Source organism: Litorilinea aerophila (assembly GCF_006569185.2).
Classification (GTDB): Bacteria; Chloroflexota; Anaerolineae; order Caldilineales; family Caldilineaceae; genus Litorilinea; species Litorilinea aerophila.
Window position 1 is genome coordinate 1 of the sequence record NZ_VIGC02000031.1, and the last position, 57,671, is coordinate 57,671.

Here is a 57,671-nt window from a genome sequence, read left to right on the forward strand (position 1 = left end):
TCTCTTCCAACGCACCCTTGCCATTCCAGCCGCCCTGACCAATCAACGTCTGGAATGACACGATGTGCTGATGGTTTTCAGTTGTTAAGGTTCTCAATTCCCAACACGATGTGCTGATGTACGACAAGTAGGCAGTAGGCAGGAGGAGGGGGTCAGGCGGGGACTTCAGTGGGTGGGGAGTCCTCGTCCGTGGGGAGGAGCCAGATGGGGCCGAAGGTCTCCGTCTGGCGGGCTTCCAGCTCCCGGCGCTTGATCAGTTCCAGGACGGCCAGGAAGGTGACGATCACTTCCATGCGCCATGAACTGTCGGCCAACAGTTCGTGGAAGGCCAGCCCAACTCGCCGACCTTCCTGGCGGCTCTGCTGCCGACAGGCCGCCAGCCGGGCGCGGACATCGGCGATCTTTTCAGCCACGGTGATGGCGTAGGTGTGGACCCGCGGCGCGGGCGGTTCCACCGGCATGCGCTCCAGGGCCCGGCGCAAGGCGGCGTGGAGTTTTTCCAGCCCCACCGGCTCCAGGACAGGCGGCGAGGCGGCCCCGCTGCCCACCAGGACAGCCTTGGGCACGGGCGCGGTGCGGGCGTAGGCCCGCAGCCCCTGTTCTTCCCGCTCCCGCAGGGTCGCGGCCACCTGTTTGAACTGACGGTAGGCCAGCAGCTGACGTACCAGGGCGTCCCCCGGGTTCTCCTCTTCTTCCTCATCCCCGGCGGGCGGCTGGGGCAGCAACGCCCGAGACTTGATGAAGAGCAGGCGCGAGGCCACCACCAGAAAATCGGCCAGCGCGCCCGGCTCGATCTCCTCCAGCTGCTGCAGGGTCTGCAAATACTGGTCGGTTACCGCCACCAGGCTCACCTCGCTGATATCCAGCTCCTGGCGCTCGATCAGGTGCAGGAGCAGCTCCAGCGGGCCCTGGAAGACAGGCAGATGTACCGGATAGGCGGCGCCCAGCGGGTGGGGAATGGCGATGGACACGGCTAGAAATCCACGTCAAAGGAGCGGAAGCGGCGCCCCAGGTTGGCCAGCTCCGCCAGGATGCGGCTGGTCTCCTCTTCATCCCGGCCTGCAATGCGTTCCACCTTGCAGCCGCTGGCCCGCAGCAGCTTCTCCTCTGCCGCGCTGATGCCCGCCTCGTTGCCCACGATGGTCACATACTCCGCGTTGCGCGCGTCCTGGACGCTGAAGCCGATGGTGGGGCGGAAGCGGACCACGTAGCTGATGGCGTTGACCAGATCCTGGCGGGCCATGGGGCCGGGGTACGGGCGCTGCCAGAAGAGCATGTAGTGGCGGATGGTCTTGACCCCCACGCCGGACTGGACCTGCTCGATCCGCTCCCAAAGCATGTCCCGCCAGCGGTTGCCCTGGGTCCATTCGCTGCCTGGGCAGACGGTGTTGTTGTCCGGGAACTCCCGGTGCCCCCACACCCGGGCCAGGGGGATGTTCAGCTCCTGCATGAGCCAGGCCACCAGATGAGCGCCGGCCCGGAGCTGGGCGGTGGTGGGCACCCGGCCGTTCATGAAGCTGCCGGCGAAGACCACGCCCACCGCGTACATGTTGTGGCGGTAGACGTGATAGCTGGCCGTCTCCAGGTAGTTGGTCTGGTCGATGGTGCCGTCGGCATGGATGAAGAAGTGATAGCCGATGCCCGGCCAGGCATCTTTGCCCCGGGCCGGGTCCGGCGCCACGTGAAGCTCGGCGATGCGGGCCGGGGAGACGGTGGGCGGCGTGGCCGTGTGGTGGATGGCGATGTGGGTGATCTGGCTCAGGGGGCGCTGTTCGTAGCGCAGGGTCGGGTGCCGGGGTAGCTGCTCCACCACCACCCGCATGGCCGGCTTGGGCACCACATAGCGCTTGTGCTCCTGTTCCCGCTGCTGGAGCTCCCCCTGCAGCCGCCGGATCTCATCCTGGGCCTGCTGGTACTGGGCCCGGAGCTGGACGTTCTGGTCCTGCAGGGTCTGGTTGTTGTGGCGCAGGGCTTCCACCTGCTGCTCCAGCTGGGCCACCTGGTTGCGCAGCTCAGCCTCGGCCGGGCTGCTCTCCTGCCAGCCCGCCGCCCGGCGCACTGCCGCCAGCAGGGCCTCCTTCCAGCAGGCCCCTTCCAGCCACTGGGCGCCCGGGGACGGGTGGTCGATGAACTCGCTCACCCCTCGGATGCTTTCCAGGGAAAGCTGGGGGAAGTACTCCAACAGCCAGGCGATGAGCTTGCCGCCAGCGTAGATCTGTTCGTGGGTGGGCACCCCGTCGTCGAAATCGCCGGCGAAGGCAATGTTGATGGCCCGGGCCAGGTAGACCTGGTTGGTCTCCACCACCTGGTCCAGGGGTTGGGTCTGGTAGATTTCACCCTCGGCGGAGATGTAATAGTCGTAGAGGATGCCCGGCCAGTCGGGCAGGTGGGCCCGGGCGATCTCTTCCAGGGGGACGTCGGGCGCGACGCCGGTGTGGTTGATCACCACGTACTGGATGCTGTCGGCCGGCCGGGGGACATAGCGCTCCGGATCCCGGGGCAGCCGCTGGATCCAGTTGTGGATGGGCAGGCCTCCCGCGGTCTGGGTGGGCTGCTCCTCCAGCTGACGCTGCAGTTCGGCAATCTCCCCCTGGAGGCGCCGGTTGAAGGCCAGCAGCCGTTCCCGCTCCGCCTCCAGTTCGGTCACCCGGTCGGCCAGGGTGGCCTGCTTGCGCTCCAGTTCGGCGATGAGGCCGCCCATCTCCACCACCCGGCCGCTGTCGCTGGATCCGCTCAGCGCGGCCAGGTGGAGCTGGACCTGGCGGATGAGGATGGCCTTCCAGTTGATACCCGTGTAGAAAGGCTCGCCGGGGCTCTCGGTGTCGGTCAGCTCCCCCAGGCCCATGATGCTCTGGGGCGAAAGCCCCAGGTTCTGGGCCAGCCAGGCGCAGAGGCGGCCCGTGGCGTCCAGTTGGGGCATGGAGGGGGTCTGCTGGCTGAAGTTCCCCGCCAGGCAGATGTTGACGCCCTGGGAGGACCAGATCTGGTCCGGGTTGGCCACTTCCTCCAGGGCGCTGACCTTGAAGATCTGTCCCTCGCTGTCCACCACAAAGTGGTAGGCCATGCCGGGGTAGCCGGCGCGCACATGGGTCTGGGCGATGCGCTCCAGGCTGAGGCGGGGGTCCGCGCCGGTGTGGCTGATGACCAGGTAGCGGATCTGGTTCAGGCTGCGGCGGGCGTAGGGGGTGCCCGAGCGGGGCAGCTGCGCGCTCACGTCGCTGAACAGGGGCACGGGGAGCTGGTCGCCCTCCTGGCCATCCATCCCGGGCACTCGTTTGGGCATCTCCACCGTGATCCAGCGGGTGAGCACCGACGAGCCCTTCTCCCGGAACCAGGTGATCCCTTCGTGCACCAGATCCAGCTCCAGGGTGTAGTTGCCCGGCTCGTTGGGCAGGGCCAGACGCACGTTGACGGTGACCGTCTCGCCGGGGGGCACGTCCCGGGGAATGTCGGTGCGCAGGTCCCTGGCCGGCTCCAGGGAGAGGGGACGCCGGTTGCGGAAGTAGCGATAGCCCACCCGGAAGGGGTTGCCGCCGCCCCAGCTCCAGGGCAGGCTGCCGGCATTGCGCAGGGTCACGGGCACAGTGATGGTCTGGCCGGCCACCAGCCGGTCCGGGAACTGATCGTCCAGCCATTCCACCCGATAGGCCGGCCGGGCCGGTTCCGCGGGGCCCTGACTGTCCCGGGGCCGGGGAGCCGGTTCGGGCTCGGCCTCCAGCTCAGCCCCCTGCCAGCGGTAGTCGTGCTGGAGCGCGGCCCGGAAATCTTCCATGACCCCCTGTTTGCCGTCGATGTACCAGCGGTCCATGCGGGGCCAGCGGTAGAGGATCAGGGCCCGGATCTGCTGGTGGCCGGGCTCCCGATTCCAGGCGTCGATCTCCGCGTAGGCCTGCTGCACCCAGCCCGTGTTTTCATCCAGCCAGGGGGTCGTCTGGTCCGTCTCGGTGATGTAGACGGGCAGATGGCGCATGGAAGCAGGCACGGCCTCCAGAAAGTCCCGGTAGGCACGGAATTCCCGATGACGCTGCTGAAAAGGCGGCCCCAGCTTCTCGTCACTGACGATCAAGGCCGGGTCGGGGCCGTGGGTGTAGGTGTGGAGGGTGAAACCATCGCAGCCGTCGGGCCCCAGCAGGGTGAGGATGTCCCGGAAGTATTGCACCCAGTCGCCGTTGGGGTTGTCACCGTAGATGGTCTGGGTGTTCCAGGGAGCCACCGCGCCCACCAGCACCTGGTCGTCCTCGTGGCCCGGCACCCGGTGGATGGCCTCCCGGCAGAGGCGATAGCAGCGCGCGTAGAGCTCCGGCGTGATGATCTCCCCCGGGTCGATGATGGCGCCCCGGGTGGTCCGGATCTCGGTGGAGTGGTCGGGCAGGGCGTTGAAGCGCACGGGCAGGCCCCGGCGCATGGGATCCGACTCCTCGGGCGTGGGGCCGTGGATGGTCGGGTGGCGGGACCAGTCGATCTGAATGCCGGGCCGCTCCACCGCGTAGTTCATCTCATTGCCGATGATCCAGATCTTGCAGCCCCGGCTGGTGGCCACGAAATTGGCCACCCGCTGGGCGAACTGCTCGTAGAGGCTGCTGTGGGGGATGGTGCCGTCGGGCGGGTAGCCATGGTTCAGGCGGCACATGATCCCCAGCCCCCGGCTGCTGAAGGTGGTGAAGTCCACGCCGGTACGGTCGGCGGGGTCGTGGCCGATGGCTTCGCAGAACAGGATCCAGCCACGCCGGCCCGCGGAGAGCATGAGCTCTTCGCCGCCGGGTTCGTGGATACCAAAGAGAAATTCCGAATCGATCAACGGACGCGGCATCCGTCCTCCATCACGGTCTGGGCGTGCCGGGCGTTTCGGGCGCCAGGGGGCTGGGCGCCAGTCTGGGCAGCAGGATTCCCTCGGCGGAGGGAGCTGCCACGGCCCCTTCCGGGGCCACCATAGCCTGGGGCGCCGGAAGCGCCTGGATGTACCCGGGCAGGATCACCGCCTCTGGGGTCAGGTAGGGCAGGGGATCGGAGAAGCCTCCCCAGCCGTCGGTGCGGCTGTAGGGGTTGATGCGGATGGCAAAGTGCAGGTGGGGGCCGGTGCTGGCGCCGGTGTTGCCGGAACGGCCCAGGACATCTCCTCGGGCCACCTGCTGCCCTTGCTGCACAGCCACCCGGTCCAGGTGGGCGTAGATGGACTGGCCCCAGCTGTGGGCCAGGAGCACGAAGTGGCCGAAGCCGCCGGCTTCGAAGCCCACCAGGGCCACCTGGCCGCCATCGACCGCGGTGATGGGTGTGCCGGTGGGAGTCAGGAAGTCGATGCCGTTGTGGCCCTTCAGAGGCACGCCGTCGTAGGTGAAGCGGGCATAGAAATCGGGGTTTTCGCCCCAGAGCTGGCCGATGCCAAACTGCCCCTGGAAGGGCGCGCCCAGGTAGCGACCCGTGGCTTTGTCCGGGATCTCGGTGCCGGGCAGCCGGGGCGCCCGGCCCAGCAGCGGGATGGTGGACCCATCGCCGGGGGCCTGCTGGGCCACCCAGCCCACCACCTCCCGCCCGTTGCTGCCGATGCCGCCCCCCCGCCACCAGGTGAGCCCATCGGCCGTGCGGGGGCCATCTAGGATGTAAACGGTGGCCCGGGAGGCGAAGTCCCCCAGCACGTCATCCGCCGGCTTGTTCTGGTAGCCGGGGCTGCGTCGCACCCGGGCGCCGGCGCTGCCGACCACCACGACCAGGTCGCCGGGGGTGAAGGCCTGATCCGCGCTGGGACGCCGGGAGACCAGCAGGGGAATATCGCCGGGCGCGCTTTCGGCCATCCAGCCCTGGACCCGACGGCCCTGGCTGTCGGTGGTCTCCACCTGCCACCAGATGAGCTCATCGGCTGCCTGGGGACCGGCCAGGATACGGGCAGCGGTACCCGGCCAGATGTCTGCCAACACATCGTCCGGCGGCTTGTTCAGGAAGCCGGGTGAGCGGCGCAGGCGCACGTAGTTAACCGTCTCCACCGGATCGCCCACCTGGAACTTGCCGGAGATGGGCGGCGGAGCGGTGGTCTTGTCCAAAAGGCGACGGCCCGTGGGGTCCAGCTCGGCCATCCAACCTTCCCGCTGGACGCCGGCCACCTTGCCCCGCAGCTGCCACCAGATGAGGCCATCGGCCCGGCGGGGGCCCGCCACCACGGTGAGGACCGTGTTGAGGGGCACGTCGGCGACGATGTCCGCCTCCGGCTTGTTGCGGTAGCCCGGGCTGCGCCGCATGCGCACCACGTCCCGGGTCAATACCAGATCGCCCATCTTGAAGCTGGCCTCGCCGGGCGGAGGCGGCGTCGGCGGCTCTTCTGCCCCGGCCGGCTCCAGGAAGGTGGTGCCGGTGGGGCCAAACTGGGCAAGCCAGCCGTCCGTCGTGCGGCCGTCGGCCAGGGGCGCCCGGACCCGCCACCAGGTGAGGCCGTCCGCCTGACGGGACTGGCCATCCAGAATGGTCACCCGGGTGCCGGTGGGAATCTCGGCGATGACGTCGTCGGCCGGCTGGTTGAGGTAGCCTGGTGTCCGGCGCAGGTTGAGGACTGTGGTGGTGCGGACCACATCGCCGGCCTTGAAGGGGCCCTGGGGCGACGTCGTGACCACCTTGGGCCAGCGGTAGTCGTGCTGGAGCGCGGCCCGAAAATCGTCGATGACGCCCTGTTTGCCCTCGATGTACCACTTGTCGATCTTGGGCCAGCGGTAGAGAACCAACGCCCGGATGGGCTGGTTGCCGGGCTGGCTGTTCCACCAGTGGATCTCCGCGTAGGCCCGCTGCACCCAGCCGGAGTTGACGTTGGCCCAGGGGACATCCTGGTCGGTCTCGGTGATGTAGACCGGCAGGTGGCGCATGGAGGGGGGCACCGCGGCCATAAAGTCCCGATAGGCCCGGAACTCGTAGTGGCGATTCTGGAAGGGCGGGTTCATCTTGGCGTCGCTGTGGATCAGGCTGGGATCGGCCTGGTGGGTGTAGGTGTGCAGGGTGAAGCCGTCACAGCCGTCGGGGCCCAACAGGCTCAGGATGTCCTGAAAATATCGCACCCAGTCGCCAATCTCATTGCCGGGATAGCTGGTCTGATTGTTCCAGGGGGCCACCGCGCCCACCAACACCTGGTCGTCCTCGTGGCCCGGCACCTGGCGGATGGCCTGCCGGCAGAGGCGATAGCACTGGGCGTAGAGCTGGGGGGTAATCACTTCCCCAACCTGGCTGGGCGCGGCCTGGGGGGTGGCGGCAGCCTGGGGGCCTTCACCGGCCGGCCCACGACCCAACGCGTTGAAGCGTTCCGGTGCGCCGTGGAAGAGGGGATCTTCCGGATCGGGCGTGGGCGGGATCGGCGCGGCTGCAGGCTCCGCCGGCGGCCGCTTGCGACCCAACAGGGCCTGAACCAGGTCCATCAACGCGGTGAGCATGGTGACCAGGCCGCCCTGGGGGGATGCGGCTGTGGCCGCGGGCTGGGCTGCCCGGGTGACCTGAGGGCGTTCGATGGCGTAGTTCATCTCATTGCCGATGATCCAGATCTTGCAGCCCCGGCTGGCGGCGACAAAATTCGCACAGCGACGGGCGAAATTGGCGTACTGGCTGCTGTGGGGAATGGTGCCGTCCGGGTGATAGCCGTTGTTCAGGCGGCAGATGACGCCCAGCCCCTGGTTGCTGTAGGGGCGAAAGTCCTTGCCACTCTGGTTATTGGGATCGTGTCCGATGGCCTCGGTGAAGACAATCCAGCCGGGTTTCCCCGCGGCCAGCATATGGCCCTCACCGCCGGGCTCATGGATCCCAAAGATGAAGTCGGACTCAAAGCGCGAACTTGCCATGACACCCTCCTGTCCTGCGGCATGGGCTACGGAGTGGCTGGGATGGCGGGCGGCGAAGCCAGCCGACGGCGCCCCCGGGCCCCACGATTTTCAGCGCCAGCTCTGACCCTGGCCTGACCTTGGGAGAGAGACGAAACGGGGAAGGGATGACGCCAATCTCTACCAGAAACCATCGTCCTCGTTGTAGCCGAACTCCTCACAGATGCGGGCCACAGTCTCCACGATCTGGTCGTGGACGCGGCCATTGCTGGCCACCAGGCCGTTATGAGCCCGTACATCCCGCTTGTTGAAGAAGATGGGGTTCCCCCAACAGTCGGTCATGCGGCCGCCGGCGGCCTCCAGCAGGGCGTGGGGAGCGCAGAGATCCCACTCCTTACAGCCCGGGCTGGGGTGGACGTAGAGGTCGGCCAGTCGGCGCACGATCAGGCCTACCTTCAGGCCAACGCTGCCGCTCACCCGCTCGCTGGTGATGCGTAAGGCCGCGCGCACCCGGTCCACGATCTGCTGGCGATGGCTGCGGCTGCTGACCAGGACCATGCGGCTGGGTTTGTCCACGTCGCTGACCCGCAGGGGGATGCGCTCGTTGGCTTCGTAGAGGTAGGCCCCATGGCCCACAGCCCCGGCATAGAGCAGGCCGGACTCAGGCTGCATGACCACGCCCAACATGGCCCGCCCCCGGATGGCCAGCCCGATCATGATGGAAAATTCGCCGTTGCGGGCAATGAATTCCTTGGTCCCATCCAACGGATCGATAATCCAGACCCGTTCCTTTTCCAGGCGGCTCAGGTCATCCTTGGATTCTTCGGACAGGATCCCGTCGTCCGGGTACATGGCCCGCACCCGGGTGACGATGTGCTGGTTGGCAGAGCGATCGGCCTCAGTGACCGGCTCGCGATCCGATTTGTACCGAACTTCCGACGACCCGATATAAAACGTGTTGACGATGGTCGCGGCCTCGCGTGCCACTTTGCACGCGAATTCCAACTCTGCGGTTAAGTCGGTCACTTCTACCTGATCGTGTGACATAATCCCTCTTTTTACAATAGATGACTCCGCTGCCCAAACACCACGCCCAGCATTTCACGGTTGTTATCCATTGGCCGTTCTCCCCTGGGTTACCCATTGGCGGAGTCGGCATCTGAGGATGCTCACTCCGCACATAGGCCACCATCGGGCAGGACTGCATCCGTGTCATCGGTGGAATCTGTGGTTCCAATCACAGTAGAGCCATAGACGTTCCAGTCGGCATGGCAAAGCGTTCAGATTGTAGCAACAGTTCAGCAGCGCGGCAAGTATCGCAGGGGCATGGGATCTGCCCCGGCGACTCCTGTCCGGCGTCGATGCCACGGGAGAAATTCGGCGGCACTGCCCGAGGGGAGACCCTGGACGAATTTCAGCCAGGGCTTCCTACGGCTCCAGGCGGGCCCCGGCCAGGGGAGAAAGCCACCAGGCGGTCTGCGGGGCCACGCAGCGAAAGCCCAGCCAGTTGGCTGCGGTCTCCCCCGAAACCATTCGGCGGGCGGCGACCTGAAGCTGGGCCCGGCCATCCCGGAAGGAGCCCCCTTTCACCACGTAGGTGCCGGGCTGGGCCGGGGTCGCCGTCCACTCGGCCACATTGCCCGCCATGTCCGACAGGCCAAAGGGGCTGTCTCCGGCCGGTCGATAGGAGCCCACAGGCAGAGTATCGCCCTGACCGCCAGCCAGGCCGTTGGCCAGCTCCGGGGAGAAGGCATCCCCCCATGGATAGACAAAGACGCGCCCCGTGGCCGGGGCATAGCCGGCAGCCACCTGCCACTCCGCTTCGGTGGGCAGCCGCTTTCCGGCCCAGGCACAGTAGCGGCGGGCTGCGTCCCAGGAGACGTGCACCACAGGGTAGGCATGGAAGGCCGGGTTAAGGAAATAGTCCTCACGGGTGGCGCTGCCGTCCGCGGCCGGCCAGGGACAGGCGCCGGCCTCGTAACAGCGGCGGTACTGGGCGACCGTGACCTCCATCCGGTCCATGGCCAACGCCGGCAGCTCCACCATGACCAGCGTCGGCGGCCCGGCGGAAGCCTCCTGCACCGCGATGGGGTAGATACCGGCCGGAATCCAGACGCTGTTGACCGTGCGCCCCCGCAAAGTTTGAGCCATCCCCAGCACCAGGAGGCCCACCAGCAGCAGCCCCAGGAGGGTGCGGCGCAGGCGCTGCGAGCCAGCCCCAGGGGGGATCTCCCCTTGGGCGGGCGGCAGGGGCGTATCCCGCTGGAGCTGGGCCAGGGCCCGGCGGGCCAGTTGACGACGGCGGCCGGCTGCCATCAGCGCCACCTCCTCCAGCTCCCGGGCCAGGAGGGGAACCCAGGCGGCGCTCTCCGGATCCTCCTGCATCAGACGCCACAGTTCCCACGTGGACAGGGGCCGCTCTTCGTTCAGCACGGCCTCCTGGAGGATGATGGCTGTCCGCTCAGGATCGGTCTGGTGGGCCAGGGCAGTCAGCATGCCCTTGCGGTAGAAAAGGGCTGCCCGCAGCAGCAGGGAACGATGGCTCTCGTCCAGGTCGTGCCCGGCCTCCAGCGCCAGCAGCCCGTCCCGCAGGAGGGGCAGGGGCGGCAATGTGCCGGCCTGCCACCACCGGTCCAGGGCAGCATCCAGCTGGCGGCGGACTTGAGCCACCCGGCGGACGCCGTCCGGCCCGCGGAACGCGTCCAACAGGCCGGCGCCACCCGGGTGAACGACCTGGGGATCGTCGCCCGGGTCCGTCGGCTGCTGGAAGTCTGCGACCGCGCCGGAAAATTCCCAACGGAATTCGGTGTCCCCTTCGGAGGGCGGTTCTTCGCCAAAACCAAATCGCCTAAACATGGCCATGCCCCATTGTACCCATTTCGGATCGAAGATGACAAACCCCTGTCATGCTGGCATGTCCACAGCCCACCAACGTTTGACATCCCCGGGCATCCAGCTTACACTCGGGAAGCCTGCCAGCACGACGTGGCCCGGGAAGCGGCTGCATCCTGGCCGGCGACAAGGCCCACATCCTCCCATTCAACCCAGGACACAGAGCCATGCCCCGAAAAGAACTGGGTTACGTCCAACTGGAATGGACGTGCCCCGCCTGCCAGACCCGCAACCCGGGCCCCCAGCGCACCTGTAGCGGTTGCGGAGCGCCCCAGCCCGACGACGTGGAATTTCACCTGCCGGCCGAAGCTTCCCTGTTGACCGACGAGGAGACGGCCGCGCAGGCAGCGGCAGGGCCGGACATCCACTGTCCCTACTGCGACGCGCGCAACCCGGCCGATGCCCAAACCTGTCGCCAGTGTGGGGCCCAGCTGGATGCGGGCAAGAAACGGGAAGCCGGTGCCGTCCTCGGTGCTTTTCAGCCAGGCCCGGCCCCGGAGGTGCAGTGTCCTGCGTGCGGTGCCCAGAACCCGGCCAGTGCGCGCGTCTGCCAGCAGTGCGGCGCGGCCCTGGGCCGCCCCACCAAAACGGCACCCGCCGCCCGGCCCAGGCCGGCCCCATCCGGCGGCTGTCTCCGGTATGTGCTGCTGGCCGTCGGCCTGTTGGTCGCCGCGATGATCACCTATGGCGTGCTGGCCAACCGAACGGCGGGTACGGTGGGCACGGTGGTGGAAGCCCGCTGGACCCAGACCATCCAGGTGGAAGGGCTGGTGCCGGTGGAACGGTCCGCCTGGCGGGACGAGATCCCACCGGACGTAACGGTGGAGGCCTGTACCGCCCAGGTGCGGGAAGTGGTGGATGAACCGGTGCCCGGCAGCCAGGAAATCTGTGGCACACCCTACACGGTGGACACCGGTACCGGTCTGGGGCAGGTGGTGCAGGATTGCCGGTACCAGGTCTACGCCGACCGATGCACCTACCAGGTGGAGGAGTGGCAGGTAATCGACCGGGTCACGGCCACGGGCAACGACCTGGCGCCTCGCTGGCCCGTGCTGAGCCTGGCCGAGGGCCAGCGGGAAGGGGAGCGAAGTGCCCGCTACGAGTGTGTCTTCATGGCCAACGACAGGCAGTACGCCTACCAGATGCGCTCCGTGGAGGAATGGGCCCAATGTCAACCCAACAGCCGCTGGCTCCTGGAGATCAACACCTTTGGCCAGGTGGTCTCGGCACGGCCCGAATGATGGCGATCATAGCGCCCTGTTTGCCTGCCCGGAATGTTGACCGGAGTGGGTTCTTCAAGTATCATGGAAGCATGAATCAGCGGCGTAGACGGCAGAGCGGATTGCACATTGGTTCCTACTCGTATGCTGGGGGCGGAGGACAGCGCCCCAGCCCTTGCCTGCCTCGCGCCAAAACCGGGCAGCCCTGATTGCCCACAGCCAGTTTCCCAGGTTTTCCAGACGCGTGGCGCGAAGGTCCACGCGTTTTTCTTTGAAAGAAACGTAGAAGGGAGATGCGAATGGCCAAGTTTCCACCCGTCCATGAGCAGATGCGCATCCTCATGCGCGGGGTCGACTTTGGGGACGAACAAACCTATGTCAACATGGAGCGGGAGCTGCGGGAGCGCCTGGAGGAAAGCTACAACACCGGCCGCCCCCTCAAGGTCTACTGCGGCTACGACCCCTCTTCGCCGGACCTGCACCTGGGCCACACCATCACCATGCGCAAGCTGCGCCAGTTTCAGGACCTGGGCCACGATGTCACCTTCCTGATCGGCACCTTCACCGGCATCATCGGCGACCCCAGCGACAAGGAGAGCGTACGCAAGCAGCAGACCCTGGAAGAGGCCCTGGCCAAGGCCAAGACCTACGCCGAACAGGCCTGGCGTATTCTGGATCCGGAGAAGACCCGGGTGCGCTACAACCACGAATGGCTGAGCAAACTCACCTTCGGCGACGTGATCCAGCTGGCCAGCCACTTCACCGTGCAGCAATTCCTGGCCCGGGACAACTTCCAGAAACGCTACCAGAACGGGGACGCCATCTGGCTCCACGAATTTTTCTACGCGCTGATGCAGGGGTACGACGCGGTGGCCCTGGAGACGGACGTCCAGATCGGGGGGACCGACCAGCTCTTCAACCTGATGGCCGGCCGCAAGTTGATGGAGGCCTTCGGCCTGCGGCCCCAGGTGGTGCTCACCTCCCCCATCCTGGTGGGCACCGACGGCGTCATGCGCATGAGCAAGTCCGCGGGCAACTACATCGGCATCGATGAGCCCCCCGGCGTCATCTTCACCAAGGTGCTCAACGTCCCCGACACAGCCATGCGCAACTACGCGGAGCTGGTCACCCGCTGGAGCCAGGAAGAGATCGACGAGATGTTCCGCCAGATCGAGGCGGGCACCCTGGACATGCGCACCTTCAAGCACCGGCTGGCCCGGGAGATCGTGAGCATCTTCCACGGCGAAGAGGCGGCCGAGCAGGCGGCCCGGGACGCCGCGCGCATGCACGCCGGCGAGGCGCCCAGCGATGCGCCCACGTTTCAGTTGCAGGAGGCGCTCAACATTGTGGAGCTGCTCCATCGGGCAGGCCTGGTGAAGAGCAAGAGCGAAGGCCGTCGCCTGATCCAGCAGGGCGGCGTCCGCATCAACGGCGAAACCGTGGCGGACCTGGATCAGGTGGTGCAGGTGCCCAACGGGCAGGAGTTGGTCATTCAGGCCGGCAAGCGAAAATTTCTGCGGGTCACCCGGGGATAGAGCCTGTCACAGCAGGTGAACTGTCGAGGCCAGATCGCAAGGGCGGGTTGAAAGCCCGCCCTTCATTTTTATCCTCGGTCATCTGTGGATTAAGTTGTGGCTTTTGGGAGTGGGGTCAAACGGGTAAAAAAAAGAAGAACTGCCGTTCATTGCGGTTCCCCCGATAGCGGCTGAGCCGCACCGCAATGAACAAGCAGTTCATGGTCCCTATAGTAGCACAGGTCCTCGGGTTTGTAAAGTCCCAATTTGGCTGAATTTTGCTAAAAAACGCCAAATTCCCTGCAGAAACCGCCACTTCACCTTACAAAGACATTAAGGAGACCGCCCGCTCGACATGTAAACCCATCAAGCTCCATCAGCACAATCTACCAAAGAAAACCAACAAAAGAAAACGCCCTGCCGGAATCCGGCAGGGCGTCTACCAACTTTGGCGGAGACGACGGGATTTGAACCCGCGACCTTCGGCTTGACAGGCCGATATGCTAACCGCTACACCACGCCTCCACGCTGTGTCGCATCTGGGTGCCACCTGTAGGTCAGTGTGACTTCGCCAGCGCTTTCTTCTTGGCGGAGGCACCAAAGTTGATGGCTGGTATACTATCATTCCAGGGGGAGATTGTCAAATCAGCCCCACCCAAAATCACGAATACACTTTGGTTTTGTTACTGAGGTTACGGCCTGTAATCGCCCCATGGCGGTAGAATAGAATCGCAAACACCAATCATCGCCAGTACTCCACCATCGAAGTCACAAGGACGGCACCCATGTCATCTTCTACCATGGTCATCATCGGCGGCGACGCAGCAGGCATGAGCGCCGCCAGCAAGATCCGACGAGAATGCCCCGACACCCACGTCATCGTCTTCGAAAAAGGGGAACACATCAGCTATTCAGCCTGTGGGATGCCCTACTGGATCGGCGGTGTGGTCGACTCCGACCGTAGACTCCTGGTGCTGACGGTGGACGCAGCCCGCAAGCGCCGGGGAATCGACGTGCGGACCCACCACGAGGTGGTGGCCATCGACCCGGTCCGGAGAGAGGTCACCGTGCGCCAGCTTGGGGACGGCACCTCCTTCCAGCAGCCCTATGACCTGCTCCTGATCGCCACCGGCGCTTCACCGGCCAGGCCGCCCATCCCCGGCCTGGATCTGCCCGGCGTCTTCACCCTGCGCAGCCTCAGCCACGCCCAACAGATCTACCACTTCCTGGAGAGCCGGCAGCCCCGCCGGGCCGTGATCATTGGCGGCGGCTACATCGGCCTGGAGATGGCCGAGGCCTTCCGGGACCGGGAACTGGAGGTCACCGTCGTGGAGATGCTGCCCCAGATCCTGCCCAACTTCGACCCGGAGATGGTGGAAGAGGTGGCCGCGCACGTCCAACAGCAGGGCGTAACCATCCACACCGGCACCCGGGTCACAGCCATCCAGCAGGACAACCCGGGGTTGGCCGTGGTCACGGAGGAGGCGGGCACTTTGCCTGCGGATCTGGTGCTGGTGGCCACGGGCGTGCGCCCCAATGGGGAACTGGCCCGCCAGGCCGGCCTGCGCATGGGGCAGACCGGCGCCATCTGGGTGGACGACCACATGCGCACCAGCGATGAGCACATCTACGCGGCCGGCGATTGTGTCGAACACTATCACCTGGTCCTGGAGGAAAATGCCTGGATCCCCCTGGCCACGTCCGCTAACAAAGGGGGACGGGTGGCCGGGGAAAACATGGCCGGCGGCGATGCCCGCTTCCCGGGGATCCTGGGCACGGCGGTGGTCAAAGTCTTCGACTACACGGTGGCCGTCACCGGCGTAACCGAGCAGGCCGCCCGCGCCAGCGGCAAATTCGGTGAGCAGGGAGAATGGGTAGGCAGCGCGGTCATTACCAACGACGACAAGGCCGGCTACTGGCCGGGCGCGGAGCCCCTGAAGGTCAAGCTGGTCTTCGACCGGCGGGATGGTCGGGTGTTGGGTGGGCAACTGGCCGGCAAGGCCGGGGTCAACAAGCGCATCGACATTGTGGCCACGGCCATCACCGCGCGCATGACCGTGGCCGACGTGGGCATGCTGGATCTCTCCTATGCGCCGCCCTATTCCCACCCGTACGACCCGGTGCAGATCTGCGCCAATGTCGCGCTCAGGGATGTGGGCCGCTGAAGCCAGCAGGCTGGCTACCCATCCAGGGTCCCCGGGGGTTACACCTCGGTGGCAAAGAGGCGGCTGACCAGTGCCTTGACGCGTTTGCCCCCGTGGTTGAGGATGGGCGGGCCATGGCCGAAGACCACGGTCTCGAAGTCGTCGCCGTACTTCTTGGCCAGCTTCCAGAGGCTGCGCCGGGCGTTGTCCATATCGGTGGTGTAGATGCCGTTGGGCGGGCGCAGCTTGCCGCCCCGGTTGGAGAGGGCGTCGCCGGCGATGAGCAGGCGGCGTTCTCTGTGCAGGAGGGAGATGTGGCCGGGGGTGTGGCCAGGGGTGTGGATCACGGTAAAGCCTTCCGGCAGCGTCTGGCCGTCCACCAACAGTTCGTCCGGGGTGACAGGCCGCTGCTGGTAGCCAGGGAGCTGGCCCGCCAGCCAGAGGACAGGCCGCATCCAGAAGGCGCCGGGTCGTCGCCGCCAGGGGTATTCCAGCAACTCTTTCTCCACCGCATGGCAGGCGACCGGGGCCCGGGTGGCCCGACGGATCTGGGCCAGCCCGCCGGTGTGGTCCAGGTCGGCGTGGGTGACGATAATGCGCCGCACCCGGTGGTGTGGATGCCCGTGGCGGATCAGGGCATCCAGGATGGTCTTGGCATCCCGGGGAAAGCCTGTGTCGATCAGGGTGAGGCCTTCTTCCCACTCCCACAGGTAACAGTGGACCGCGTCGCCGATCTCATCAATTTCCCAAAGGCCTGGGATGATCTGTTTCATGGCACAGGGCGCTGGATCACGAGTGGATGATTTGGCAGGATAGGAAAGGGGCCGCCCATTTCAGGAACGTGTCCCCGAGTTGGGGCGAAAGAAGTACTCGCCACGGGTGCTCCCCAGGTGACGCAGGCGGGCCCGGGGGTGTTCGATGGCCGATTCCAGCTCCTGGGGGGAAAGGCCGGTGCATTCGGAGAGCCGCATCAAGGTCTGGAAACTTTCCTCATCCAGCTGGCGCAGCCGTTCCCGCTGTTCCTCGCTGAGCTTGTATCCCATCCAGGTGGTCTCTGGCTGGGTGAGCAACGCCTCTCGACAGGTGGGACAGCGCCAAACGTGGCCCACGATCAGGGCATAGTCCTGGACTCGGGCAGACATCAGTAGGTTTCTCCTCCCGTCGGGTCGACCGTGGGGGCCGCGGAAGCAGCCGGGTCACCCGCCATGAATCCCTGGACAATCTGCACGCCGGCGCTGGCACCGATGCGGGTGGCGCCGGCGGCAATCATGCGGCGGGCGTCGGCCGCGGTGCGGACGCCACCGGCCGCCTTGACGCCCATGTGGGGGCCCACCACCTGGCGCATCAGGGCCACGTCGGCGACGGTGGCGCCAGGGCCATTGAACCCGGTGGAGGTCTTCACAAAATCGGCTCCGGCCTCCTGGGCCAGGACACAGGCTGCCACCTTCTCCTCCTGGGTCAGCAGGCAAGTCTCAATGATCACCTTGACCAGGGCATCCTGGCCATGGGCGGCCTGGACGACGCCGGCAATATCCGCCCAGACGGCCTGCAGATCGCCATCCTTCAGGCGGCCGACGTTGATCACCATGTCCACTTCCTGCACCCCCAGGGCCACCAGCCGCTCGGTCTCCAGGGCCTTGGCCTCGGGCAGGGTGGCTCCCAGCGGGAACCCGGCCACCGAACAGACCCGAACTGGACTCTCGGCCAACAGCTCCACACAGAGGGCTGCCCAGGTGGGATTGACACAGACGGCGGCGAAGGTATATTCCTGGGCCTCGGCGCAGAGCCGGCGGATCTGGGCCGAGGTGGCGTCCGGCTTGAGGAGGGTGTGATCGATCATGGCGGCTACCTGGGCCGGGGTCAGGTCAGGCAGCGTCCCGGCTTCCTCCTGGGGCGGATGGCCCTGGAGCGCGGCGACCGCATCGGCGATTTTGGCACGCAGATCGGCCAGGGATGGGGCCGATGGACTCTGAGATGACTTGGACAACGGTGACCTCCTGTGATGGTCCAGTCAAAAAACGGCAGATGTTCGACCCGATGGCCGCCAGGCGGCACGGTGGGTGAAACTCTGCCAGGATAGGACAGGTGAAATGGTCAGCCAGGCCGCGACGGCCTGGCGTCAACACCCCGGCAGAAATTCCGGGTGCCCTCTGGGCGCGCCCGCCTCTGGTGGAAGCTGCCGGCGAATTCTTGCCGGCTTTTTTACGATGATCCGGCCACGGTGGCAGGGACGCCTGGCTCGAGGGCATAGTGCTGGATCAGGCCGAACTGATTGAGCGGCCAGACGCGCAGCCAGGCCTGGCCCACAATCAAGTCCTCCGAAAGCTGGCCGAAGCGTCGGCTGTCCGAGGAGTTGGGGCGGTTATCCCCCATGACGAAGAGATGGTCCGGTTCGATCACCACCGGCCCATAGACGGTGCCGGGGCTGAGGCGGTTCTGGGCGTAGGGTTCGTTCAACACCTTGCCGTTGATGTAGATGGTCTGATCCCGGATCTCCAGGGTGTCGCCGGGCAGGGCAATGACCCGTTTGATGTAGTCTTCGCTGGGGTTGTTGGGGTTGTGGAAGACGATGACGTCGCCCCGTTTCGGTGTGCCCAGCTTGTAGGCCAGCTTGTTGACCAGGATGAACTGCCCCTCGTAGAAGTTGGGCTCCATGGAGTGGCTCTCGATGCGGTAGTTCTGCACCACCTGGCGGATCAGAAGGAAGATCACCAGGGAGAGGACCACCGTTTCGACCACTTCCCGCAACAGCAGCCAGGCGGTCGGCGGCTGGGTCGCCGCGTCCGATGAATCGTCAGCCAGGCCTGGCTGGGCATCTACGTCTGTCTGGGTCAGGGAATACTCCGGGGGAACCGGCATGGATTCGCCCGCGCGATCCGATGTGTGTGTCATGGTAATTTTGCCAGCGTCTCTTTCTTAAACAAACTGCCCGGCGTATTATAGCACCCGCCCTGGCTGACTACAACTTGCCCGGGGGATCTTACCCGGTGAATGGGGATGCATCGCCAAACGGCCGGATGAAGGTCCGCCGTCATGCCCGTGTCCCCAGTAATATCCCAATTATCCCAATTGGGATATTAGGGGATTGGGGGTAACCACTCACCCTCGTTCCCACAGCTCCTTCCCCCGCTGGGGAAAGGAGGCCAGGGGGACGGCCAGAACAGCGATGATAAAGAATATCCCAAATATCCCAATTGGGATATTTGGGATATTATGGTCAACTCCTTTGCCTGGCCGGCCCCAGGCAGGGGGACTTCACTTCAGGATGTAGCGGGTGCCTCGTTTGTCGCCGATCTTCAAGAGCACGCCCTTGCTCACCAGGTCCGCCAGATCCAGGCGCAGGGTCTCCGCGCCCACGTGGGGGCAGAGCTCCCGGTAGTCCCGGTTGGTGATGGAGCCGTGGCGCTGCAGGTATTCGATGGCCTTGATCTGCCGCTCGTTCATGGTCTGCTCCCACTCCCGCACCACCCGGGCCGGATCTCGGGCGTTGTAGAGGATGACCGTGAAGCGATGGCTCTTGGCCTCGAACTTGGGCGGCATGTGGCCGGCGTTGACCATGTCTTCGATCATGCGGTCGATGCCCAGGCCCAGCTCTTCGATGTAGCCCCACTGGTATAGGCCGTTGACCAGCCGGGGGTTGCGGCTGTAGTGCTCGTCGACGATGTTGTCCAGGGTAATGTGGGCGGGCAGGCCGCCGGGGCTGGTGATCTCCAACCGGTCGCTGTACATGCGGATTTCAATGCTGCGGCCGGTGAGGCGATAGTCCCGGTGGGCGACGGCGTTGACCAGGGCCTCCCGCACCGCGGACTGGGGATATTCGGTCTCCTCCTGGCGTTGGAGGCCTCGCACCACGGCCCGCTTGTCCATCTCCTCCCAGATGACCCGCCAGGCCCGCTCGATGATGAGGGGCAGGGGGCCGATGAACTCCTCCCGCCGGCCGTAGCCAAAGTTCCCTTCGGGCCCCCGGGGCTGGACGTCGGCAAACTTGACGAAGATGGCCCGGCTATGGGGCAGGAAGAGCTGGGGCTCCTTGCCGAAGAGCAACAGGCCGCTGACCGTGGGCGTCCTGTCCTCGGTGAGGGCGCCGATCTGCTGGAGGAGCTTGTCCTTGGGCAGCACCGTGTGGCGGGGGTTGCGCTTCTGGCGTCGCTCCAGATAGTCCTCGATCACGTCCTCGTCCAGGTCATCCCGGGAAGCGCCGGGCACCGGCTGGAGTTCGAAGTCGCCTGAAGGACGGCCCGCCAGCAGCTGTTCCAGCTCCGCCCCCTGGACGGGCACGTTCTCCGTGCCCCGGCGCACCAGGATACGACCATCCCACAGGCTGTGGATGCCCTCCCCGCGAACCACCTGAAGGCGGACCACCGTGCCGCCGGCCACCTGCTGTTGGCTCCACTCGGTGCGCACCGGCGGCCGGCACAGACGCAGGGCTGCCTCCAGGGCATCTGCCGCATCCTCTTCCACAAAAATGTCGCCCAACTCGCCCTCCGCAGACATGCCCAACACCAGCACGCCGCCATCCGTGTTGGCCATGGCCGTCAAGGTCTCGGCAATGACCTCCGGATCTGCATGGGGCAAGAAGGCCAACTGGGGTCCAGGCTTCTGTTTGAGCAGGGAGGGTGCCAAGGCCTCACTCCTTGAAAAAACCAAACGTGCAAAGACGCGGGCGTCTACGCATCCTCTACGGGAGGGGCAGGCGTGGCCGCTGGGGCGGCAGCCAGATCGCCATCGTGGGCTGCTTCCGCTCCCTCCGCCTCGGCCAGGTACTCCTCGTCCTCATCCGAAGGCGACTCGTCCGCCACGTTCCGGTTGAGATCCTCGTAGGTCAACACCGCCAGGGCAGCCACCGTGTCCTCTTCCTGCAGGTTGACCACCCGCACGCCCCGGGCGGTGCGGCCCATGCGGCTGATGCCGGCCACCGCGGTGCGCAGGATGATGCCCTGGCTGGTGATGACCGTGATCTGGTCCTTCTCGTGGACCACCCGGGCGGCCACGATGGGGCCAGTCTCGGCCAGGCGTCGGTGGTCCGTGGTCCAGTAGCCCTGGGTGTAGCGTCCCTTGACGCTGTACTCGCTCAGGGGAACCCGTTTACCCCATCCCCGTTCGTGGAGCACCAGCAGTTCATAGCCGGGCCGGGCCACATCCAGGCTCACCACCTCGTCATCGTCCATCAGCCGGATGGCCATGACGCCGGCCGCGGTGCGGCCCATGGTCCGGACGCTCTCCTCGTGGAAGCGCAGGGCCTTGCCCCGCCGGGTGACCACGATGAACTCTTCGTTGCCGTTGGTCAGCCGCGCCCAGTCCAGGGAATCCCCGGGCTCCAGGCTCATGGCGATCAGGCCGCTGGGGCGTACATTGCTGAAGACGTTGAGGTCCATGCGTTTGATACGACCCCGGCGGGTGATCAGGGTCACATATTCAGCCTGCTCAAAGTCCGGCACCACCAGCATGGTGGTGACCCGCTCCTCCGGCTGCAGGTTCAGGACGTTGGCGATGTGGGCGCCCCGGGAAGTGCGGTTGCCCTCGGGCAGCTCGTAGACCCGGCTGCTGTAGACCCGGCCTTTGTCGGTGAAGAAGAGGATGTGGTCCAGGGTGCGGGCGAAGAAGAGGTTGATGACCTCATCCTCCTGGCGGGTGGCCATGCCCCGGACGCCTCGCCCACCCCGGCCCTGGGCCCGGAAGACATTGGCCGGCATGCGCTTGATGTAGGCGCCCGCGCTGTAGCTGATCAGGACATTGTCCTGGGTAATCAGGTCTTCGTCGCTGAAATCGCCGCTGGCAGTGGCCGAGATGAGCGTTCGCCGTTCGTCGCCGAACTTCTCCCGCAGCTCCATGATGTCGTCCCGCACCAGCGCCCGAATCTTGGGCGGGTTGGCCAGCAGATCCTCCAGGTAGGCGATGCGGGCCATGATCTCCTGGTATTCTTCTTCGATCTTCTGGCGCTCCAGGGCGGCCAGCCGGCGGAGCTGCATATCCAGGATAGCCTGGGCCTGGACTTCCGTCAGGCCGAAGCGTTCCATGAGGGCCGTGCGCGCGGCCTCGGCGCTGTCGCTGCTGCGGATGGTCTGGATCACTTCGTCCAGGAACTGGAGGGCGATGCGCAGCCCTTCCAGGATGTGGGCCCGCTCCCGGGCTTTGCCCAGCTGGTACTGGGTGCGCCGGGTGAGGACGTCCACCCGATGTTCGATGTAGACCAGCAGGGCCTTGCGCAGGCTCAGGGTCACCGGCTCGCCCCGCACCAGGGCCAGGTTGTTGACGCCGAAGGTGGTCTGGAGCTGGGTGTGCTTGAAGAGGCGGTTGCGCACCTTCTTGGGGGCCACGCCCCGCTTCAGCTCGATGACGATGCGCATGCCCGTGCGGTCGCTCTCATCCCGCAGGTCGCTGATCTGGTCCAGCACGCCGTTGCGGACCAGTTCGGCGATGCGCTCGATGAGGACCGATTTGTTGACCTGGTAGGGGATCTCGGTGACGATGATGCGGAAGCGCCCGCTACTGGTCTCCTCGATCTGGGTCTTGGCCCGCAGCAGGATGCGCCCCCGGCCGGTGCCGTAGGCCTGTTTGATGCCTTCGGTACCCAGAATGATCCCCCCGGTGGGGAAGTCCGGCCCTTTGACGAACTGCATCAGCTCATCCAGGCCGATCTCATCCCGGCGCTCCCAGTGGTCGATGAGGTAGGCCACTGCGTCGGCGATCTCCCGCAGGTTGTGGGGCGGGATGTTGGTGGCCATGCCCACCGCGATGCCGCTGGTCCCGTTGACCAGCAGGTTGGGCAACATGGCGGGCAACACCTGGGGCTCCTGGAGGCTGTCGTCGAAGTTCGACATCCAGTCCACCGTATCCAGGTCGATGTCCCGCAGCATGGTTTCGGCGATGGGCGCCAGGCGGGCCTCGGTGTAGCGCATGGCCGCGGGGCTGTCGCCATCCACGCTGCCGAAGTTGCCCTGGCCGTCCACCAGGGGATAGCGCAGGCTGAAGTCTTGGGCCATGCGGGCCATGGCGTCGTAGACGGCGCCGTCGCCGTGGGGGTGATACTTACCCAGGACTTCACCGACGATACGGGCGCTCTTCTTGTAAGCGGCATTGGGCTGGAGGCCCATATCGTGCATGGCGTAGAGGATGCGCCGATGGACGGGCTTGAGGCCGTCTCGAGCGTCGGGCAGGGCCCGGGCCACGATCACGCTCATGGCGTAGTCCAGGTAACTGGCCCGCATCTCCTCTTCGATGGAGATGTGGCGCACATGGCCGATGCCCGCGCCGTTGCTGCTGATCTCACCGTTGACGGCGCCGTTCGAAGAGGCCTCGTCACCGTTCTGCGAATCGAGGTATTCCGCCATACCGTTCACTCCGAAAAGTTGTCCAATGAAATCAAAGCCCATCTCCCCGATGGGTGCGTCCCCCTGGGTTCAGGGGGGAAGATCGGGTTGGCCCGGGCCCTACCAGGGGTAGATGAGCTGAGATCAGAGTCTGTCCATTGACTTTATTATACCCGATCTGGGCCCATTTCCCTAAGATGAAGGGGGCCTCGCGAGGGTGCTACCCCTTCACCCGCCTGGGATCAGGCGAGACCGTGCGGCCGGAGACCGCCCCTACGAGAGGCGCCCCTTCGTAGGCGCAGCTCGCAGCTGCGCACCCGTCGATATCCCTTCACCCGCCTGGGATCAGGCAAAACCGTGTGGCCGGAGACCGCACCTACGACAAGGGCCGTCACCCGCGCGGTTGGGTACAACGGGGATGTAGGGCGGGTCTCTGGCCCGCCGTGGGTGGCCGTCTCCGACACCATCGTATGGCCGGAGACCGCACCTACGACAAGGGCCGTCACCCGCGCGGTTGGGAACAACGGGGATGTAGGGCGGGTCTCTGGCCCGCCGTGGGTGGTCGGTTCTGCGGGGAACCGGCTACCGGGAGACGGTGGCCGTTGGCTTTGACACAGGCCGCGCGGACGTGCTAGCATCGGGCCATGGTTCGCAACTGGGGAGCCGCCCGGGTGAAGGTGGCGGCCGAGAGAGACGAAGGCGTGGAAGTGGAACGGGCGCACTGGGCCAGCCGTATCCTGCTGGCCATAGCCCTGCTCCTGTACCTGGCCACCCTGGACAACGGCTTCCAGCCCTACGAGCTACGGGGCGGTGATCTGATCACCCACCAATACGCCCAGGTCCAGGCCCGACCCAGCAACGCCCCGGGCTACCCCCTCTACACCATGGGCGGCTGGCTCTGGTTCCACGGCCTGCGCCAGGTATTCCGCTGGCTGGGCGTGACCCATCCCAACCCCATTCCCATCCTGAGCAGCTACAGCACCCTGTGGGCCCTGCTGGCCCTCTGGCTCCTCTATCGCACGGGCTGCCACCTCACCCGCAGCCCGGATCGGCCCGGCGGCAACTGGCCCCTGGCCTGGCTGGTGGCCGGCTTCTACGGGGTCACCTACTTCTTCTGGTACTACGCCACCACCACGGAACAGTACACCAGCGCCATTGCCCAGACCCTGGCCATCGTCTACGTCTACCTGCGCTGGCGAGAGGCGCCGGAGCCCGACAACCGCTTCCTCTACCTGCTGGCCCTGCTGTCTGGCCTCTCCCTGGCCCACATGCTCACCGTGGCCTTCATCGTGCCCCCCCTGGTAGCGGTGATGCTGTGGCAGGCGCCAGGCCTGCTACGGCGGATTCGGCCGCTGGCGGGGACGGTCCTGGCCGCGCTGCTGCCACTCCTCAGCTACGCATATGTCTACCTGAGGGGAGCCGCGCACCCCGAGTGGTGGGGTGAGGGACCGTGGCGCACCCCAGGCGAGTGGTTCTGGGCCTTTGTCAGCACGGCCCAGGGGCGAGAAGAGCTGAGCTGGGGCTTCGAGCCGGGCCGGGCCTTCTTCGGCAACGGTTTCCCGGAATTGATCTGGCAGGAGCTGAGCATCCCCATCCTGATCCTGGGCCTGGTGGGAATCGCCCTGCTGGGTCGGCGGCTGGCCTGGCTCCTCTATGGCACCCTGGCCATCTACCTGGGCTTCTGCTGGGCCTACCGCTACGGCAACTGGTTCCAGGTCATCCTGCCCACCTATCCCCTCATCCTGCTGGGCGTGCTCGCCCTGGCGGATCGCTGGCAGCGCCGGCCATGGCCCCCAGCGCCCGGCTGGCTGCGTACCTGGCTACCCGCCCTCCTGCTTCTGGCGGCCATCGCCTGGCGCACAACTGCCTCCCTGCCCGGGGCCAATAGCCACAACCGTCCCCAGGACACAGCCCTGGACCGGGCGGCCGTGCTCCTGGACCAGCCCCTGCCCATCGGCGCCGGACTCTTCGCCGCGGTGGACGACGCCCTGGCCCTGGACTACCTGACCCGGATCTGGCAGATCCGCCCGGATCTGGCCGTGGTGGGCAGTGATCAGGCCGCGACGCGCCTGGCCCACCACCAGCTTGTCCTGGCCACGTGGGACGCGGCCGCCACCCTGCGGGCCGAGCTGCCCCCCACCCTGCCGGTGACGGTCCAGAGCTTCGGGGCAGATTGGCTGGCGTTCCAGCACGGCCAGGCGGCCCATCCTCTGGCCGCTGCCCAGGGCCAGCCGGTGAATTGGACGGTGAGCGTGGGAGACAACTTGGGGGACAACCTGAGGGACGGGGAGGGAGTGGTGGTGTTGGAGCGCATCGCGGTGACCCCCGCGCCCCAGGGTGCGCCGGTGCGTCGACAGGCCCCGCCGGGCCTGGACGTGACCCTCTATTGGCGTCTGCCTGCGACCGGCTGGCCCCAGGGGCTCGCCATCAGCCTCCGGCTCACCCGGGGCGGCGCCCTGATTCCAGCTCCGGAAGATCCGGCCGGCGGGTTCATCCAGCAGGATCGCCCCGGGCCGGCCCATGGCCATCTGACGCTGTCGGGCTGGCCGCCTGACGAGCCGGTGGCGGATGGCTACCGGCTGCCCCTCCCCGCCATGGGCCAGGTGGACGGCCTGCAACTGGTGCTCTACCGGGTTGTGGATGGTGGGTTTGAAACCGTGGCCGTGTTGGATCTGCCCCTGCCGGACCTCTCGGGGCAATGACGCCACGGATTTGCAGGGAAGTCCGGGAAATAAAAGACGCCGCCGGATCGTCCGGCGGCGTCTTTTCTGGCAGTCGAAACTCAGGCCTCTTCTGCCTCGGCAGCTGCGGCCTTGGCCTGAGCCTGGGCAGCTGCAGCCTTTTCCGCCGCAGCTTTTTCCGCCGCAGCTTTCTCGGCGGCCGCCTTCTCCGCAGCCCGCTTTTCGGCATCGGCCCAGGTTTCCCCTTCCCGGACCACGGCCACCTGGAATTCGGCGGACACCTCGGGCACCAGCCGGATCTCCAGCGTGTACAGGCCCAGCTCCCGGATGGGCTGGTCCAGCTGGATCTTCCGCCGGTCCACCTCGAAGCCGGTGGCTTCCGCCAGCTTCTCGGCAATGTCGGCGCTGGTGACCGAGCCGTAAAGCCGGTCGTTTTCGCCGGCCCGGGCCTCAAAGAGCAGGCGCTGCTGCCGGATCACCTCGGCCTGGGCTTCGGCGTTGGCCCGCTCCCGGGCCCGGCGCCGGATGCCGGCCTGCCGGCTCTCTTCTGCCTGCTTGAGCGCGCCCTTGGTGGCCAGGATGGCCAGGCCCCGCGGCATCAAGTAGTTGCGCGCATAGCCGCCGGCCACGCTGTGGACTTCTCCTGCCAGCCCCAGGTCCGGTACGTCCTGGGTTAAAATTACCTTCATACGAGCCATTTGAACACCCTGCTTTCGTCCTATCGAATGAATTTCCCGCTGGATATCAGCGTTTTATCATCGCGTTCCAGTCAATAGCCTTGCTATTGTATTAGAGAGCGCTGGAATCACCAAATTTTTCCTGACCATCCATTAGCGCATCAGGCGGCTTCGTGCTATACTCGCGGCCATCCGGAGGCTGCCGCCCGACCGGTTGGCGCTTCAGCAAGAGGAATTTGAGGACATCGTGTCGTTGCATGACAGCCACTTCGTTCCCCGGACACAGCCGCCATCATCTGTGCAGCCCAAGAGCAGACCGTCGGCCCCAGCGGAGCGGTCAACCCGTAAGAAGGCCGACCTTCGTTCCCTGCTGGGGGTGGGGCTTCTCCTGGTGGGGCTCCTGGTGGGATGTTCGGCAGCCGACCTGGTGAACCGGGAGCCTGAACCTGTGCCGACCCGTGTCCCGGCGCCTACCTTTTCGCCGACGCCAGAGTTCATCCGTGCACCCATCGTGGTGACGCCGCCCAGGACGGGTACACCGGGCGTGCTCATTGTCCCCCCTGGAGTGGATCCCAGCACCTTGATTCCCATCCCAACCACGCCGCCCCCCACGGCCACCCAACCGGAGATCGCCCCACCCGAGGGGACGCCGCTGGCCATGGAGCCGCCCGGCCCCCAGGCGCCCACCGCCACCGGCCCCGCCTCGCCCATCCTGCTGCCCACGGCCACCCCCACGCCGTTGCCCACGGATACCCCCACCCCGACCCCCACGCCCTACGTGGTGGTGGAAAGTGGCCTGGTCAACCTGCGCAGCGGCCCCGGCCCGGAATATCCCCTGGTGGCCCAGTTGGGGCCAGGCATCCCCGTGGCCATCGTGGGGCAGAACCCGGAAGGCACCTGGTACCAGATCTGCTGCGTGAACGGCGAATCCGTCTGGGTGGCGGAAAATCACGTGCGGGTGGTGAACGACACCCGACAGGTGGCCCTGGTATTGGCGGATCCACCGCCCACGGCGACCCCCACGCCCACCGCCACCGACACCCCTACCATCACGCCCACGCCCACGGCCACCCCTTATCCCTTTGCCGTGGCCGAGGGGCCTCTCTTCTTTCCCAGCAACAACCCATGGCTCACCATCTGGGTCAAGGTGTTCGTGCCCAACCCGGGCGGGGATATTCCCCTGCCCGGCTATCACCTGGATGTGAAATTCCGCAACCGGGACTTCAACTCCAGCTTTGAGAGCCGCCCCAACACCAAGGGAGAAGAGCCCAGCTTCGACCACTTTGAATACAGCGTCCCACCGGGCACGGCCAGCGGCAACCGGGTGCCGTTCAACTACAAATATGAATTCAAGCCGCCAGATCCCAGGTCGCTGGATCCAACCAGCACCGATTCCCCCCTCAAATTGATCGACGGCTACTGGCAGATCTACCTGACCGACGGCGCAGGCAACCAGCTCTCGGCGCCCATCGAGTTCAACACGCTGCTGGGGAACCCCAACCTGGAAGTGTACGTGGCCTGGGCGCGGATTCGCTGAACCCATCGCGGAAGACGATGAGAAGGCAAGCTCGTGAACGTTCGACCACAGACCGGCCCCGAGAGGCCATCCATACCGAACGCCCAGCAGGCAGGCGGCCCCATGGGCTGGATCTGCTCTGGCCCTGGCTACTCATGGGCCTCCTGCTGCTGGGCTGCTCCGCCGCGGACCTGGTGCAACGGAGCCGGGTCACGCCCACGCCGGAGCCCATAGCCGTGCTGGTACCCACCTTCACCCCGACCCCCGACCAGCGGCTGCCCGTGATCATCGTCACCCCGCCGGCAGATGGCAAACCCGGCCTGATCATCGTGCCGCCGGGCATGGACCCCAGCGCCGTGCTGCCGGTGTTGCCCAGCGCCACGCCCGCCCCACCGGATATCTCCACCCCCCCGGTGGAGCCCACACCCGGCCAGCCCCCCTCAGTGCCCGGTCCCATGCCGGCCACGGCCACCCCCAGCCCTTCCCCCACGGCGACCCCCAGCCCGACGCCCACGCCCTACGTCCTGGTGGAAAGTGGCCTGGTGGCGCTGCGCACAGGTCCCGGCGTGGAATATCCCCAGGTCACCCAGCTGGGGCCGGGGATTCCAGTGGCCATCATCGGCCGCAACATCGAGGGTACCTGGTACGAGATCTGCTGCATCAGCGGCCTGACCCTGTGGGTTGCCGCGTCCCATGTGGCCGTGCGCAACGACGTGAGCCAGGTGGCCATCGGCAGCGCCGGCCCGCCGCCCACCGCCACGCCCACCTTTACACCCACGGCGACAGACACGCCCACGGCGACCCCCACGCCCACGCCCTACCCGTTCGAGAAGAGCATCGGCCCCCAGTTCTTCCCCACCAGCAACGAGTTCCTGACCATCTGGGCCAAGATCTTCGCCGGGCCCAACGACCAGCGGGCCGATCCCCTGACCGGCTACCGACTGCGGGTCTTCTTTGAAGGCTTTGAGCGGCCCAACGCCAGCGGCATGGAATTCAGCGTGGACACCTTTCAGCGGGCCGGACCTCCGGGAGATGGGAAAAATACGGTACAATACAACTTCAAGTACGAGTACTACCCGCCGGATCCCCAGACGGCCGGGGCCAGCAGCGGCACCACCCGGCTGCAACTGTTGGGGACCGGCACCTGGACGGTCTACGTGACCGATGGATCGGGCGCACAGCTTTCCGAAGCGGTTACCTTTACCACGGCCCCCGACAATCCGAATCGTGAAATTTACATTGGCTGGACGCGAGTACGTTGATGAATCAGAATCGGTACAATCAGACCCGGTACAATCAGACCCGGTACAATCGAAAGCGGTACAATCGACAAGTGCCCTGTCAATCCCTTTCGCCTGACCCTGCCCCCTGGGGCCGGCGGCCTCTTGGCCAGCCGCGCCTCCTGGCCCTGCTGGCGGCGGGGCTCCTGGCCATGCTCCTGAGCGGCTGCGGGCTCTTCGGCCGGCCGTCCGAGGCCGCGGGCGAACCCTTCCTGATCCGCACACCCTATCCCACCTTCACCCCCACCACGGCCCTGCAGCCGGAGACGGCGGCATCGGCCGCCAGCCTGGCCAGCGATTCAGGCCAGGCCCAGGCGCCCACCCCACCGCCCCCCCAGGTCCGGGCCGTGGTCAACACGGCCCTGGTCAACGCCCGCACCGGCCCCGGCACCGACTTCGCCGTGGTGGACATGGTGGAGCAGGGGCAGGAGTTGGAGGTGGTAGGCAAGAACCCGGCCGGCACCTGGTGGCAGGTCTGCTGTGTGGACGGCCAGACGGCCTGGATCATCGGCGAGTACGTGGATCTCGCCGGGCCCACCGACGCGGTCCCGGTCACCAGCGGCCCCAACGCCGCAGCGCCCCTGGCCCAGGCAGCCCCCCAGCAACCCATCGCGGTGGTTAACACGCCCCTGGTCAACGTCCGCAGCGGCCCCGGCACCGAGTTCCAGGTGATCACCATGGTGGAGCGGGGCCAGGAATTCGACATCGTGGGCAAGAACCCGGCCGGCACCTGGTGGCAGATCTGCTGTGTGGATGGCCAGACGGCCTGGATCATCGGCGAATATGTGGATACCGATGGCCCGGTGGACGGGGTGCCTGTGACCAGTGGCCCCGGCGCCTCGGCGCCCCCGCCCGCCAGCGCCGAGGCCGTCCCCCCGCCGGTGACGCCCACCAGCAGCCAGTCCTTGCCCGCCGGCAGCTACACCTTCGACCTGGTAGCCCAGGAACAGTTCCCGGAATCGGAGATGGTGCGGGTCTACCTCTACGTCTACGCGGAAAATAACAGCGCCCTGGCCGGCTACAGCCTCCAGGTCCTCAAGGATGGCGCGGCCCTGCCGGTGGAGGAGAAGTCCTTCGGCGGCCAGCCAGGTTTCACCTGGCCCTTCCAGGATGCCCGCCAGCGCTTCCAGAACATGAAGGTGGAATTCCCCGGCGTGGCCCCGGCCGGCACCTGGCAGGTGCAGCTGGTGGATGGCCAGGGCGTGGCCGTGGGGCCTGCAGCCACCTTTGTGCTGAGCGCCGACGACCCACGCCAGGAGCTCTACGTCCGCTATCAGCGCCGATGATATGAACCCTCGCCCGTCTGTCCCTGGAGCCAGCGGCCGGATGGGGCTGCTGCTGGCCGTGTTGCTGGCAGGGCTGGCCCTGCGCCTGCTCCGGCTGGAGTGGCAGCCCCTCTGGTGGGATGAAGGCTACAGCGCCTACTTCGCCACCGAGCCCCTGGGCCGGATGCTCTGGCTGACGGCCCGGGACATCCACCCGCCCCTGTACTATGGGCTGCTCCACGGCTGGATCCTGGCCCTGGCCCCCCACGGGAGCCCCCTGGGGGCAGCCGTGCTGCGCACCTTCTCGGTGCTGGCCGGCTTCCTGGCCCTACCGGCCATGATCTGGTTGGCCGCCACCTTCTTCCCGGGTCGCCGCCGGGTGCCCCTGTTGGCGGTTCTGCTCCTGGCCGTGAACCCCATGCACCTCTACTACAGCCAGGAGATCCGGATGTACGGCCTGGCCATGGTGCTGGGCATGGTGAGCACCGGCTGCCTCTGGCACGGCCTGCGAAGCGCCAGGCATGGCCGCCCGGACTGGCGCCCCCTGTTGGGCTATGTGGTGAGCAGCGCCCTGGCCCTCTACACCCTCTACTATATGGGACTGTTGGTGGCCGCCCAACTGGCCTGGGCCCTCTGGCACCTGCGGGAAGAGCCCCGGCGCTGGCGGCCCTGGCTGCTGGCCGGCCTGGCCGTGGGGCTCCTCTACCTGCCCTGGCTGTTGTATGCCGTGCCCAACCTCCTGGGCTACGTCCAGGACAAGGTCCAGGCTGACCAGGACCGCCCCCTGGACCTGTTCAGCTACACGGTGCGCCACCTGCGGGCTTTTCTGGCCGGCCATGTGGCCGCCCCGGATCGGCTGCGGAACCTCCTCATGACTGCCGGTGGCGTGGGCCTGATCCCCTTGATTGTGGCTACACGAAGTAGCAGCACGTCCACCCAGCGCCCCCCAGCGGAGGCCGACGCCCGCCAGGCCCTCTGGGCCTTCCTGCTGGTGCCCGCGGGCCTGGCCTTCCTGCTCAACCTGCGCCTCCCCTTCTTCCCCCAGGGCGGGGAACGCCTGCTCCTCTTTGCCCTCCCCTATTTCCTGCTCCTCCTGGCCCATGGGCTGGACCGGGGACTGGAGCGCTCCCGGCTGGCCACCGTGGCCCTGGCCTGCCTCCTGGTGGGCGCCGGAGCCGGTGTCTGGACTTTCCTGAGCGTGCCCCGTTACAGCGAAGAGGACTACCGCCCCATCGTGGCCCAGATCACCCAACAGGCCCGCCCCGAGGATACGGTCCTGGCCATCTTCCCCTGGCAGGTGGGCTACTGGCGGGTCTACGCACCTCGCCAGCCCGACGGTTCCCTTGTCCCGCCCCAGCCCGCGCCTTTGGGCCAGGAAGCCCTGCGCTGGGGACCGGCCATGGCCACGGCCATCGACCAGGCCCTGGAACGGGGGACGGTCTGGTTCCCGGCGCCCCTGGCCTTCGGCAGCACCCTGCCCGGCGAGATCGAGACGTACCTTCAGGAGAAGGCCATCAATGTGGTCAACCGTTGGTTCAGCGCCACCACCCGCCTGAGTGCCTGGGCCCAGGTGCCCACGCCGGAAGCCCAGGCCCACCCCGCGGCGTTGGGCCCCGTGACCCTGCTGGCGGCGGGGTTCGCACCGGGGGAGGTCGCCAGCGCCAACCAGCCGGTGGCCGTGACCTTCCAGTGGCGTCGCCCGGCGACGGGCACCTACCATGTGGCCCTGCGCCTGCAGGACAGCCAGGGGTACGTGTGGGCCGGGCGGGATTACGAGCCCCTGGGCCTTTTCGCCGCGCCAGACCCGGCAGATCGGGGAGACCAGCTGACGGAGCAGGTTGGCTTTTTGATCCCGGCCGGCCTGCCCCCCGGCCCCTACACCCTGGCGGTGGGTGTGGGGGATGGCGACGGGAGCCGCCTTTTCCCGGTGGACGATGCCACCGGAGCCCTGCAGGATCTGGTGCCCCTGGGCCAGATCCTGGTGGTGCTGCCCCCGTCGCCCCCGGCCCCTGTCCGCCTCCCCATCCAGTTCCCCCTGGAGACGCCGACTGTCCTCCAGGGAGTGACGGTGCTGGGTGGCGCCACCCTGCCGCCCGACCAGGCCGCTCTGGCCGGCGATGAGCTACCCGTGCGGATCTTCGTCGGTTTCGAGGAATCGGCTGCGGACAGCTTGCAAGTTCACCTGCACCTGCTGAATCGAGACGGCCATGCGGTGGCCAGCTGGGAGGGCTGGCCCCTGGTCCATCACCCGCCAGACAGTTGGCCGCCGGGCGCGCTGGCCCAGTTGCCCATCTCCTTTTTCCTGCCCGCGGATTTAGAGCCAGGCCGCTATCGCCTGGCCGTCGGTCTGGCAGACCAGGCCACCGACCAGGCCACGCCACCGGCCGTCCTGACCGCCGTTGGAGTGACGCGACGTCCGGCCCAGTTCGAGGCACCCTCGCCTCCCCACCGGCTGGACCCGCCCATCCAGTTCGGCACCCATGCCCGGCTGCTAGGCTACGGCCTCTCCCCCCAGGAGAACGCCCTGGAACTGACCCTGTACTGGGAGGTCCTACAGCCTCTGCTGCCGCCCCACCACATCTTCGTACATGTGGACACAGCCGCAGGGGAAACCATCGCCCAGGCGGATGGTCCACCGGAGACGTCCGCCGGCCCGGCGCCCAGCGGAAGCTGGCTTCCCGGCGAATACCTGGCCACCACCCACCTCATCCCGCTGCCTGATGGAGAAGGCGCGGAGAGTCCCGCCCAGATCCGGGTGGGCCTCTATCGCCCCGGGGACAACGTGCGGCTGCCCGCATCCCGGGGCGGAGAGCCCGTGGGAGATGCAGCCGTCCTGGTGTGGCCCCGGCCATAGGAGCGCGAGGTCGTCTGCAGGCGCAACGACAGCGGACGGGCACGGGGACCCACCCCTACGGAAACGGGCACCCCGTCGTAAACGCCGCTCGTAGCGGCGCTGCCGTCGCCGTCACTTCACCCACCGGGACACGGCACCATCGGGCGGACATGGGAGCCCGCCCCCTACCGGCCATCGCCGTCTCATCGTAGGCGCCGCTCGCAGCGGCGCATCTGTCGCTGTGCCTTCACCCGCCGGGACTGGGTACCATCGGGCGGGCACGGCGGCCCGCCCCTACGGAGGCGGCGACAGGAGCGGACATGGGGGAGCCCGGACGCCTGGCGCCGGGCTGCAACCTTTCCACCCCTCCACCGTAGTGATACAATGCAATCGGCAGATGGCAGCGATTGCACGTCTGTCAATTGCACATCTGTCATGGCAGCGATTGCACATCTGTCAATGGAGTCCAATCTGCAATTTGTTGGATGCCAGGAGGGATCCGATGGAAGAGAAAGAAATGGGCACCCAGGCGGAGGCCGGTGCCCAGGAGGAACAAGCCCGGCAGGAGAGTCACCAGGAGCGGATCAGCGGCCAGGAACTCATCCAGGAGCTGGATCGCCTGGGCCACAAGGTGGCGGAAGTGGTGGAAATCGCCTGGAACAGCGAGCAGCGTAAGCACATCCAGGAGGATCTGCGTCGGGGGCTCTCGGCCCTGGTGGCCAACCTGGAACAAGGACTCCAGGAGGTCAGCCAGAAGCCCCAGACCCGGGAGATCCTGGAGAAGGCGGAGGATGTGGCCGAGTCGGTGGGCGAGAAGGTGCGCAGCAGCAAGGTGGCCCAGGAGCTAGCGGCCGGATTGGTCCAGGGGCTACGGGCCCTCAGCGAGCGCATGGACCGGCTGGCCGCAGAGCTGCAGGAAAAACAGCCCACCTCCCAGGGCGACGCCGAAACCGGCGAGCAGGAGATCCCCATCGACCGGGAGTGAGGGGGCGGGATTGCCGCCGGGTTCTATCACCGGTTTTCTTTCACTTTGATTTCACCGAAGCGATTTCGCCGAAGCGATTTCGCCAAAGCGGGCGCAAAGGAAGATCCCTTTTCTCCGATCTTCCCCTGCGCCCGCTGCACCGCTACAAATACAAAAATCCGCCCCCTCAGAAAAAGAGCTTGGCCAGGGCCAGGACGCCCTGCTTCCAGGGCACCCGGTGGGAGACGCCGCTCTTGCCCTGGAATTCGTGCAGGTGTTCGATATACCACTGGTAATTGCGGATGAGGGCCTCTTTGTTGGAATATTTGGGGCGGAAGCCCAGCACCCGCTCTGCCTTTTCGATGGAGACGTAGGAGTCCTCGGTGACCGTCTCGTACACCCACCGGTAGAGGGGGGAGAGGTGAAGTTTCTCCAGCAGCCGCAAGGTCCAGATGGCCGGCGCGGCGGGGATGGGGATGATACGCTTACCGTGGCCGGCGTAGTCTAACACGGCCTGGTAATCTTCCTTCAGGGTGGTGAATTCTTTGGCCCCGATGTTGAAGACATCGTTGACCTTCGCGCAATCCCCTGTGGCCACCAGGTAGATGGCCTCGCACAGGTCCTCCACATCCAGCAGCTGGTAACGGTTGTTGCCGCTCCCCAGGACGGGGAAATTTTTGCCCTCTCGGGCCCAGTCATACAGCAAGGCAAAGACCCCCAGCCGCTCCGGCCCCACGAAGGACTTGGGGCGGATGATGGGGATGCACATGCCCTTCTGGCGAAACTCCTGGCAGATCTCCTCGGCGATCACCTTGGCCTCGCCGTACGGACCGACCCCGTCCAGCGGATCGTCCTCGTAGAGGGGATGGTGGTCTGGGATGCCGTAGACCGCAGTGGAGGAGATGTGGACCACCCGCTCCACCTGGTGGTCCAGGGCAGCCTGCAACACGTTGCGCAGGCCGTCGATGTCAGTGGTGTAGATGTCTTCGGGGGAATAGAGGGGGAGGGCCGCCGCGGTGTGGACCACCACATCCACGCCAGCCATGGCCTGGTCCACAGCCTTGGGATCCCGGATATCCCCCACCAACGCCTGGATCTGATCCCGCTCTGGGTAGTCGAAGGGTGCGATGTCCAGGGAGACAATGCGGTGGCCCCGCTGCAACAGGTAGCGGATCAGGTTGATGCCCAAAAACCCGGAACCACCGGTGATCAGGAAGGTTTTGGTGTCAACGGGATTGGTGGCTGCCTGGTCGGCAGCCGTCGATGCAGTCGGTGTTGCGGTCATGGTGATGCTCCATCTATCTCAGCTTTCCAGCGGGCCAATAGCGTCCGGGTGGACTCAAAAGCCAGTTCCCCCGGCACCTCCGCCGGCGTAAACCAGCGGGCCTCGTCCGCGTCGTCGTCGCAGACCAGGGTCATCCCCACCGCCTGGGTCGGGACCGCCCGATATGCCAGGACGATGCCCCGGCTCCGGGCGCCTGGGCCGGCCATGGGGTAGATCCCCAACAGCTCCTGGATCTCCACGGCCAGCCCCACTTCCTCCTGCACTTCCCGGCGCAGGGCCTCCTGGGGCATCTCGCCGGCATCCATGAAGCCGCCGGGCAGGGCCCATTTGCCCCGGCCCGGATCCACGCCCCGGCGGATCAAGAGCACCTGCTTCCCCCGGGTGATCAGGGCGATCACAGCCACCTTGGGGTCCTGGAAGTAGATGAAGCCACAGGCCGGGCACTGGGGGCGGATGCGGCCGAAGAGTTCCCGCCGCACCAGCCGGGTGCCGCACAGGGGGCAGTAGCGGTATTCGGTTCCGCCCCCCTCTTCCGCCGCAGGGATCGGCTCAGATATCGACTCGGGGCGCTGAAGGGATTCGGACGCCTGTTCGCCCGCCGTTCTCTCGCTTGCCATGGGCAAGATTATACTGGCTTTTGGGACCAAAGGAGAAACCCGGCAGGCCCTGACCCGGCCCTTTGGCCCTGCCCGCTGTAGCAGGCCGGATGGGACGATGGAATTTGTCATATCCCAAATGCGAAGACTATAATGGCGACAGCGTCTTGTGCATGTTGCTACAGGGCCAGGACGCCCTGGACCACGGCCCGTACAGGTGCAGATGGGCCTACCGCCCGCCCACAGGCATGGCGGGGGACCTCCTGCCCCGTTCCACCGAATTTCACCCTCAGTTTGCCAAGGAGGATCGACGTTGAATCTACACGAGTATCAGTCGAAGCGCATTTTTGCCCGGTATGGCATCCCCATACCCAATGGCGAAGTGGCGACCACGCCCAGCGAAGCCCGGGACATCGCCGTGCGGCTGGGAGGCCCGGTGGTCATCAAGAGTCAGGTCCTGGTCGGCGGGCGGGGCAAGGCCGGTGGCATTAAGCTGGCCAAGGACCCCAACGAAGCCGAAGCCCGGGCCGACGAGATCCTGGGCATGAACATCAAAGGGCTGACCGTCAAAAAGGTTCTGGTCGATCAGGCGGCGGACATCGCCAGCGAAATTTACCTGGGCGCGGTGCTGGATCGGGCCCGGCGCCGGGTGGTCCTGATGGCCAGCAGCGAAGGCGGCGTGGAGATCGAGGAAGTGGCCCGGGAGACGCCGGAGAAGATCATCACCGTGGCCGTCCACCCCTTCCTGGGCCTGCGGGATCACCAGGCCCGCATCCTGGCCGACGGCATCGGCCTGCCCAAACAACACATTCGCCAGTTCACAGCCATCGCCCAGGGTCTCTACAAGGCCTACGTGGACTGCGACGCCAGCCTGGCCGAGATCAACCCCCTGGTGATCACCGGCGACAACAAACTGCTGGCCCTGGACGGCAAGATGGTCCTGGACGACAGCGCGCTCTTCCGCCACCCGGACCTGGCCGAGCTGCGGGATCCGGACGAGGAGGACCCTTCCGAGCAGGAAGCCCGGCGCTATGGCCTGAGCTACATTCACCTGGACGGCGAGATCGGCTGCATGGTCAACGGCGCGGGCCTGGCCATGGCCACCATGGACATCGTCAAATTCTACGGGGGCGAGCCCGCCAACTTCCTGGATGTGGGCGGCGGTGCCCAGGCGGACAAGGTGGCCGCGGCCCTGCGCATCATCCTGTCGGACAAGCGGGTGAAGGCCGTCCTCATCAACATCTTCGGCGGCATCACCCGCTGTGACGAGGTGGCCCGGGGCGTCCTGGAGGCCATCGAAAGCCTCAACGTCACGGTGCCCTTTGTGGTCCGCCTGGTGGGCACCAACGAAGAAGAGGGGCGCCGCATCCTGGCCGAAGCCAACCTCATCACCGCCACCAGCCTGGCCGACGCCGCCCAAAAGGCCGTGGCCGCCGCGAAAGGAGAGTCCGCATGAGCATCTTAGTCGGCAAAGAGACGCGCCTGCTGGTCCAGGGCATCACCGGCCGGGAGGGCGCTTTCCACACCCAGCAGATGATCGAGTACGGCACCAACGTGGTGGCCGGTGTCACCCCCGGCAAGGGGGGCGAATGGGCCGTGGGCAACACGCCCGTCTTCGACACGGTGCAGGAAGCCGTGGCCGCCACCGGCGCCAACACCAGCATCATCTACGTCCCGGCCCGCTTCGCGCCCGACGCCATCTACGAAGCCGCGGACGCCGGTATCGAGCTGGTCATCTGCATCACCGAGGGCATTCCGGCCCTGGACATGGTCCAGGTGCGGGCCTACCTGGATACCACCAACACCCGCCTCATCGGCCCCAACTGCCCCGGCCTGATCACCCCCGGCGAGGCCAAGGTGGGCATCATGCCCGGCCACATCCACACCCCCGGCACCGTGGGCATCGTCAGTCGCTCCGGCACCCTGACCTACGAGGTGGTCTACGCCCTCACCGCCCGGGGCATCGGCCAGAGCACGGCCGTGGGCATCGGCGGCGATCCCATCATCGGCACCACCTTCCTGGATGTGCTGCAGATGTTCGAGGATGACCCGGGCACAGAACAGGTAGTGCTCATCGGCGAGATCGGCGGCACCGACGAACAGCGGGCAGCCGAGTTCATCGCCAACCACATGACCAAGCCGGTGACCGCCTTCATCGCCGGTCAGACAGCTCCCCCCGGCCGGCGCATGGGCCACGCCGGCGCCATCATCTCCGGCGGCGAGGGTACCGCGGCGGAAAAGATGGCCGCCCTCCAGGCCGCCGGCGCTCGGGTAGCTCGCCACCCCGACGAGATCGCCAGCATTGTGGCGGAGAACATCAGCCAGTAAGACCGAGAGGCGTCTATTCGCCCAGGAAGCAGAAGGTACGTAGGGCGTGGTGCGTAGACTGAGACACGCGCCACGCCCTACGCACTACGTTAAGGCCGCTTGTCCGGTATGGAAGCCGGACCTGCGGAATGATATGCGAATGGGTAGCCCATTGTGACCACAGCTTCCCTGTGGCGCGAGGTGCTGGCCTACCTCCCCGCCGACCGCCGACGTGTCCTGGCCAGGGGCGAAACCATACCGGCCCGGGCAGTGGGTGCGGTGCTCTTTGTGGACATCTCCGGCTTCACACCGCTCACCAACGCCCTGGTAGCCCACTTCGGCCCCCAACGGGGTGCTGAGGAAACCACGCGCCACCTGAACACCGTCTACAATGAGCTCATCGGCCAGATCCATCGCCACGGCGGCAGCATCATCGGCTTCTCCGGCGACGGCATGACCTGCTGGTTTCCCGCACCTCAGGAAAAGCCAGGGAAAGCGCCAACGGAAGCGCTGGCAGTGGCGGTGAACCAGGCCCTGGCCGCGGCCGCCCGGCTCCAGGAAGCCATGGCCGCCTTCGCCAGGCTCACCGTGGCCGAAGGCGTCACCGTCCACCTGGCCGTCAAAGCCGTCATCAGCGCAGGGCAGGTGTTGCGCCAGGTGGTAGGGGACCCCGCCCTCCAGCTGCTGGATGTGGTGGCCGGCTCCCCGGTGGATCGGGTGGGCGTGGGCGAACGGCTGGCCCGCTCCGGCGAGGTGTTACTGGATGCCCAGATCCTCCCCCTGGTCGGCGATGGGCTCCAGGTGGTGGACTGGCGCCACGGCCAGGACAAGGACGCCCCTTTCGCCGTGGTACGGCCCGACGCCATCCCCGCCGGCATCGTCGCCCCTCTGAACGACACGACGCCTGATCCGCTTCCCCTGCCCCAATCCCGGCTCCGGCCCTGGCTTCTGCCGGAGGTCTACGCCCGGCTCCAGGCCGGGCAGGAGCGTTTTCTGGCTGAGCTGCGGCCAGCCGTGGCCCTGTTCGTGCGCTTCGGCGGCCTGGACTTCGACCAGGATGAGGCGGCCGGTGCCAAGCTGGACGCCTACGTGCGCTGGGTGCAGCAGGTGCTGGCCCGCTACGAAGGAGCCCTCATCCAGCTCACCACCGGCGACAAGGGGAGCTACCTCTACGCAGCCTTCGGAGCACCCCGGGCCCACGACGACGATCCCCGTCGGGCCGCGGCCGCGGCCCTGGACCTGATCCAGCCGCCCCCCCAGCTCCTCTTCCGGCCCACCGTTCAGATTGGGCTGGCCCGGGGAACCATGCGGGTAGGCCCTTACGGCAGCGACAGCCGCCAGGCGTATGGCGTCCAGGGGCCAGCAGCCAACCTGGCTGCCCGCCTGATGATGCATGCCCGGCCCGGCCAGATCCTGCTGGATGAGGCCATGGCGGCCGCGGTGGCCCCCCTCTTTCAGGCGGAATCCCTGGGCGAGCTCCCCCTCAAAGGCAACGCCCGGCCGGTGCCCGTCTTCGAACTCACCGGCTCGCGCCAGGCCACGGGCGCCCTCTGGGCGCGCCGCTACGACGCCTTCTTCGGCCATCGCCTGGTGGGCCGGGAGGAGGAAATGGCCACCCTGCTGGCCCTCCTCCAGCAGGTGACGTCCACCGAACCGCCCGGCCGGGGACAGCTTCTGCAGGTGGTAGGCAGCGCGGGCGTGGGCAAGAGCCACCTGGTGGCAGCCCTGGCCCAGGAAGCAACCCGCCGGGGCCTGTGGGTCGCCATCGGCGCCTGCCAGAGCACCGGCCGGGACATCGCCTACTACGCGGCCCGTCAGGTGGCCCGGGAGCTGCTGGGGCTGACCGATCCCCAGGCTGATGAAGCCACTCAGATCGCCCGCCTGGAGGCGTCCCTTGCCACCTTGAACCCCGACTGGCAGGTGCGCATTCCCCTCCTGGGCGATCTGTTGGGCCTGGCCATCCCCGACAACCCGACCACCGCGGCCTTCGATCCCCGCATGCGCCAGGAGGCCCTGACCAGCCTGGCGGTGGAGATCGTGTTGACGGCAGCCCGGCAACAGCCCCTCATGCTCCTCTTCGAAGATGCCCACTGGATGGATGAAGCCACCCAACAGCTGGTGCTGGCCGTGGCCCGGGCTGCCGTCCACGCACCGGTCTTCCTGGTGCTGGTGGAACGCCCCCGGAGCGACAGTCAGGATCCCTTTGCCGCTGAGCTGGCCCAGGTGCCCGGCCGCCACCAGCTCCACCTGCGGGAGCTGTCGGACGCGGGCCTGGCCGAGCTGGTGCAGGACCGGCTGGCCGGTCCCGTCGCGCCCCTGGCCTTGAACCTGATCCAGCTCCATGCCCAGGGCAACCCCTTCTTCGCCGAGGAGCTGGTGGATGCCCTGCGGGAGGCCGGGCAACTCGTCCTCGCCGAGGGGACCTGGACCCTGGCCCCGGCTGCGGTGGAGGCCCTGCGCCAGGCAGGTTGCCTGAACCGCCAGGGCGACCAGTTGACCGTGGGCGGCGAGTCCTCCCTCAGCGCGGTGGCCCTGGGCGTCCCTGAATCCATCCACGAGATCGTGCTGGCCCGCCTGGACCGCCTGCCGGAACCGGTCAAGCTCACCCTGAAGGTGGCCAGCGTCATCGGCCGGGTCTTCGAGGTGGGGCTCCTGGCCGACGCCCACCCCCTGGCCGTGGCAGGCAAGGCCCTCCGCGGGCATCTGGCGGTGATGGAGCGCCGGGATTTCGCCCGCCTGGGTCACGGGCGCAGTGAGGCCGACGGGGAAGCCATCTACCTCTTCAAGCACAACATCACCCAGGAGGTGGTCTATCGGACCCTGCTGGCCAGCCAGCAGCAGGAACTCCACCTGGCGGTGGCCCAGGCCCTGGAAGTGCGACAGCCCGACGCAGTAGAGCGGCTGGCCTTCCACTACCGCCACGCCGACCTGGGTCGCCCTCCGGTGCGGGAGAAGGCCCTCCACTACCTGGCCGCCGCCGCCCACCTGGCCAAACGGGAATATGCCAATGAAACCGCGCTGGGCTATTACAACCGGGCCCTGGCCCTGGAGGTGCGGCCCGAATGGCTGGCCGCCAAGGCGGAGATCCTGCACATTTTGGGGCGACGGAACGAAGAGGAGGCCACCCTCCAACAACTGAGCCGGATCACAGAGGCCGGCTCCCCGGCCAACGCGCCCGCGTCCCAGCTGCTGTGGGCCCGCTATCACGAGGCCATGAGCGACTACCGGGCAGCCCGGGCCGCGGTGGAGCGAGCCCTGGCCGGCTTTCGCCAGGCCAGGGAGCGACGGGGAGAGCTGCGCTGCATCCTTCAACTGGCCCAGATCGCGGGCAAGGAGGGAGACTACCCGGAGGAAGCCGCCCACTACCGCTGGGTCCTGGCCCAGATCGCAGGCCAGGAAGCGCACCGGGGGGAAGAGGCCGGGGCCCGCTATGGCCTGGGGCTGGTCTATCGCCAGCGGGGAGAGTACGACGCGGCGAACCGGGAGTTCCACCGGGCCCTTTCCCTGGCTCGAGCCCTGGGCGACCGGGAACGGGAGGCCCGGATCCTGACGGCCCTGGGCTTCGTGGCCCTGCGCCAGCGGCACTTCGCCCAGGCGGCCACCTACCACCGGGAGGCCCTGACCCTCCGCCGCCAGATCGGCGACCGGGCAGGCGAAGGGGCCAGCCTGCTCAGCCTGGCCCAGGTCATCCTGCACAGCAACGGCGACTTCAGCGAGGCCGAACAGAACCTGCGCCAGGCCCTGACCATCCAGCAGGCCATTGCCAACCGCTGGAGCCAGGCCATCGTCTTCAACGAGCTGGGCATCCTCTACTACCTGGTGGGGCGCTACGGCCAGGCCATGGCCTGCCTGGAGGATGGCCGACAGCTGGCCCAGGCCATCGGCGCAGAGGCCCTGGAGGCGTATCTGGTGTGCAACATGGGGCAGGTGGAGCGGGAGCAGGGCCTGGCCCAACCGGGAGACACTGACCCGTTCGCGCGGTCCGTGGCCTACCTCACGGAGAGCCTGGCCCTGGCCCAAAACCTGGGGGACAAGCAGCTGGAGACCCTCTGCCTCAGCGAGCTGGCCCTCACCCACAGCGCAGCCGGCCGGGTAGACGATGCCATCCGCTGCGCTGAATCCTCCCTGGCCAAGTTCCGGGAGATGGATCTCCACGTCTCTACCACCGGGGACCTGGCAACCCTGGCCGCCTGCCACCTGGCCCGGGGCCAGACAGCGGTGGCCCTGGACCATGCCCGCCAGGCGCTGGCCATCCTGGAGGAATGTCAGGGCGTCGGGCCGGACTTTCCCCACCGGGACTACCTGGTCTGTGGCCAGGTGTTGGCCGCCGCGGGACAGAATGACGACGCCGAGCAGGCCTACCGGGCGGCCTACCGCCTCCTCTCCAGCCGCGCCCAGGCCATCTCCGACCCGGCCATGCGCCGGGATTTTCTCTACCAGGTCTCCTTCAACCGGGCCATCATGGCCGAGGCCCAGCGGCGAGGCTGGGCCTCGGGATTCGGTGTTAGCGGCTGACGAAGGGCAGGTAGACTCGTCCGAAGTCGGGGTCGACCACCAGCAGGACGTAGATCCCGGGGCCTTGCCCCCGGGCTGTGGCCACGGCCTGGCCGGTGGTGGGCTCCGGCGTCACTGTGGTCTCCAGGGGTTGCCACGCCTGGCCGTTCCAGAAGTGGATGGCCACCTCTTCCCCGGCCGGAGCCTGGAGGGCCGCCCCGGCCATGCCGTTGGTGCCCGGCGGCGTGTAGCGGATGTGGACCGTGCCTGCGCCAATGAGGGAGGCCGGATAGGCCACCAGGCCGTAGGGCGCGCCGGCCAGCACGGTGTTGGCCGGCAGCGGGTAGGTGTTCAGGTAGCGCACCACCGAGACGAACTCGCCGTAGACCAGCTCCACGGTGGCGTCCGGGTAGAATTCAAAGACGCCGTCCGCCGAATAGACGGGCGCCTTTTCGCCGAAGCTGGCCGGGCCGGGGACTGTGCCGCCGCCGATGCCAAAGTCGATGAAGGCCACCCGGGCCGGGTTGATCTCGGTGTCCGTCTCATCCACCCAGACCTGGATGTAGGCCGCGGGAGTCACTTCAGGCAGGGTGACCGTGGCCGTGTGAATGTCGCCGGCGCTCAGGTCTGCCCCGGTGGAGCCGGGCTTGCCCTCGGGGTAGAGGCGGAGTTTCAGGTCCAGGCCGGCGGCCAGGGGCTGGGTGACGGTGATCTGCCAGGTGGTGCTGGTGACCGGGTGGGGCTCGATGATGGGCGCCCAGGTGGTGTCCCGCTCCATCCACAGCTCGTTGTCGCCGATCTGGATCTCCTCGCAGCCGTACTGGTAGCGCTGGGCCACAGGCACGTCGTTCTGGTTGATGTCCACCACACAGAGGCGGTCGTTCTCCTGGGGCCCCACCAGGGTGATCTGGGTCGAGCCCTGGGGCGGCGCCCCCTGGTCCAGCACCCGGTCGTCCCGGATAATCAGGGCCCGGGCCTCCCGGGAGGCGGTCTCTCCGTTCTGGTAGAGCAGGTTGAAGGTGGGGTCGAGCAGAGGTGTGCCGGGGCTGGCCGGGGGCTGCACCGACAGCCGGGTCAGGGGGACCGGCGGCGTCAACTGGGCGGCGCTGATGACCGGCGGGGTGCGCAGCCAGGGATACCAGAGCTGGATGGTGGCCCACTCGTGGCGGGGGAGGACCCGGTGGGCGTAGGTGTCGCTGCAGTTGTCGACCCAGTGCACCGGATCGGCCACGAAGGCCCAGTTCTTTTCCTCGTAGACCCAGCCCATGGCGCTGCCGGTGCAGCTATCCACCTCCACCACGTGGCCTTCGTCGTCCAGGCCGAAGTAGGTGTCGAAGAGGTAGAAGAAGTAGTGGCCGAACTCATGGGCCAGGGCCAGGGCCCGGTCATCGGCCAGGGTGGACGGGTCCACGGGCGCGCCGTTGAGCACGATGGGCTGGCCCGGCGGCGTGTTGAAGCGGTTCCAGTGGCTGCCCAGGTGAATCTGGCCGGGATAGTAGGTCAGGTCGCTGTAGACCGGGTCAGTGACCGGCGCGAGGACCATCCCCCCCGGGTCCGCCTCTGGGCGCAGCCTGTTGTTGGCCCAGTTGCGCACATCCGCCGTCTCCCACTGGGCCAGATTCTGGTAGATGATCACCTGGCCCAGGGCGGCCTGGCCGTCGGTGAAGGCGTAGAGATAGTCCGATGCCTTGGCCAGATCGACCAGCAGGGCGTCCTCTTCCGCCGGGGTCAGGTTCCACTCGGTGGAGACCACCAGGTCGAAGAGCATGAGGGGCTGATCGGCCGTGGCCACCAGGGTCATCTCGCCGGGGATGGTGGCGTTGAACGCGGCGTAGTCCACTGTTTGGGTGACGCCACTGGTGTAGTAGACGGTGTAGGCCTGGGTGGCGGTCATGGGCACCAGGGCCCAGAGGGCATCGCCGTTGAAGATCTGGTCCCGCTCCTGGACATAGCCCAGGGCGTCCACGTTGAAGGGCCGGCCATCCGCCACCCGGAAGACCTGGGTGCCGGGGCCCGCGGGGGTGCAGGCCGTGGCCGAATCCAGGCAGACGCGGATGGGGCAGGGCGGGCTCTCCAGGAGGGTCTCCACCCAGGTCTCGGGGAAGCGAGGGCCGATCTCCGAGGGCCAGCCGTAGGTGCCGCCGTTTTCCGTGACGGCCTCGTGGAAGACGGCCAGGCCGAAGGGCGTTCCACAGCGCGCGGTGAGCAGATCCAGGGGGATGCGGAATTCGGCGCTGTCGGGCAGGGTGCGGGGTTCACCCACCCGGGCCACGGCCTCCCAGCCGTCGATGGACTCGGGGACATAGGTCTGCACCGAATCCCCGGTGCCCACGTAGCTGCTGGTTTCTCCGTCCTGGACCCGTATCCGCAGGGAGATGTCGTCGGACTCGGCGTATTTCTCTTTCTCGTTGTCCCGGTCCAGGTACACTGCAAAGGAGCGTTCCGGATCGGTGACGGCGATGCCCTCCACGCAGATGTAGAGGTCCGTGGCATCCTGCAGGAGGTAGAGGTCGCTGACGGCGCCTTCGTGGTCCACGTAGCGGTAGTGGGCCCCACCCGCGTATTCGCCCTGGCCGGTACTGTCACAGAGGCCATCCAGATCCAGCCGGGCATTGGCCTGGATGGGGATGTCGACGGCAGTGGCCGGGGGCGTGTAGTCGATGATGAGTTCGGGCGGGCGGCTTCCCTCCCGGCTGCTGAAGGTGATGCCGGCGCCGGCGAAGGAATACCCCCGCACCTGGAGTCCGTCGTTGTAGTGGGCGGAGGGCTGGTGGACCCAACGGGCCACCAGATCCGTGACATCCACGCTGAACCAGCCAGTCTGGGTGGGCGGCGGTACGTTGGGATAGACGTTCACGGCCTGGGGTCGAGTGCCCCAGGTCACCGACGCTTCATCCCAAAAACCCAGCAGTTGATCGATCTGAAGGCTGGGCTGCGTGTTGGTCAGATCGGTGACGTAGAGGCGCAGGGTGGCCCGGTCGATGATGGTACCGGGGGGCAGGCTATTGAGGTCGAAATACAACAGCGACTGGGCATGGATGACGGCCGTGGAGTTGAGCTCATAGACCAGCAGACTCTCCTCCGCGCCGTAGTTGGTGCCGGGATTGGCGGAATGGACAAAGGTATCCCGGCTGGGGGTCAGGGTGACAGTCTCGGTGGTCGCCATGTCCGCGGCCTGGGCGCCCGTCCATCCCAGGGCGGCCGCCAACACGCTGCAGAAAAGGATGAATGCGCGGCAGGAATTCCACGAATATCGATTCACGAGCCCTCTCCTCATGTTTGCAGAACGGGTTTGCAGAACGGGTGAAGCTTTACGCCAAACCTCACCAATCCACGTCGCTCAGGTTGGCTTCCGTTCGGCTGTTGCGTTCCATCTCTACCCGGGGCAGGTCCAGGATGGTGATGACGCCCCGATCAAATTCCAACAGGCCCCGCCGGCGCCAGTCGTTGAGGATCCGGTTGACCCACTCCCGCCGGGCCCCCACCATGGATGCCAGGTCCGACTGGGTCAGGGCCAGGTCCAGTTCGTAACGCTTGCCGGGAACCAGGGCCCGGCCGTAGCGTTCGTTGTACAGGAGCAAGATATGGAGCAGGCGGCCCGCCGCGTCGAACTGGGCGATGGATTCGGCGAAGGAGGCGGTCCAGCGCAGCTTCTGGGAGAGCAGCTGCGCCAGCGCGACGGCCAGGTTGGGCATGGCCCGCACATGCTCCATGAAACGCTCCTGGGACATGGTGAGCAGGGCCACCGGGCTGATGGCCTTGGCCGTGGCCGAACGGGGCTGCTGATCGATGGCTGCCAGTTCCCCGATGATGTCGTAGGTCGAAAAGATATCGATGGATGTCTCCGCGCCGGACGGGCTGATCTTGAAGATGCGTACTTTGCCCTTCAGCACCACATAGATTTCCTGGCTCTCATCGCCCTGGCGGAAGATGATTTCGTCCTTGTCGTAGGTGCGCACATGAAAATCATCCACCAGGCGGAGCAAGTCCTTTTCGCCCAGGGTGTGAAAAAGGGGGATCTGCTTCAGAATGTCGAGACGCCTTTGCAACGGATCTGGGGCGCTCATGAACGGCTCCTCCCGTGACTGTAGCGGCTTTGGGGCCGTGGTGCTGTGTCGGGGAACACAGGCCAATCGTGAAACCTGGCACAGCCCGATGGTGCGCCAGCAAATGGCCACACAACCACAACCTGTGTTATGGTAGATTATCTGTGATTTTCCGGAGCTGTGCAACCGCGTGGCCGTCCCCCAAATAACTGACCCATGAACATCTTCAGCTGGCTACTGGTGGGCCACCTGGTCGGAGACTGGTTTCTGCAAAACGACTGGATGGCCCAGAGCAAGAGCACCCGCATCCTGAACCCGGCCATCCTGGTGCACTGCACCATCTACACCCTGGCCATCGTCGCGGCCATCGGCCTGGCCCGCCGCAGCGACGCCAGCCTGCAGGAGCCCGACCTGTGGGTCATCGCTGTCACCTTCCTGTCCCACTGGTTCATCGACGCAGTCCACCTGGCCGAACGGTGGGGGCGACTGCTCCGCCAGAGTGATCGGACCTTCGTCCGCATCATGGCCGACCAGACCCTGCACGTGGTGGTCCTGGTGGTGCTGGCAGAATGGCTGCGCTGAGAAATGGCTGCGCTGAGAAAGAGAAAGAGATGACCCGTATCTTCTACTTTTGCCCCGACTTCCCCCAGCCTTCCGGCGGCACCCGAACCCTCTACCGCCACGTCATGCGCCTGCGGGAAGCCGGCTTCGACGCCGCCATTGTGCACCGGGAGCGGGATTTCCGGCTGACCTGGCACCACTACCCCGCCCCCGTCATCTGGCTGGCCGACCGCCCCCGCTTCGAGGCGACGGATATCCTGGTCTTTCCCGAGGTGATGCCCGAATGGATCCAGCAGACCCGCCACTTCGCCGGCCGGCGGGTGGTCATCGCGCTGAGCTGGCTGCCCTCCTACGCCCGCCTCCAGCCGGGCGCCCGCTGGCAGGATTTCGGCATCCACCAGGCCATCACCACCTCCCCCGCGGTACAGCGCCACCTGGAATGGAGCATGGAGATCCCGGTCACCCTCATCCCCGAATGCATCGATGACGAATATTATGTCTACCAACCCGGACAAAAGGCCCGGGAGATCGGGTACATGACCCGCAAGGACAACAGCGGGGACTGGCTCCAGGGAACCCTCACCCGGCGGGGCCGAATCCGGGAGTGGCGCTGGGTTCCCCTGCGCAACCTGGACGAAACCACTTACGCCCAGGCGCTCCAGAGGGCCACCATCTACCTGGCCACCACCCTCCAGGAGGGTCTGCACGTCTCGGTGTTGGAGGCCATGGCCTGTGGCTGCCTGGTGGTAGGATACACGGGGATCGGGGGTGGGACCCACATGGTGGGCGAAGGCGACGGGCAAAACTGTGTGCTGGTGGAAAACGGCAACCTGCTCCAGCTGGGGCAGACGCTGGAGCAGGTATTGGCCGAGCTGGAGGCAGATGCCCACCGCTTCGATGGGGTGATCGGGCAGGCGCTGGAGACCGCTCGCCCCTATCAGGATCCAGCGCGGGAGCGGCAGGCCCTGGCCGACTTCTTCACCGCCCTGGCATCCTGAAAGGAGCTCGAGAGAAGAGCTAGACCAGAGCTGGGGGAGGGACCGCTGGGGAGCGGCCCAGGTGCGTCTTGAGAAAAGCGACGGCCACGTGTACCGGGACGGCCACGCCCACCTCGGGGCCGTTCATCAGGGTGTTGAGGCCCACCAGCCGGCCCCGGCTGTCCAGCATGGGGCCGCCGGAATGGCCCGGTCGCAGGTGGAGGCTGGCCGCCACCCACTCCCGGCCGCTGTGGGCCAGCTCGGGCAGCTCCGAGCCGGTGCCGATGACCACCCCCACAGTGGCGCCCCCTGTGACGCCCCAGGGGAAGCCCAGGGAAAGCACCAGCTCCCCGGGCCGCAGGCGACGGGAGTCGGCCAGGGGGATGGCCGGCAGGCCGTGGGCCGACACCCGCAGCGCAGCCAGATCCAGGGAGGCATCCTGGGCCAGGATGCGAGCCGGCAAGGTGCGGCCGTCAGCCAGGACTACTTCTAGCGGAACATCGGCCCGCCCTCGAGGGCCAGCCACCACGTGGGCATTGGTCACGATGAGCCCTTCTGGATGCCAGATGGTGCCCGCGGCCGCGCCCCGGGGGCTGCCGGCTGGCCCGTGGCGGATCTGCACCAGGCTGGGGCGGACCCTGGCCACGATGGCAGCCAGCTCCTCACTGATGCGATTCAGCAGGTTGGCCATGGCCAACGATCCTCCTTGTGTGGTACGTCGTGTGGTACGTCGTAGAGCCCGGCAGGCGTAGGTCACGCATCCTTGCGTGACAGGGGTACCGGGAACTTCTGGCCCCCTTGCCCAGCCTCTCGGCCGGAGCTACAACGTGGCATCAATCCACCTGCTACAGTCTGCCGGGATTGACTCCTACGGGTGCTGGCCGATGGTCAGCGGCCGGCTCACCACCTGTCCTCCCCGCACCAACTCCACCTGGACTTCCCGGCCCACCTGGTCCCCCACCAGCAGGGCCTGCAGCTCCTCGATCCGGCCCAGGGGCTGGCCATCCAGGCGCACCAGAATATCGCCCTGGACCAGGCCGGCCTGGTCGGCGGGGCCGCCTGCTTCCACCGACAGGATCATCAGGCCGCTCTCCTGGCCGAGGGCCTGCTGCAAGGAAGCGGCCAGGCGCACCGGCTGGATGCCCACGCCCAGGTAGCCCCGGCGCACCCGGCCGTGGGCCAGCAGGCTCTCCACCGTCCGCTGCACGGTGGGCCAGGGGAGGGCCAGGCTCACGCCCCGGGCCAGGGCCGAGGAGTTGAGGCCAGCCAGGCGCCCATCCGCCGCGACCAGGGGCCCGCCGGAGAAGCCGGGGTACATGACCACGTCGGTCTGCAGGAAATGGTCCACCTGGCCGCCGGCGGCCGTACGCCACGGGCCACCTACCCCACTCACCACGCCCAGGGTCGCCTGGACCTGCTGGCCGGGACGGCCCAGGGCCAGAACCAGATGGCCCACCCGCAGGTCATCCGGCTGCTCGACCCAGCGGGCCGGGGGAACCCCAGCGGGCTCCAGGCCGGTGCTGGCCACCCGCAGGACGGCCAGGTCGGTGCCCGGATCGCGGCCCACCAGGGTGGCCTCCACCGTGGCGCCGTCGGCCAGGCCAACGCGAATGCCCTCCTCTCGTTCCACCACATGATGGGCCGTGACGATGATGCCCTCGGCCGACCAGACGATGCCGCTGGCCGGCAGGCGCCGTCGTGCCTCGACCCGGGCCACGCTGGGTCCCACGTCCGCCACCAGATCGGCCATGGCGTCGGATAGTTGCTGCAACAAGCTGGACATGTTTCGCTCCCTCTGTCTGAGAAGTCCGCACCAATACTACCGAAACTAACGTAGGTCCCGGTTTCCACACCGGACGAGTTGTCACGTATGGACTGTCACGTATGGAAACGTGACCTACTTTGACCTCCGTTCGCCGGTAGAGCTTTCCTTGCGCTTCCCATTGTCGCGCAGAGGAAGATGGTCCACATCCCCCAAAGGGTGGGGAGGATCCTGGAAAAACGGCGGGGTGAAACGGAGGGAGAGAGGTCAGAGGAAGATCAGGCCGGCCCGGGTGGCCCGAACCACGGCTTCGGTGCGGCTCTGGACGCCTAGCTTGGAGAGGATGGCGTTGACGTGGAATTTGACGGTGTGCTCGCTGATCTGAAGCTCCCGGGCGATGGCCTTGTTGGCCAGCCCTTCGGCCATGAGCTGGAGGACCTCCAGCTCCCGAGGGGTGAGGGGCTCCAGCTCCTCGTCGCTGGGCCCGCCGGGGCGGAAGGGGAGGGATGGCGCCAGCCCGGGGGCCAGGACCCAGAGCCCCTGCCGGGCGGCAGCCAGGGCCGCCACCAGAGTCTGGACGTCCACGTTGCGGGGCAACAGGCTGTGGACACCGGCCTGCCAGGCTGAAGACGCCCACTCCGGCCCGGGTAGCAGAGCCACCACGGGCACGGCCGCCTCGGGGGCCACACCCCGGTTGAAATCGGCCAGGTGTTCCAGCCCCTCCTGGGGCTGCCAGCCCAGGTCCCAGAGCACCACGTCGGGATCCAGGGCCGCCACCGCCCCGTCCAGATCCTGCCGGCTGGCGTACTGGCCCACCACCTGCCAGCCGGGCTGGTCGGCCAGCAAGGTAGCCAGGCCGGCCCGGGCCAGGGGGTCATCGGCCACCAGCAACAGGCGCCCATCCTGCAAATTGTCCACCCCTGGGAATGCCACCCGCCGCTCCTTGGTCACGCTCGGGCGGAACCATCGCCCGCCGTCAACGACCCCTGCTGATGAAGACCCACGTTGATGGTATGGTGGCCGAAAGGGGCTGTGCTGTCAGTCAGGGTACATCCCATCGATTCCAAGCAGAGCTGGACGGAGATCGACCAAGTCGGTATAATGCAGCCATTGTGGCCACGCCATGTTGGCCCTGCTTCCCCCAGGCAGCGGCTATTCGGCCATCCTCCAACTTCGACAATCCGCTTGTTCACTCATTTTTGCTCCATGGGAGGACGCTCATGAGACATCACGTCAAAATGGTCCTGGTGGCGCTGGTAGTCCTGCTCCTGGTCTCTGCCTGCGCGGCACCCCCGCCCCCCCAGGCTGGAGCCCCGGCCAGCGGCGAAGAACAGTCGGCCGCCACGACCGAGGGTCCCCAGCCAGGCGGCACCCTGATCATCGGCAAGAGCACAGAGGCCGTGGGGCTGGATCCCCACCTGGTGACGGCCCGCTCTTCGTTCGAGGTAATCGCCCAGGTCTACAACCAGCTGGTGGACCTGGACGAGGACTACCTGCCCATCCCAGAATTGGCCGAAAGCTGGGAAAATCCAGACGACCTGACCTTCATCTTCCACCTGCGCCCGGATGTAAAGTTCCACAACGGCCGCACCCTGGTGGCCGAGGACGTCAAGTTCAGTTTCGAGCGCATCCAGGATCCAGCGGTGGCTTCTCCCTGGTCCTCCCAGTTGGAGCTCATCGAGCGTATCGAAACGCCGGATGAGCGGACGGTGATCTTCCACCTGAGCCAGCCCTTTGGCGCCTTCCTCTCCACCATTGCCAGCACGTGGGCGGCCATTGTGCCGCCGGAGGAGGTGGAAGCCAACGGCGACCTGCAGCGGGTGATGGTGGGCACCGGGCCGTTCATGCTGGAGGAGTATGTGGAGGAGACGCGGACGGTGTTGCGGGCCAATCCGGACTACTTCGAGGGGGCACCCCTGCTGGACGGCATCACCTACCTGATCATTCCGGACGAGGCAGCCCGGCTGGCGGCCCTGCGCACGGGCGAAATTCACATGTCCGCCCTCAGCAACGCTGCGTCCGCCGGACTGGCCGCACGCAGCGAGGGAGTCTCCGTGGCCAGCCAGCAGACGACGGACTACTACCTGCTGGGGTTGAACACCCAACGGGCGCCCTTCGACGACGTGCGGGTGCGCCAGGCCCTGAGCCTGGCCATCGACCGCCAGGCCATCGTGGATTCGGTCTTCTTTGGCGAGGGCCTGGTCACCGGCCCCATTGTCCCCACTTTGGGGAAGTGGTCTGTGCCGCCGGAAGAGCTGCCCTTCTACCAGCCCGACGTGGAGCAGGCCAAGGCCCTGCTGGCCGAGGCCGGGTACCCGGACGGCTTTGAGACCACCATCACCGCCTCGCCCCGCTTCCCAGAGTTCACCAGCATCGCCCTGGTGATCCAGAACCAGCTGAAGCAGATCGGCGTCACGGCCACCCTGGACCAGGTGGAGTGGGGTACCTTCATCCAGAAGTGGCGAGACCGGGACTTCGACACCTTCGTCAGCTACAACGGCAGCGGCAACGACCCGGATCGAGCCCTGTACCCCATGCTGCACACCGGTGGTTCGGTCAACGCCTTCCAGTTCAGCGACCCGGAAATCGACCGGATGCTGGAAGAAGCCCGCACCACCGTGGACCAGGAGGAGCGTATCCGCCTCTACCACGAGCTGGCCCAGGCTATTGCCCGGCAGGCGCCCCTGATCTTTTTGAACACCCGCACCGAATATGTGGCCCTGCGGGATAACGTCCGGGACTTCCACCTCTCTCCGGTGGACACCTATCGCTCTCTCAAACAGGTCTGGCTGGCGCCCTGAAAGCCCTCACGGCCCCGGGGAGGGATCCCCTGCCATCCCGGTTCCCCTCCCTGGGGCCACACATTTGGGTCTTCTCAGCCGCCGTGATTCCCATCGCTGCCATCGTCGCCTAAGGAATCGGTTGTCATGTGGCACTACCTGCTGCGCCGCCTGCTCATCATCTTCCTGCCCACTCTGCTGGGCATCTCCGTCGTCGTCTTCGGAATCATGCACCTGATCCCGGGCAGCTTCGTGGATGTGCTGGTGGGCATTGGTACCGACATCACAGAGGAGCAGCGGGCCCGCCTGGTACAGGCCTATGGGCTGGACAGGCCCCTGCCGGTCCAATACCTCTACTGGCTGGGCAACCTGGCCCGGGGAGACCTGGGTACCTCCCTGCGCACGGGGAAGCCCGTGCTGGCAGAGATCATAGGCCGTCTGCCGGTGACCCTGGAGGTGTCGGCCCTGGCCCTGCTCATGGCCCTGGCCCTGGCCATCCCCCTGGGGGTACTATCGGCCGTTCGCCCCAACGGCGCCCTGGACCTGGTGGCCAGGGTGTTGGCGCTGGCGGGCCTGTCGGTCCCTAACTTCCTGCTGGGCACCCTGCTGATCTTGGCCGTTTCCCTCTACCTGCCCAATCGCTTTCCAACCACAGGCTACGTTCCCCTGTCAGAAGGGCTGGGGGCCAACCTGCGCTCCATCTTCCTGCCCTCGCTAACCCTGGCCCTGGCCCTGAGTGCCTCCCTCATGCGCATCACCCGGGCCTCCCTGGCCGAGACGTTGCACCAGGAGTACATCCGGGTGGCCCGCAGCAAAGGTCTACACGAAAGACGGGTTCTACTGGTCCACGCCCTGCGCAACGGCTTGATCCCGGTGATCACCCTTTTGGGGATCCACGTGGGCTACCTGTTGGGCGGCACGGTCATCGTGGAGGAAATCTTCTCCCTGCCGGGGATCGGCCGCCTGGCCCTCAACGCCATCTACCAGCGGGATTACCCCACCGTCCAGGGGACCGTCCTCTTCATAGCGGTGGCCTTCGTCCTGGTGAACCTGCTCACCGACCTGGCCTACAGCCTCATCGACCCACGCATCCGCCTGGAACAGTGACGGCAATCTGATGAAAGCATTCCTCCGCTACCTGGTACAGCGCAATCGCATCGGTCTGGCCGGCGGGGCCATCTTTCTCCTGCTGGCCGCTATGGCCCTGGTACCGGGCTGGTTCGCGCCCCACGACCCCCTGGCCATGACACCGGCAGCCATGGCTCCCCCTGGCCCCGAATTCCCCCTGGGCTCGGACCGCTATGGGCGAGACATCCTGAGCCGGATTGTCTATGGCCTTCGGGTTTCCTTCAGCGTAGGCATTCTCGCCGTGGCCGTGGCAACCCTGGTGGGCAGTGCTCTGGGGATGGTGGCCGGCTACTTCGGTCGTGGCGTGGACTACCTGATCATGCGGGTCATGGACACCATCTTCGCCTTCCCCTCCCTGTTGCTGGCCATCGCCCTGGCTGCGGTGATGGGGGCGGGGCTGCCCAGCGTGATCGTGGCCATTGGCATCATCTACACGCCTATCTTCGCGCGGGTGGCCCGTGCGCCCACCCTGAGCGTCAAGGAGCAGGAGTTCGTCACCGCGGCCGTGGCCATTGGGGGCAGCAGCCCCCGCATCCTCTTCCGCCATGTGCTGCCCAACATCCTGACGCCCATCGTGGTGCAGATGGCCCTCAGCCTCTCCAGTGCAGTCATCGTGGAAGCGGCCCTCAGCTTCCTGGGCCTGGGCGCGGTGCCCCCTACCCCCTCCCTGGGCTCCATGCTGAGCGAGGCCCGGGCCTTCATGGAGCTGGCGCCCTGGACAGTACTCTACCCCGGCCTGGCCCTGGCCGGGCTGGTATTGAGCGTCAACCTGCTGGGGGACGCGGTACAGGATCTGTTGGACCCCCATCACCGGGGCGAAGGGATTCAGGGGTAGGGGAAGGCAGGATTGGAGCGGGTGGCAGGCTGGTGAGGTCCGTCAGGCTGCGCTCAGTGGCATTTGCATTCCACCGTCACTGTGCAGGAGGCCGTGGCTCTGGCCGTCAACGTATCCCAGAGGTAACCTTCATCCAGGGGATCACACTCAGACATGACCTCCGGACTGCCGATGGTCACCTGGGGCGTGCCGTTACAGGGTTCTCCATTGGCGCACTCTCCCTGACATCGATGTCGTGCCGCGTGATTTTTGGCCTCCTGGAGAACGATCTCCGTCGCCCTTGCCTCAGCGACGGCTTTCAACCGGGCGCAGGCTGCCCGTTCACGCCTGGAACCCGGTGTAAAGGCAAACGACTCCGTTTCCTCGACCATCGCTTCAAAGGTCGTTCGGGCAGGCGGTGCGCCGCACTGCAGGACAATGCGCGGGGATGCGATTTCTTCGACCGTGACTGGAGAGCCGCCGGTCTGAACCAGGGGGCCAACCTGAACGAGGGGGCCCACCTGCACCCCGGGACCTGCCTGGACGCCCGGTCCCACCTGAACACCACCCCCTTTGCCACCGGCCTGCCCGCCCGCCATGGCCCCCCTGGCAGCCATATGCTCGACCGCGGCCTGGGCCAGGAGCCTTGCGAATTCCCGGTGAAAGGTCAATCGAATCTCTCTGGAGTCTGTCACAAAGTTATCAGTCCGGATCTCATCTTTCATGATATTCTTCTCCCTCCTTCTAAATTACCGATACGCTTCCATTTCCCATCGCTGAACCATCCCTTCTCAGCCCGGTGGAATGCCCGGGTAAAGCCGGAACAGGTTCATCGGATCATAGCGTGGCTAGAAGGCTGCCAGTCGGTCATAGAACGATCTATAGGCCGCCGAATGCGTTTGTTTCTTCCCTTCGTTCATCAGCTCCTTCACATATACGGCGCGGGAGGCGTCGGGCCGCGGCGCTTCCTACAGCTCCTGCGTCCCAACCAATGTTGGCCGCATCGGCGTCGGGGTCGGTCCAGATGGCAAAGGCGCTGAAGGAGAAGGCAGGATCTCGGCAGTACAGGGCCTCATGGCCACCGTGCCCCAGCTGCCGCAAAAAAGGGGGCCACCACCGCTTCACCTGACAGCGGCTGCGGTAACCTCTTGCGAATCTCCTCATTCTGCCTAGTGAAAGCTTGAGATCAGCTAGACGGGTCATCCTGTTGGCATACTGCCAGGGCTTGCCCGCGTTGGTGGAGTCGGGCGGGCTTCAGCCCCACCCGGGGCAACCCGATTTTATTTATACAGGAACGAGCCCCCATGTGCCAGACCATTTATTATTCAATTCCTGTTCAACTTCTGCTCATGGGAATCTGTCCATGGAGAAAAGAAGAAGATAAAGATCCCCTTCCCTACTGAATTCTTCTTGGAGAATGAGTCAGATGCAACTAAAAAAATGGCCCTGGGCATCCGGCGTGCCCAGGGCGATGGAATGAACACGGAGGAACTCTCGGCTTCACGGCAAGCCCTGGATGATGCGAGCCATTTCCTCTTCGCTAAAGCAACGCATGGTCAGGGTGCGGGTGTTGCCCTGCATCCCTGTGGCCAGCAGCAGCCGGGTCGCCACCTCTTCGTCCGGCGCCTCGAAGATGAACACGGCGTCGTAGGGGCCCTGAGTCCACCAGACCCCGATTTTGCGGCCGCCCACAGCCTGGAGCGCTTCTTCCGCAGCTTTGGCGCGGTTGAGGGTCTCCTTGACGGTGCGCAGGCCCTGCTCCGTCCAGTTGATCAGGGTAATATAGGCTGGCATCTGGGTTCTCCTTCCCTGGGGAAAACAACTGGGGGAAAGAAGTGCGTCACTCCTGCATGCATTATCGCGCCGGCTATCGTACTATGTCAACCACTATAACACCCACAACAACCATGCGATCCCCAGGGCCAGGCTGAGCAGCGTAATGGGCACGCCGGCCCGCAGGTACTCGCCGAAGCCCATCTCCACCCCGCGACGGCGGGCGATCTCGGCCACGATGAGGTTGGCCACCGAGCCCAACAGGGTCAGATTGCCGGCGAAGGTGGTGGCCATGGCCAGGGTCAGCCAGGCCTGGGTGGGATCGGGGAAGTGGGGGACAAAGGGCCGAAAGAGCAGCACCGCGGGCACGTTGGAGATGAGGTTGCTCAAAACCACAGCCACCAGGCTCAAGGAGACGATGCCCCGCTCGGCTACGGGCTGCATGAGGGCGAAAAGCTGCCCGCTCACGCCCAGGGTCTCCAGAGAACCGGTCACGATGAAGAGGCCGGCGAAGAAGACCAGCAGCGACCAGTCCACCTCGGCAAAGACCCGCTCCGGATCCACCCGGCGGCTGATGAGGAGCAGCGCGGCGGCCCCCAGAGCCGCCTGGGGAATGGGCATGCCGGCCAGGAACGCCAGCACCATGAGACCGGTGGCCACCAGGCTCTTGCGCAGGAGGCGCGGCTCAGCCTGCACCGACGGGGGCGGCACGCCGTCGAAGCGGTCCACGGCCAGCTCTCGGCGGTAGAGCCCCAGCAACACGATCCAGATCAGGACCAGGCCCATCAGAGCCACCGGCCCCAGGTAGCCCGTAAAGCGCAGGAACGGCATCCCAGATGCCACGCCGATGATCATGTTCTGGGGATTGCCGGTGATGGTGCCGGCAGAGCCGATGTTGGCCGCGGTGACCAGGGCGATCAGGTAGGGGATGGGACGTTGCTTCAGGGTCCGGCAGATCTCCAGCACCAGAGGCGTGAAGGTCAGGACGATGGTGTCGTTGAGGAAGACGGCAGAGAGCACGCCCGAGGAAAGAATGATGAAGGCGAGAAGCTGGCGGGGCGAGTGGGC

General features: G+C 66.5%; 38 protein-coding genes and 1 tRNA gene (1 of these 39 running past the window's edge). 17 read left to right on the forward strand and 22 right to left on the reverse strand.

The window, feature by feature from the left end; genetic code table 11:
• Window positions 1-152: 152 nt before the first annotated feature.
• From FKZ61_RS19295 to FKZ61_RS24085, 5 genes are all read right to left on the reverse strand, one after another.
• Window positions 153-971 carry a segregation and condensation protein A gene (locus tag FKZ61_RS19295; RefSeq protein ID WP_141611783.1) on the reverse strand — a complete coding sequence of 273 codons (819 nt, stop codon included), beginning with the start codon at window positions 969-971 and terminating at the stop codon, window positions 153-155.
• Window positions 972-973: 2 nt separating this feature from the next.
• On the reverse strand, window positions 974-4,810 hold the full coding sequence (locus FKZ61_RS19300) for an N-acetylmuramoyl-L-alanine amidase (RefSeq protein WP_141611784.1): 3,837 nt from the start codon (window positions 4,808-4,810) through the stop codon (window positions 974-976).
• A 10-nt stretch (window positions 4,811-4,820) separates the two neighbouring features.
• Window positions 4,821-7,805, reverse strand: coding sequence for a M23 family metallopeptidase (locus FKZ61_RS19305; protein ID WP_141611785.1), 2,985 nt, complete (start codon window positions 7,803-7,805; stop codon window positions 4,821-4,823).
• Between the two features lie 159 nt (window positions 7,806-7,964).
• A complete protein-coding gene (locus FKZ61_RS19310) occupies window positions 7,965-8,831 on the reverse strand; it encodes a 3'(2'),5'-bisphosphate nucleotidase CysQ family protein (protein WP_141611786.1) in 867 nt (288 codons plus the stop codon).
• Between the two features lie 381 nt (window positions 8,832-9,212).
• Window positions 9,213-10,640 (reverse strand): formylglycine-generating enzyme family protein, encoded by a 1,428-nt coding sequence (locus FKZ61_RS24085; RefSeq protein ID WP_141611787.1) that lies wholly within the window; start codon window positions 10,638-10,640, stop codon window positions 9,213-9,215.
• Window positions 10,641-10,843: 203 nt separating this feature from the next.
• Between FKZ61_RS24085 and FKZ61_RS19320 the strand changes: the two genes are divergently transcribed.
• Together FKZ61_RS19320 and tyrS are read left to right on the forward strand one after the other, a co-directional pair.
• Window positions 10,844-11,917, forward strand: a complete 1,074-nt coding sequence (locus tag FKZ61_RS19320; protein WP_141611788.1) for a zinc ribbon domain-containing protein — start codon at window positions 10,844-10,846, stop codon at window positions 11,915-11,917.
• A gap of 278 nt (window positions 11,918-12,195) precedes the next feature.
• Window positions 12,196-13,431, forward strand: a complete 1,236-nt coding sequence (tyrS, locus tag FKZ61_RS19325) for a tyrosine--tRNA ligase (RefSeq protein ID WP_211358646.1) — start codon at window positions 12,196-12,198, stop codon at window positions 13,429-13,431.
• Between the two features lie 428 nt (window positions 13,432-13,859).
• Here the strand turns inward: tyrS and FKZ61_RS19330 are convergent.
• Window positions 13,860-13,935, reverse strand: a tRNA-Asp gene (locus FKZ61_RS19330).
• A gap of 260 nt (window positions 13,936-14,195) precedes the next feature.
• Between FKZ61_RS19330 and FKZ61_RS19335 the strand changes: the two genes are divergently transcribed.
• Window positions 14,196-15,575: an FAD-dependent oxidoreductase gene (locus FKZ61_RS19335; RefSeq protein WP_141611789.1), complete on the forward strand. Its 1,380-nt coding sequence runs from the start codon at window positions 14,196-14,198 to the stop codon at window positions 15,573-15,575.
• A 38-nt stretch (window positions 15,576-15,613) separates the two neighbouring features.
• Here the strand turns inward: FKZ61_RS19335 and FKZ61_RS19340 are convergent, their stop codons facing one another.
• The 6 genes from FKZ61_RS19340 to gyrA form a co-directional block, all read right to left on the reverse strand.
• The gene (locus FKZ61_RS19340) at window positions 15,614-16,327 is read right to left on the reverse strand and encodes an MBL fold metallo-hydrolase (protein ID WP_141611790.1); all 714 of its coding nucleotides are present in this window, start codon (window positions 16,325-16,327) and stop codon (window positions 15,614-15,616) included.
• 60 nt (window positions 16,328-16,387) lie between these two features.
• A complete protein-coding gene (locus FKZ61_RS19345; RefSeq protein WP_141611791.1) occupies window positions 16,388-16,696 on the reverse strand; it encodes a hypothetical protein in 309 nt (102 codons plus the stop codon).
• Window positions 16,696-17,394: a deoxyribose-phosphate aldolase gene (deoC, locus tag FKZ61_RS19350; protein WP_141611826.1), complete on the reverse strand. Its 699-nt coding sequence runs from the start codon at window positions 17,392-17,394 to the stop codon at window positions 16,696-16,698. Before deoC ends, FKZ61_RS19345 begins: the two co-directional genes overlap by 1 nt.
• A gap of 362 nt (window positions 17,395-17,756) precedes the next feature.
• Window positions 17,757-18,446 (reverse strand): signal peptidase I, encoded by a 690-nt coding sequence (lepB, locus tag FKZ61_RS19355; protein WP_141611792.1) that lies wholly within the window; start codon window positions 18,444-18,446, stop codon window positions 17,757-17,759.
• Window positions 18,447-18,809: 363 nt separating this feature from the next.
• Window positions 18,810-20,177: an ATP-binding protein gene (locus tag FKZ61_RS19360; protein WP_141611793.1), complete on the reverse strand. Its 1,368-nt coding sequence runs from the start codon at window positions 20,175-20,177 to the stop codon at window positions 18,810-18,812.
• Between the two features lie 44 nt (window positions 20,178-20,221).
• A complete protein-coding gene (gene gyrA, locus FKZ61_RS19365; protein WP_170200029.1) occupies window positions 20,222-22,885 on the reverse strand; it encodes a DNA gyrase subunit A in 2,664 nt (887 codons plus the stop codon).
• Between the two features lie 623 nt (window positions 22,886-23,508).
• On the opposite strand from gyrA, the gene FKZ61_RS19370 reads away from it, so the two are divergent.
• Window positions 23,509-25,566: a protein O-mannosyl-transferase family gene (locus tag FKZ61_RS19370; RefSeq protein ID WP_141611795.1), complete on the forward strand. Its 2,058-nt coding sequence runs from the start codon at window positions 23,509-23,511 to the stop codon at window positions 25,564-25,566.
• Window positions 25,567-25,646: 80 nt separating this feature from the next.
• Here the strand turns inward: FKZ61_RS19370 and rplI are convergent, their stop codons facing one another.
• On the reverse strand, window positions 25,647-26,243 hold the full coding sequence (gene rplI, locus FKZ61_RS19375) for a 50S ribosomal protein L9 (protein ID WP_141611796.1): 597 nt from the start codon (window positions 26,241-26,243) through the stop codon (window positions 25,647-25,649).
• 226 nt (window positions 26,244-26,469) lie between these two features.
• Here rplI and FKZ61_RS24090 point away from each other — a divergent pair, with 226 nt between their 5' ends.
• From FKZ61_RS24090 to FKZ61_RS19400, 5 genes are all read left to right on the forward strand, one after another.
• A complete protein-coding gene (locus FKZ61_RS24090; protein ID WP_211358647.1) occupies window positions 26,470-27,759 on the forward strand; it encodes an SH3 domain-containing protein in 1,290 nt (429 codons plus the stop codon).
• Window positions 27,760-27,776: 17 nt separating this feature from the next.
• The gene (locus FKZ61_RS19385) at window positions 27,777-29,000 is read left to right on the forward strand and encodes an SH3 domain-containing protein (RefSeq protein ID WP_170200031.1); all 1,224 of its coding nucleotides are present in this window, start codon (window positions 27,777-27,779) and stop codon (window positions 28,998-29,000) included.
• A gap of 71 nt (window positions 29,001-29,071) precedes the next feature.
• Complete coding sequence (locus FKZ61_RS19390; RefSeq protein WP_141611797.1) at window positions 29,072-30,304, forward strand: SH3 domain-containing protein; 1,233 nt, start codon at window positions 29,072-29,074, stop codon at window positions 30,302-30,304.
• A gap of 40 nt (window positions 30,305-30,344) precedes the next feature.
• Entirely contained in the window at window positions 30,345-33,137 is a 2,793-nt protein-coding gene (locus tag FKZ61_RS19395; protein WP_170200033.1) for a phospholipid carrier-dependent glycosyltransferase, read from the forward strand.
• Window positions 33,138-33,618: 481 nt separating this feature from the next.
• Window positions 33,619-34,101 (forward strand): hypothetical protein, encoded by a 483-nt coding sequence (locus FKZ61_RS19400; protein ID WP_141611799.1) that lies wholly within the window; start codon window positions 33,619-33,621, stop codon window positions 34,099-34,101.
• 166 nt (window positions 34,102-34,267) lie between these two features.
• On the opposite strand, the gene FKZ61_RS19405 is transcribed toward FKZ61_RS19400, so the two are convergent.
• Together FKZ61_RS19405 and FKZ61_RS19410 are read right to left on the reverse strand one after the other, a co-directional pair.
• Window positions 34,268-35,365 (reverse strand): NAD-dependent epimerase/dehydratase family protein, encoded by a 1,098-nt coding sequence (locus FKZ61_RS19405; protein ID WP_141611800.1) that lies wholly within the window; start codon window positions 35,363-35,365, stop codon window positions 34,268-34,270.
• Window positions 35,362-35,982 carry an NUDIX hydrolase gene (locus tag FKZ61_RS19410; RefSeq protein ID WP_170200035.1) on the reverse strand — a complete coding sequence of 207 codons (621 nt, stop codon included), beginning with the start codon at window positions 35,980-35,982 and terminating at the stop codon, window positions 35,362-35,364. Before FKZ61_RS19410 ends, FKZ61_RS19405 begins: the two co-directional genes overlap by 4 nt.
• A 292-nt stretch (window positions 35,983-36,274) precedes the next feature.
• Between FKZ61_RS19410 and sucC the strand changes: the two genes are divergently transcribed.
• From sucC to FKZ61_RS19430, 3 genes are all read left to right on the forward strand, one after another.
• On the forward strand, window positions 36,275-37,417 hold the full coding sequence (gene sucC / locus FKZ61_RS19415) for an ADP-forming succinate--CoA ligase subunit beta (RefSeq protein WP_141611802.1): 1,143 nt from the start codon (window positions 36,275-36,277) through the stop codon (window positions 37,415-37,417).
• Window positions 37,414-38,289 carry a succinate--CoA ligase subunit alpha gene (gene sucD / locus FKZ61_RS19420; RefSeq protein WP_141611803.1) on the forward strand — a complete coding sequence of 292 codons (876 nt, stop codon included), beginning with the start codon at window positions 37,414-37,416 and terminating at the stop codon, window positions 38,287-38,289. The genes sucC and sucD overlap by 4 nt, the downstream gene beginning before the upstream one ends.
• 153 nt (window positions 38,290-38,442) lie before the next feature.
• Window positions 38,443-42,783 (forward strand): tetratricopeptide repeat protein, encoded by a 4,341-nt coding sequence (locus tag FKZ61_RS19430; protein WP_141611804.1) that lies wholly within the window; start codon window positions 38,443-38,445, stop codon window positions 42,781-42,783.
• Here FKZ61_RS19430 and FKZ61_RS19435 read toward each other — a convergent pair.
• Window positions 42,773-46,024, reverse strand: coding sequence for a DNRLRE domain-containing protein (locus FKZ61_RS19435; protein WP_170200037.1), 3,252 nt, complete (start codon window positions 46,022-46,024; stop codon window positions 42,773-42,775). The two genes, FKZ61_RS19430 and FKZ61_RS19435, sit on opposite strands and share 11 nt — an antisense overlap.
• Before the next feature lie 61 nt (window positions 46,025-46,085).
• Window positions 46,086-46,829, reverse strand: a complete 744-nt coding sequence (locus FKZ61_RS19440) for a Crp/Fnr family transcriptional regulator (protein WP_141611806.1) — start codon at window positions 46,827-46,829, stop codon at window positions 46,086-46,088.
• Between the two features lie 195 nt (window positions 46,830-47,024).
• On the opposite strand from FKZ61_RS19440, the gene FKZ61_RS19445 reads away from it, so the two are divergent.
• On the forward strand, window positions 47,025-47,390 hold the full coding sequence (locus FKZ61_RS19445; RefSeq protein ID WP_141611807.1) for a DUF3307 domain-containing protein: 366 nt from the start codon (window positions 47,025-47,027) through the stop codon (window positions 47,388-47,390).
• Between the two features lie 29 nt (window positions 47,391-47,419).
• Window positions 47,420-48,367, forward strand: a complete 948-nt coding sequence (locus FKZ61_RS19450; RefSeq protein ID WP_170200039.1) for a glycosyltransferase — start codon at window positions 47,420-47,422, stop codon at window positions 48,365-48,367.
• 19 nt (window positions 48,368-48,386) lie between these two features.
• Here FKZ61_RS19450 and FKZ61_RS19455 read toward each other — a convergent pair whose 3' ends face one another.
• The 3 genes from FKZ61_RS19455 to FKZ61_RS24345 all read right to left on the reverse strand — a co-directional run bounded on the left by FKZ61_RS19455 (window position 48,387) and on the right by FKZ61_RS24345 (window position 51,041).
• Window positions 48,387-49,037 carry a S1C family serine protease gene (locus tag FKZ61_RS19455; RefSeq protein ID WP_141611809.1) on the reverse strand — a complete coding sequence of 217 codons (651 nt, stop codon included), beginning with the start codon at window positions 49,035-49,037 and terminating at the stop codon, window positions 48,387-48,389.
• Between the two features lie 177 nt (window positions 49,038-49,214).
• A complete protein-coding gene (locus tag FKZ61_RS19460) occupies window positions 49,215-50,129 on the reverse strand; it encodes a S1C family serine protease (protein ID WP_141611810.1) in 915 nt (304 codons plus the stop codon).
• A gap of 246 nt (window positions 50,130-50,375) precedes the next feature.
• The gene (locus tag FKZ61_RS24345; protein WP_211358648.1) at window positions 50,376-51,041 is read right to left on the reverse strand and encodes a response regulator transcription factor; all 666 of its coding nucleotides are present in this window, start codon (window positions 51,039-51,041) and stop codon (window positions 50,376-50,378) included.
• Window positions 51,042-51,328: 287 nt separating this feature from the next.
• Between FKZ61_RS24345 and FKZ61_RS19470 the strand changes: the two genes are divergently transcribed.
• The 3 genes from FKZ61_RS19470 (at window position 51,329) to FKZ61_RS19485 (ending at window position 54,851) form a co-directional block, all read left to right on the forward strand.
• Window positions 51,329-52,909 carry an ABC transporter substrate-binding protein gene (locus FKZ61_RS19470; protein ID WP_170200041.1) on the forward strand — a complete coding sequence of 527 codons (1,581 nt, stop codon included), beginning with the start codon at window positions 51,329-51,331 and terminating at the stop codon, window positions 52,907-52,909.
• A 126-nt stretch (window positions 52,910-53,035) separates the two neighbouring features.
• Window positions 53,036-53,995, forward strand: coding sequence for an ABC transporter permease (locus tag FKZ61_RS24100; protein WP_141611812.1), 960 nt, complete (start codon window positions 53,036-53,038; stop codon window positions 53,993-53,995).
• 10 nt (window positions 53,996-54,005) lie between these two features.
• Window positions 54,006-54,851, forward strand: a complete 846-nt coding sequence (locus FKZ61_RS19485) for an ABC transporter permease (protein WP_141611813.1) — start codon at window positions 54,006-54,008, stop codon at window positions 54,849-54,851.
• Window positions 54,852-56,330: 1,479 nt separating this feature from the next.
• Here the strand turns inward: FKZ61_RS19485 and FKZ61_RS19490 are convergent.
• Complete coding sequence (locus FKZ61_RS19490; protein ID WP_141611814.1) at window positions 56,331-56,624, reverse strand: GYD domain-containing protein; 294 nt, start codon at window positions 56,622-56,624, stop codon at window positions 56,331-56,333.
• A 93-nt stretch (window positions 56,625-56,717) separates the two neighbouring features.
• Window positions 56,718-57,671 carry the 3' portion of an anion transporter gene (locus tag FKZ61_RS19495; protein ID WP_141611829.1) on the reverse strand. It continues 285 nt past the right edge of the window, so the window shows 954 of its 1,239 coding nt (coding positions 286-1,239); the start codon falls outside the window, past its right edge — the gene reads right to left on this strand; the stop codon is at window positions 56,718-56,720.

Coding starts and splice junctions, on each gene's coding strand:
- FKZ61_RS19300 (WP_141611784.1), bottom strand. CDS start 4,810: ATGCCGCGTCCGTTGATCGATTCGGAATTTCTCTTTGGTATCCACGAA.
- FKZ61_RS19305 (WP_141611785.1), bottom strand. CDS start 7,805: ATGGCAAGTTCGCGCTTTGAGTCCGACTTCATCTTTGGGATCCATGAG.
- FKZ61_RS19310 (WP_141611786.1), bottom strand. CDS start 8,831: ATGTCACACGATCAGGTAGAAGTGACCGACTTAACCGCAGAGTTGGAA.
- FKZ61_RS24085 (WP_141611787.1), bottom strand. CDS start 10,640: ATGTTTAGGCGATTTGGTTTTGGCGAAGAACCGCCCTCCGAAGGGGAC.
- FKZ61_RS19320 (WP_141611788.1), top strand. CDS start 10,844: ATGCCCCGAAAAGAACTGGGTTACGTCCAACTGGAATGGACGTGCCCC.
- tyrS (WP_211358646.1), top strand. CDS start 12,196: ATGGCCAAGTTTCCACCCGTCCATGAGCAGATGCGCATCCTCATGCGC.
- FKZ61_RS19335 (WP_141611789.1), top strand. CDS start 14,196: ATGTCATCTTCTACCATGGTCATCATCGGCGGCGACGCAGCAGGCATG.
- FKZ61_RS19340 (WP_141611790.1), bottom strand. CDS start 16,327: ATGAAACAGATCATCCCAGGCCTTTGGGAAATTGATGAGATCGGCGAC.
- FKZ61_RS19345 (WP_141611791.1), bottom strand. CDS start 16,696: ATGTCTGCCCGAGTCCAGGACTATGCCCTGATCGTGGGCCACGTTTGG.
- deoC (WP_141611826.1), bottom strand. CDS start 17,394: ATGATCGATCACACCCTCCTCAAGCCGGACGCCACCTCGGCCCAGATC.
- lepB (WP_141611792.1), bottom strand. CDS start 18,446: ATGACACACACATCGGATCGCGCGGGCGAATCCATGCCGGTTCCCCCG.
- gyrA (WP_170200029.1), bottom strand. CDS start 22,885: ATGGCGGAATACCTCGATTCGCAGAACGGTGACGAGGCCTCTTCGAAC.
- FKZ61_RS19370 (WP_141611795.1), top strand. CDS start 23,509: ATGGTTCGCAACTGGGGAGCCGCCCGGGTGAAGGTGGCGGCCGAGAGA.
- rplI (WP_141611796.1), bottom strand. CDS start 26,243: ATGGCTCGTATGAAGGTAATTTTAACCCAGGACGTACCGGACCTGGGG.
- FKZ61_RS19385 (WP_170200031.1), top strand. CDS start 27,777: ATGAGAAGGCAAGCTCGTGAACGTTCGACCACAGACCGGCCCCGAGAG.
- FKZ61_RS19395 (WP_170200033.1), top strand. CDS start 30,345: ATGGGGCTGCTGCTGGCCGTGTTGCTGGCAGGGCTGGCCCTGCGCCTG.
- FKZ61_RS19400 (WP_141611799.1), top strand. CDS start 33,619: ATGGAAGAGAAAGAAATGGGCACCCAGGCGGAGGCCGGTGCCCAGGAG.
- FKZ61_RS19405 (WP_141611800.1), bottom strand. CDS start 35,365: ATGACCGCAACACCGACTGCATCGACGGCTGCCGACCAGGCAGCCACC.
- FKZ61_RS19410 (WP_170200035.1), bottom strand. CDS start 35,982: ATGGCAAGCGAGAGAACGGCGGGCGAACAGGCGTCCGAATCCCTTCAG.
- sucD (WP_141611803.1), top strand. CDS start 37,414: ATGAGCATCTTAGTCGGCAAAGAGACGCGCCTGCTGGTCCAGGGCATC.
- FKZ61_RS19440 (WP_141611806.1), bottom strand. CDS start 46,829: ATGAGCGCCCCAGATCCGTTGCAAAGGCGTCTCGACATTCTGAAGCAG.
- FKZ61_RS19445 (WP_141611807.1), top strand. CDS start 47,025: ATGAACATCTTCAGCTGGCTACTGGTGGGCCACCTGGTCGGAGACTGG.
- FKZ61_RS19450 (WP_170200039.1), top strand. CDS start 47,420: ATGACCCGTATCTTCTACTTTTGCCCCGACTTCCCCCAGCCTTCCGGC.
- FKZ61_RS19455 (WP_141611809.1), bottom strand. CDS start 49,037: ATGGCCAACCTGCTGAATCGCATCAGTGAGGAGCTGGCTGCCATCGTG.
- FKZ61_RS19460 (WP_141611810.1), bottom strand. CDS start 50,129: ATGTCCAGCTTGTTGCAGCAACTATCCGACGCCATGGCCGATCTGGTG.
- FKZ61_RS19470 (WP_170200041.1), top strand. CDS start 51,329: ATGAGACATCACGTCAAAATGGTCCTGGTGGCGCTGGTAGTCCTGCTC.
- FKZ61_RS24100 (WP_141611812.1), top strand. CDS start 53,036: ATGTGGCACTACCTGCTGCGCCGCCTGCTCATCATCTTCCTGCCCACT.
- FKZ61_RS19485 (WP_141611813.1), top strand. CDS start 54,006: ATGAAAGCATTCCTCCGCTACCTGGTACAGCGCAATCGCATCGGTCTG.
- FKZ61_RS19490 (WP_141611814.1), bottom strand. CDS start 56,624: ATGCCAGCCTATATTACCCTGATCAACTGGACGGAGCAGGGCCTGCGC.